The sequence below is a fragment of the Fibrobacter sp. UWR4 genome (assembly GCF_003149045.1).
Lineage (GTDB): Bacteria > Fibrobacterota > Fibrobacteria > Fibrobacterales > Fibrobacteraceae > Fibrobacter.
Genome location: NZ_QGDU01000001.1, coordinates 186,129 through 243,418, shown reverse-complemented (window position 1 = coordinate 243,418; position 57,290 = coordinate 186,129). Strand labels below are relative to the sequence as shown.

Sequence of the window (57,290 nt, the reverse complement as noted above, 5' to 3'; positions counted from 1 at the left end):
CCTTCCCCGAAATGGAAGAAAAGGACACCACCATCCTGGAACAGGTGGTGCTGAACCTCCCCAAGTTCTCCGACATGTATGCAGCCCAGCAGAACGGTGGCAAGACCATGGTGGACGAACTGCTTTTCCAGTTCGAAGGCCCTTACGAAATTGAAGTCATCAAGGAATTTGGCGCCAAGGCCTACTGCCCCTGCAGCAAGGAACGCACCATCAGCTCCCTGGCAGCACTGCCTCTCAGCGACTTGAAGGACTTGGAAAAGGAAGGCAAGGATCTTGAAATGGTCTGCGACTTCTGCCGCAACAAGTACACCATTACACTGGACGACTTGAGAAATTTGATTAAGGAAAGAGAGAAATAGAGATTAGAGACTAGAAACTAGAGATTAGGGTTGCCAGGAAGGTTCTGCTTGAGATATAAAGATGAAACTCTCTTTAAATAGCATGTACTTGCATCCTGCGGCCCTAGCCCCTAGAACCTAGTCTCTAGACCCTAAATAAAAGGATATTTATGTTTACTAAGCAATGTGTTGTAACCCTAGACCTGGAAGGCGTTCTCGCCCCCGAAATCTGGATCGCTGTAGCAGAAAAGACCGGTATCGCCGACCTGCGCCTCACTACCCGCGACATTCCGGACTACGATGTGCTGATGAAGGGTCGTATCAAGATTCTTGAACGTGAGGGCATCAAGCTTTCCGACATCCAGAACGTGATCGGAAACCTGGGCCTCTTGGAAGGCGCCCGTGACTTCATGGACACTCTCCGCGACGAAGCCCAGGTGATCATTCTTTCCGACACCTTCCAGGAATTCGCCTACCCCATCATGAAGAACCTAGGCATGCCCACTATCTTCTGCCACAACTTGATTGTGGAAAACGACATGATCAAGGGTTACCACCTGCGTCTCAACGACCAGAAGACCAAGGTGGTCAAGTCCCTGCAGGACCTGAACTTCAAGGTGTTCGCCAGCGGCGACTCCTTCAACGACACCGGTATGCTGAAGCAAGCTGACAAGGGTTGCTTCTTCTGCGCTCCGGATTCCATCGTTGCCCAGTTTCCGCAGCTGGAAGCTACCAAGACTTACGCAGAACTTCTGGAAAAGTTCCACAAGTTCCAGGATACTTTATAAGACCGTTCGAGCTGTACATCAGTTAAAGAACCTACGCATTGCTCTCACTCTCGCCTACGAAGACTTGTTTTTTTACAAGTCTCCTTCGGTTCACCAAGACCGTTCGAGCTGTACATCAGTTAAAGAACCTACGCATTGCTCTCACTCTCGCCTACGAAGACTTGTTTTTTACAAGTCTCCTTCGGTTCACTAAGACCGTTCGAGCAGTTCGTTCCGTATAAGAAACAAGTTGTTCTATATAGGCTCTCCAGTTACGCTGGAGGGCCTTTTTTTTCTTGCATGTCATACCGAATTCATTTCGGCATCAGTTTTTTTTGCATATATTTAGGGCAGTGGAGGTTTGTATATGCGTCTGTTTACTACAGATTTTATTTCTGGCAAGGACATAGAAACCATTTGCATGGTAAAAGGTAGCGTCGTTTTTAGCAAGAACGTCGTCCGTGATGTATTCGCAGGACTCAAGTCCATCATTGGAGGTGAGCTGGCTGGATACACCGAAATGCTGAACGAAGCACGCCAGGAAGCTACTCACCGGATGGAAATCGAAGCCCATAACGTCGGAGCAGACGCCATTATCGGCGTACGCTTCATGACATCGGCAGTTATGGCAGGAGCAGCGGAAATCATCGTTTACGGAACTGCCGTAAAAATCAAGAAGTAACCTCATTCGGTTAGGAGACAAAATATGACTTTATTAAAGAAGCATTGGCAAAAGTTCATCATTGCCTCATTCTCCAGTTTTTGGGCCAGCTGCAGCGATTCGGAATCAACCGCACAGCCTGTTTATGACGAGCCGAGCTCTAGTTCCGACGCAACAACGTCTAGTTCCAGTGAGACCACCCCTGGTTCCAGCAGCGAAATGGTTCCGGCATCCAGCGACAGTAGAAATGAGATTCGCCCGTTAAGCAGTTCCTCTATACCTTTGATTGTACCGATGTATGGTGTGATGCAGGGACCGTTGCAGCCGCAGGCCTGTAAGCCATCCGTGGTCGAAAGCTATTCGATTCCACCTTGTCACGACGAAATCTGCCCGGATTACGGAGTTGAAATTGTGAAAACGGAAGGTTGCGACTGCAGTGACGGCAGTTTCTACACTCTGGAACAATTTTCAGACCTCTTTAATGTTGATGCTGATGCAGCAAGAGAATGCAATCCTAATGGCGCGGCTGAACAGAACAATTCCAGGGAAGATAACTCTAGCAGTTCCATGGGCATTGACGAGCCACCCTTCGTCAAGGATACAGCCTTCATCGACCAGCCTGCAGTTTATGGTCCTCCTTGTTTTTTCAACGGGACATGTAACGACGTTCCCAGCACCGAAGAAAAGGAGTAGTCCCGATGAAGCTAGGCTTGAAGAAGCGGCTGGCACTGGAATTCTACCGACTTTACCGTCATAACGAAATCAAGACCCACCCGCTGACGTATTTCTTCTGGGAATGCACCCTGCGCTGCAACCTGCATTGCCTGCACTGCGGTAGCGACTGTCTGAAGGATGCCATCCCCGACATGCCTCGGGAAGACTTCATGGCGGTACTTGACCACCTGGCTCCCCACATCGACCCCAAGCATTTTATGGTGGTCATTACCGGCGGCGAACCGCTGATGCGCCAGGACCTGGTGGAATGCGGTCAGGAAATCAAGAAACGAGGTTACCCCTGGGGCATGGTCAGCAACGCTCTCGCCATGACTCCCCAGAAGTTCGTGGACTTGCTGAACGCAGGCCTTCGTTCCTTGACTATCAGCCTCGACGGTCTCCACGACAGCCACAACCACTTCCGCGGCAGTCCCAACAGTTTCGACAACGCCATTCGCGCCATCAACATGGCCGCCCACACACCGGGACTTACCTTTGACACCATGACCTGCGTCAATAAGCAGAACCTGCCGGAACTTCCGGAAATCCGCGATATGCTGGTCAAGATGGGAGTCAAGCGCTGGCGTATCGCCACCGTCTTCCCCAAGGGCCGAGCCAAGGACAACCCGCTTTTCCAACTGACCAACAAGGAATTCAAGCAGGTCTTTGACTTCATCCGCGAAACCAAGAGGATGGGCGTCATCAATGTGAACTACGGCTGCGAGGGATTCCTGGGCAGCTACGAAAAGGAAGCCCGCAATTACCCGTTCTTCTGCCGCGCCGGCGTGAACGTGGGATCCGTTCTTGCCAACGGTGACATTTCCGCATGCCCAAGCCTTCGTGGCGACTACATCCAAGGAAATATCTACAAGGATGACATCTGGGATGTTTGGCAGAACAAGTACCAGATCATGCGCGACCGCAAGTGGACACGCCTAGGCGACTGCAAGACCTGCAAGTACTGGCGTTATTGCGAAGGTTCCAGCCTTCACCTCCGCGACGAGAAGACCAAGGAACTTGCATACTGCCACGTAAAGCGTCTTGAAGATGCCGGGGCCTAATCTCCCTAAAAACAGATATCAAAAAAAGCTGTTCCCATTTTTTGGGGAACAGCTTTCTTTTTTCGAATTCTATAGATTACTTTAGAGTCGGCGTTTCCCAGTCGATCCAATCAGACTTGTTCCACTTGATCAACTCAGAATTCTTGGTGTAGTCGATCTTACCGGTCTTGATTCCATCCTTACCCACCAGGAACTTGTTGATGAAGTCCTTGACTTCGTCAAACTGGCCGTTGGGCAAAGAGCAGTGGGCGTGACCGCCCTCCTGGCTGTAGGTGTAGTTTTCACTTACGCCAAGGGCGTCGTACACTTCCTTGGAAGCCTGGCCGCAATAGTTGGAAGGAACTTCGCCAAGCCATTCCTGTCCGGCATTGTCAATGATCAGCAAGGGACGGGGAGCCACCATAGCCACAAGCATGTGCTGGTCGAAGGGCAGAGTGTTTTCGCGACCATCGTAGTTCTTGAAGGTTGTCTTCATCCAGTTGCCTTCGGAGCCTGCGCTGTTCAAGCCCTGGACAAACTGTTTGCCCTTCTGCTTATTGACCTGTGCGCCAACGCGCCAGAGGGAGGCGCCACCGGAACCGGATTCCTGAGGAATAACCAGGGCGATTCGGGAGTCGAAGGCGCCTGCAGCAAGAGAACCCTTGCCCCAGCGGGAACAGCCTGTAATGCCCAGATGCTTCACATCAATGCCTGCTTCAGGGGTTTTCTCCAGAGCGTCAATCAAGCGGCTAACGCCCCATGCCCAGGCCATGATGGTACCGGCGCTGGCATTGGATCCGTAAATGTCGTAGAACTTGCCGCTTCCACGATTACTTTCGGGAGCCACGTTATCGGGGTTAAAAATAATCTGAGCAATGTCAAGACCAGAGAGGGAGCCACCCAGGCTACCACAGGTATTGCCCATAAAGCCACCGCCAAAGCCGATCATGGCGGGCTTGGGCTTATCCTTGGTGCCTGCGCCATTGATGGCTACAGCGAAGGAAGCGGATTTACCCTTGTCGGTCACGGTCACCGTAAAGGTGCTTCCTGCAAGTTTACCTTCCACCTTTTCGGGGTTACGAGGCTTGTCACCGTACATAATCTTTTCGTACATAGCGCCGATTTCTTCGCGGCGGCAGGTCCATTCGGCCTTGGAGGAAATTCGTGTGCCAGCCAAAGTCTTAAACGGGTCCGGCAGCTTTGCATTGTTGATGCTGGTGGGAATTTCACCAATGGAGCATTCGCTACGGTAGTCTTCCTTGAAGGTAGGAGCCATTGCAATTTCCGAGGAGCTGGAAACCACAACCGCGGAGGAACTTGCAGGAGCCTCTGCGGAAGAACTCACAGGCGTTTCTGCGGAGGAACTTGCAGGAACCTCTACAGATGAACTAGACAACGCAATTGCGGAAGAACTAACCGGATTTTCCACTGCAGAACTACCCGAAATTTCTGATGCAGAACTTGCCGGACTTTCTGTTGCAGAACTCATAGTACTCTCAAGAGAACTTGAAAGACCTTCATCAGGCACTGTACTATCACTAGAAACAGTGGTTTCCCCCCGAGTCAATGGGGTTTGTTACTGAACTTTTATCGTCAGAACAGGCGTTCAAGAAGAACAATCCAAAGACTGCGATGGCAGATGCTGCCAGCATTTTATTTTTTTTCATATCCAATCCATAAACAATCCCTCATCCCAACCATTTGAGATTAAGGTTGCAACCAATATAATATCCTTTTGTGACATTCCTCACACGTTTGAAAACTTTCCGTTGTAAAAAAATCTACAGGCAGTTTTTCTCAAATGCACAACGTCTCATTACAATTTATGTAAAAATTCTATTCCAATTTGGAATAAAATGTAAAATTCGAAACACCTGTTTTTTCGCTTATTTTCGGCATTTTGGGTATACAAACGCCCCATTTATTAGGTATACTTGTTACTGATGGATCAAGTAGAGCTTACATCGAATCAAGAGCACATTATTGACGTGCTAATCAAGAAGAATCCCGACCTGAACCGCGAGATTCTTACCAAGGCTGTTGTCTTCATTGCCCAGGCTCACGAAGGGCAGTATCGCAAAAGCGGCATGCCATACACAGAACATCCCTACGAAGTGGCAAAAATTCTGGCGGACCTTAAACAGGACCAACCCACCGTTCTTGCGGGGCTTTTGCACGACGTTGTGGAAGACACCGATTATACCCTAGAACAGCTTACCGAGATGTTCGGTCAGGACGTCGCCTTCATGGTGGACGCGGTCACCAAAATCACCGCCGCCCAGGAAGCCAATAAGACTGCGCAGAAGGCAGAAACCTACCGTAAGTTGATTATCGCCATGGCAAAGGATCCTCGCGTGATCATGATCAAGATCGCGGACCGAATCCACAACATGCGTACCATGCGGTATATGAAGCCGGAACGTCGCCAGGCCATTGCCCAGGAAACCCTGGACATCTACATCCCCTTGACCCATCGATTCGGTCTCTACAAGCTTAAAAACGAACTTGAAGATCTAAGCTTCAAGTACGTAAACCCGGATGAATACCAGAAACTGGTGGACGCCCTTATCGAAAATAAGGAATCTCGCGAAAAATACGTCCAGTCCGTGATTATGCCTCTCCAGATGAAGATGGCATTGGAAGACCTTGACTGCACAATCCAAGGTCGAACCAAGAACATTTACAGCATCTACAACAAGATGATTAGCCGAGGATGCCAGTTCGAGGATATCTTCGACATCTTTGCCATCCGCATTATCGTGGACTCCATCCCGGAATGCTACTTGGCGCTGGGCTATGTCCATAACCTCTGGACCCCCATGCAGAGTCGTTTCAAGGACTACATTGCAACGCCTAAGCCCAACCTTTACCAGAGCATCCACACCACGGTGATCGGTCCCGAAAACAAGCTGGTGGAAGTCCAGATCCGTACAAAGGACATGGACCAGACCGCAGAAAAGGGCTTTGCTGCACACTGGGCCTACAAGCTGGAAACCCAGCACGAAGGCGAGGAACTAGCCTGGCTGAACCACATGGTAAAGCTCCAGTCCGAAATTTCCGACTCCAAGGAATACCTGGATTTCCTGAGGGTGGACCTTAAGCCTAGCGGCATGACCGTATTCACCCCCAAGGGCACTTCCGTGGAACTGCCGCAGGGCGCTATCGTCCTGGACTTCGCCTTTGCCGTCCACACGGAACTAGGCCTCCACTGTATTGGCGCAAAAATTAACGATGAAGTGGTAAACCTGGATACGGTAATAACGCATGGTGCCACGGTCCAGATTTTGAAGAGTCCGCACCAGGAACCCAGTCCCGAATGGCTTGAAATGGTGAAAACTGTAAAGGCCAAGCAGGAACTGCGCCGCTGGATGCGAAACAGCATGATCCAGCAGTCCCGTGAACTGGGTAAGGAAATCTGGATTCGCGAACTTCGACTGGCAAAAATTGAAAAGGACAAGCGTCCAGACGAGGAATCCGTAACGAAGTATTTCGGCGTCACCAGTTTCGAAGACTTCTACGAACGCCTGGGTCAAGGCGAACTGCCCCTGGCAGACATCCAGAGATTCCTGGGTGGCGACTCCGCCCCCACCCACAGAGACACCAAGTCCCTGAAATTCTTCCCCACCTTCAATAGGGATAAAAAGGCTGAAAACGACGACGATATGCCCCTGCAGATTGGCCGAGAAACCAGTCTGATGATTCATTTTGCAAAGTGCTGCGCCCCTGTCCCTGGCGACAAGATTGTAGGTGTACTTCGTCCCCAGATCGGTATCGAAGTCCATAACGAGGAATGCGAGGAACTGAAAAAACTTACCGACGGCCAGCAAATCGCCGTCCAGTGGAGTGAACAGTCCACACACGCCTTCGAAGTCCATTTATCTATTGAAAACGACAACCGCAAGAACTTCACTTACGACATTCTGAAGGTCCTGAAGGATGAAAATCTGTTCATGGACCGCATTTCCTCCGTAGGTGAAAGCTATTCCGGCCGCGTGCGCCTGGTCTTTAAGGCCTACCGCAAGGAGCAGGTGGATAGTCTCATTGCAAACCTCAGGAAAGTTCCCGGCGTACGCCAGGTGGTTAAATCATGATTACAACCCTCCACCACAGCGACTATACTTTAAAAAATCGTGCATTCAACTGCCGAATGCGCAATCGCTATTACGAGGAAGTCTATTATGCGTTCAGAGCCCTGTTTCCGAACGACGTGGCTGACCGCAAAGAAACGAACCAGGTAGCCGACACCGTCTGGTTCCAGCACCTTGGTCGAGAAATCAAGCGTTATGAACGACTGCTCATGACCTGTCTTGAATATGCCCAGGCTGCTGTTTTTTACGGGAAGGCCGAAAATGCCTCCCTCTATTCCAAGGACAAAAGATGGGGTATCCTGCAGGAAGAAATCTTCATGGTACACTTTTTGCAGGAACTTTTATCGACCACGCGCTACGTCATCGCCCGAATCGAAACGGACCACATGCTGCAGCAGTGGAGCGGAGAAATGCAGGATATGAAAACAAAGCCCGTCGGTTCTGGTTACGTGAACGCCATCCAGCAGAAGCTGAACGCCATGAACGCAGCCACTATTGACGAATTTAAGGACTTGTTAAGACATGTTCTGGAAAGATTCCAAATTGGAAACACCCTCTTTGGAACCATCCAGGAACTGCAGAATTTCTATTAATCGAGGAAAATATGTCAGAATACATCATTCTATCCATATTTCTCTTTCTAGGAGCGTTTATCGCGGCGGCGGCTACTATTACGGGTCTGCTGTTAGGCTATCGCACCAAGAAGAGCAAGAATAAGGAAGCTCCCTACGAATGCGGTATGGAGACCTACGGAAACGCTCGTATTCAGTTTAAGGTGGGCTATTACATTTTCGCCCTCCTTTTCCTGGTTTTTGATGTGGAAGCCCTTTTCTTGCTACCCGTCTTTGCAAATTTCAAGGAAATCATGGCAGGAAACACCTTCCTCTCCCCTGTGGTAGTGGTAATCGACCTAGTCATTTTCTTAGCAATTCTGATTGCAGGCCTTCTCTATGCCTGGAAGAAGGGAGTTCTTAAATGGGAATAATCAACTTTGCGCCTAAGATACTTGACCCCATTCCGGGCGGCAAGTATGTGGTGAACGCCATTGACTACGTAGTCAACTGGGCTCGAGCCAACTCTATTTGGCCTCTCACCTACGGTACCAGCTGCTGCGCTATCGAAATGATGAGTAGCTCCATGGCCCGTTACGATATTTCTCGTTTCGGTTCCGAAGTGTTCCGAGCTTCCCCGAGACAGGCGGACCTGTTCATTATTGCAGGTACCGTGACCCGCCGTATGGCACCTGCGCTTCAGATGCTTTACGAACAGATGCCCGGTCCCAAGTATGTTCTTGCCATGGGCGCATGCACCATTAGCGGTGGCCCTTTCAAGTATGACAACTACGCCGTGGTCCGTGGAGCAGAAAACCTGATTCCTGTGGACGTATTTGTTCCAGGTTGCCCTCCCCGCCCCGAAGCACTTTTCCACGGTCTGCTGACCCTGCGCGAAAAGATTCTCAAGGAAACCTGCCGCGATCCGTGGCACGAAGGGGAAACTAAGGATACCGCCAATTACGACCGTTACCGCGAAGCCACCAAGGCCTGGGCCGAACTTGAAAAGATCAAGGACGAAGAAATGGCTGAAGCAAGAGCCAAGTTCAAGGAAGAAAACCCTGACTACAAGAGCGCTTTCAAGCCGGTTCGAGTCGTAAAGGAAACTTTCCCCGAAGTCACCCGCGAACACGAACTTTCCCTGGCTGAAAAATTCGGCAAGGGCCTGAATCAAGCCCAAATGCTTTCCAAGATTCAGGAAAAGTTCCCCAGCGCATCCATTGAAGGCGAACTGGAAAACATCCCTGCAGATAGCCCCCTGGAAATCCGCTTGAACAAGGAAGACTACAGAGCCGCCATTGAATTTGCCAAGGCTGATCCAGCACTCAAGATGGATTACCTCATTGACATTACCGCCATCGACTATCCGGATCGATTCGAACTGGTTACCATGCTTCGCAGCCTGGAAAAAGGCCACAAGGTATTCTTCTGCACGCCCCTGCCTAAGGCAGAAGTTGCCGAGGAAAAGAAAGCAACAAGCCTCCTTGCAAGCATCCCCTCTATCAGTGATCTTTACGCAACTGCGGATCTTAAGGAACGTGAAGTTTACGATATGTTCGGCATAAAGTTTGAAGGTCACCAGGATTTGCGTCGCATCTTCCTGGATCCACAATTCGAAGGCTATCCTCTCCGTAAGGACTTTACAAACCCCAACATGATGAAGAGGCCGGTATGAGTATGACACAGCTCCCTCCGGGATTCAAAATCACCCGGGAAACTGATTCCGAAGAATTTTTCATTAACATGGGGCCTCAGCACCCCAGTACCCACGGTGCATTGCGCCTTGCTCTCCGTATGGATGGCGAAAACATCGTGGAAATCGTGCCCCACTTTGGCTACATCCATCGTGGCATGGAAAAGCAGGGCGAGTCCATGACTTACCTGCAGTATATTCCCATGAGTGACCGTCAGGACTACCTGACCGCTATTCAAAACAACCTGGGTCTCGTTCTCGCCTACGAAAAGGGCATGAACATCGGCGTTCCCGAGAAGGCGGAATACATCCGCGTCATGCTTTCGGAACTGGGACGTATTGCAAGCCACCTGGTGTTCTTTGGCTGCTTCGGCGGCGACCTGGGCGGTCAAACCTGCTTGCTGTTCGGCTTCAAGGAACGTGAAATGATTCACGACATGCTGGAAGAAGTGACAGGCTCCCGCTTGACCACCAACTTCTTCCGCCCCGGCGGAAGCCGTTTCGATGTTCCTGAAAATTTCATTCCTCGTGTAAAGTCTTTCCTGGACCACCTGGAAGATACCATGAAGGATTACGAGCGTTTCCTTTCCAAGAACATCATCGTTCTGGAACGAAGCGTAGGCATAGGCGTTCTCTCTAGGGAAGATGCAATTTCCCTGGGCTGCTCCGGTCCAGTTCTCCGTGCTAGTGGCGTAGACTTTGACGTCCGTAGAGCAAACCCCTATAGCATTTACGACCAGATGGATTTCGACGTTCCGGTATTCCACAATGGTGACTGCTACGACCGTTACAAGATTCGTATTGCAGAAATCCATGAATCCATGAAGATTTTGCGCCAGTGCGTCGACAAGTTCCCCAAGGAAGGTCCCTACCGCAGTAAGGAAAAGCCTGTCAAGCTGAATCCCGGCCGCTATTACAGCGAAATCGAAACTGCCAAGGGTCTTTACGGAACTTACGTGGTGGCTGCTGCAGGCGACAAGCCTTACCGCATTCATACACGCGGCCCCAGCTTTCCTCACGTAGGCGCCCTCAACAAGATGTGCCAGGGTGGAAAGATTTCCGACCTGGTGGTTGTCATGGCAACTCTGGACCCCGTGATTCCTGAAATTGATAGATAGTAGGTAAGTAATATGTTCGTACCTTCAATTCCAAATCCTATCGGCGACGTCGTTCGCGAATGGGTGCCTCAGCTGGCAGCTTACCTGCCCGCAGCACTCCAGTCCGACCTACTCAATAACATTGTCGCCTTTTTGATCAATGCAGTCATCTGCATTGTGGCGGTCTGCCTGGTAAATATCGGCAACGCACCTATCCTTATCTACATGGAACGTAAGGTTTGCGCCCATGTGCAGTGCCGTCTAGGCCCCATGCGCCTTGGCTGGCACGGAACCATCCAGACCATCGCCGACGTGCTGAAGATGCTTTTCAAGGAAGTCTACTCCCCCGGAAGCGCCGACAAGGTTCTCTTCTATGTAGCTCCCATGATCGCTCTGATTGCCCCCTTCATGGTAACAGCCCTCATTCCTTTCGGCAGCAACCTGGTGGTAGCTAACGTTGATTTGGGCATTCCCCTGATTATTGCCGTAAACGGCTTTGGCGTTCTCGGCATTTTGCTGGGTGGTTGGTCCAGCAACAACAAGTACTCTCTGATGGGCTCCCTCCGTAGTGGCGCTCAGATGATCAGCTACGAAATTTCTTTCGCGTTGATCCTTCTGTTCGTAGTCATGATGTCCGGTTCCACAAACTTGATGGACATTGCCACTAGCCAGTCCGGAACGGTCGCCAACTGGATGATTTTCAAGGTTCCCGTTCTTGGCTTTATCGCCTTCATCCTGTTCTTCATTTCCTCTACTGCAGAAATGAACCGTGCACCGTTTGACATTGCAGAAGCGGAACAGGAACTGACCGGTGGTTACCATACTGAATATACGGGCACCCCCTTCGCCATGTTCTACCTGGCAGAATACATCGCACTGGTTACCAATTCCGCTTTGGCAGCAACCTGTTTCCTGGGCGGTTTCAATGCACCTTGCATCGGTATCGAAGCCGTAGATAACCTGATGATGCAGGTCCCTGGTTTCGTATGGATGTTCGCCAAGATTTACTTCCTCATCTGGTGCTACATGATGGTTCGCTGGACCTTTGTCCGCCCCCGCGTTGACCAGCTCATGAGTTTTGAATGGAAGTTTATGTTGCCGGTAAACCTGCTTCTTCTGGTTGCAGGTGCCATATGGATCATTTTTGTAGGCTAATGACCAGAGAGATTTAAAATGTCAAAAAATATTTCAACATCTCACTACATCAAGCGCTACCTGAAGAAGTGCATTACGGGCCCCTGGAGCCTGCTTTGCGGTCTGTCCGTATCTCTCAAGTACTTCTTTAATCCCAAGCGCATCGTTACGGAACAATATCCGGAAAATCGCAAGACCTTGAAGATGCACGAACGCTACCGCGGCCGTCTCTCGATGGTGGAAGATGCAGAAGGCAACAACCACTGTACCGCTTGCGGCATGTGCGAACGAGCCTGTCCCAACTCCAGTATCACGGTGCTTCCCACCAAGAACATCGCAGGCAAGAAGGTCCTTGGCCGCTACGTTTATCATTTTGCAAGCTGCACCCAATGCGGTCTCTGCGTGGAAGCATGCCCCTTCGGAGCCATCGAAATGACTCCCGAATTTGAAGTGGCAACTACAGATGCAACCACTTTGGAAATGATCTTGAATAAGAAGGAGGGACAAGGCTAATGCTTGAAAACCTGCTTAATAGTATTCCACAGGCATTCCCCCATAGTGGTGTAGATATCGCTTTCTATGCGGTTGCTTTTGTCATGATCGTCATGGCCATTTGTACGGTCGCCGTCAAGAGCGTCTTAAAGAGCGCCGTCTTCTTGATTTTCACCTTCGTAGGAACAGCAATTCTCTACATGCTCCTGCAGGCTGAATTTATCGCCCTGGCTCAGATCATGGTTTATGTGGGAGGTGTGGTCATCTTCGTGGTGTTCACCATCCTACTTACCAGCCACCTGGGAGAAGACAACTTCTCCGTGAACATCCCCCGCATTTCCGCTGCATTCATCTTAAGTGCAGCTTTTATTGCGGTAATGGTCAAGTGCCTGTTGCCCATGCCAGAACTCGTCTCGATGCAGGCCGCCGCTCCGGAAGGCTTTGCAAGTCTTAAGTCATTTGCCTTGCGCCTGCTGGACTATGGTCCCAACGGTTTCATCATTCCTTTCGAAATCGTGAGCGTGCTCCTGCTGATGACCTTGATTGCAGCAGTAACCATCGCCCATAAGGAAAAGGAGGAAAAGAAATGACATTATTGAACTGCCTTATCCTGGCATTCCTGCTTTTTGGCATTGGCGTATGGGGACTTATACAGCGCCGCCATTTGGTGGGCATGCTGATTTCCATGGAACTGATGCTGAACGCAGCGAACATCAATTTCATTGCATTTGCCTACTTTACTCCCGGCGATTCTACTTCCGGTAGTATTTTCAGCGCTTTCGTCATTGCAGTCACCGCCTGTGAAATGGCTATCGCTCTCGCTATTATCGTGAGCATGTATCGCCGTCACAAGAGCCTTGACGTAGAACAGTTGAGGGATCTCCATGACTAACATATCCATCAGCTATCTTATTTTCCTCATGCCCCTTCTGACATTTCTCATCAACGGGCTTTTCCTGGGAAAGCGTTCCGCAAAGGGCGCAGCCGCTTTGGCAATCATTCTCAACGGCGTTGCTTTTGCATCTGCCTTGGCTCTTGCCGTAGGTTACTTCACCTCTGGCACAGCCCCTCAGAAGGTGATTGCCTTTGAAGTTCCCTTCCTGAAGTTTGCCGAAAGCTTTGTGGCAAATATCGGCCTTTTGGTGGATCCGCTGTCCATCATGATGCTGGTAGTTGTAACCTTCATCGCCTTCATGGTGAACATCTACAGCGTGGGCTACATGCGAGGCGACCGTGCAGAAGGTCGATTCTTCGCACTGCTGTCCCTCTTCAGTTTCAGCATGCTTGGCCTTGTGGCTGCAACAAACCTTTTCCAGATGTTCATCTTCTGGGAACTGGTGGGTGTATCCAGCTACCTGCTCATCGGCTTCTGGTACCATAAGCCTTCCGCAGTAAGCGCTTCCAAGCAGGCTTTCATCTTGACCCGCTTTGCCGACAGTTTCTTCCTGTTGGGTATCGTCCTTGTCAGCTACGTGGTACAGACTTTCGACTTTGGCAACCTGAACGGAATCACGCTGGGCATGTTCGCCAACCAGACCATTAACCTTGGCATTATGGAAGTAAGCAAGGCCACAGCCCTCACCATCGGCGCCGTGCTGATTTTCACCGGTGGCTGGGGCAAGTCCGCCATGTTCCCCATGCACATCTGGCTCCCCAACGCCATGGAAGGTCCGACCCCGGTTTCCTCTATCATCCATAGTGCAACCATGGTGGTGGCTGGCGTATACCTGGTAGCCCGTCTGTTCCCCTTCTTTGCTGTCTGTGGCAACACCCTGACTCTCATCATGTGGGTTGGCGCATTCACGATGGTATTTGCAGCCGTTATCGCCTGCACACAGAAGGATATCAAGCGCATCCTCGCCTACTCAACTCTTTCCCAGTTGGGATACATGATGTTCGCCCTTGGAACCTGCAAGATCGGCGATGTCGTGATCACCACAGGCTGGACCGCATCTACCTTCCACATCTTTACTCATGCCTTCTTCAAGTGCAGTCTGTTCCTTATTGCAGGCAGCTTGATTCATCAGGTTCATACCAATGACCTGGACGCTATGGGTGGTCTCCGCAAGAAGATGCCGATTACTTACGTTTGCGCATTGATTTCCATCCTGGCAATTTCCGGTATTCCGCCCTTCTCCGGATTCTTCTCCAAGGACGAAATCATCCTGGCAGCATTCCAGGGTCAGCATTACGTTGTATTCGTTTTGGCACTCCTTACCAGCGGCCTAACAACCTTCTACATGTTCCGCCTGTTCTTCCTGGCATTTCACGGAAAACCCCGTTGCCATGCGGTCGCAGAAGGTCATGTCCATGAAGACTTCGCCATGACCCTTCCCATTGCCATTCTTGCTGTTCCCGTGCTATTCAGCGGTATTGCAACAAAGGGACTCTTTGAAAATTTCTTTGTTCCGGGCAAGATTCGCGTTCCCCAGCTGATGCTGGTACCGGAAGCTCACTGGATTCCATTCGTAGCTATCGGAGCCGCTGTTATCGCATTGCTGATAGCATGGTTCCTTTACGCAAGCCCCAAGGCAAATGTTGAACGCGCCCTGGATGACGTAAATCGTGGTGGAATCTACAAGACCATCTACCACAAGTTCTACTTCGATGAAATGTACTACTGCGTGGTCCGTCAGTTCCTTATTGGCGGAATCGCTCGTGCAGCCCGTTTCATCCAGGACTATATTGTTGAAGGCGTTGTCGCATTTGCTGTATGGTTCGTCCATCGCCTGGGAGCACTCGTTCGCGCAGCTCAGGGTGGTCACCTGACATTCTATCTGGGAACGCTGATCGTCGGCGTCATCCTGTGGCGTTTCATCGGGCATCTTCCCTTTTAGGTTATAGGTTACAATATGGAAACTTTACTTTTTAACCTGATTTGGCTCATCCCAATTCTTACCGTACTTGTCTGCATTCCGGTTCCCGGTTCCAAGACAAACGTACTGAAAGCCATCCATACTTTTTCTGGAACCCTGGTGCTTGCGCTGGTAGGCTATCTGGCCTATCATCTGTACACCATTAGCGGCACTCCGGCACACGAATCCGCAGCACCTCTGCTGCTCCGATTCTTCACGGACATACCCTGGCTCAACGCCTTCAACGTCCACTATATCGTGGGCGCAGACGGTTTGAACATATTCCTGCTGTTGCTCACCGCCGTAATCGTATGGGGCGGTATCCTAGTCAGCTATAACATCAAGGGAAACCAGAAGGTATTCTTCGCCTTGATCCAACTGCTCGCAACCAGCGTCTACGGCGTGTTCATGAGCATGGACTTGGTTTTGTTCTTCGTGTTCTACGAAATGGAAGCCCTGTGCATGTACCTGATGATTGCCTGCTATGGTTCCGGACGTAAGGACTATGGTGGTAAGAAATTGACCCTTACCCTGGCATTCGGCTCTTCCATGATTCTCGCCACTCTCTTTGGAATTTACTTCGAAGGTGGTGTAAACAGTTGGAGCATCGTTGAACTTTCCAAGGTGACTCTTCCCATGGATTTCCAGATGTGGGCATTCCCCCTGCTGTTCATGGGTTTTGCAGTCAGTTCCTCCCTTTTCCCGTTCCATTTCTGGAGTCCCGATGGTCACGCCTCCGCTCCTACTGCAGTTTCCATGCTGGCAGCAGGCGTTATGATGAAGATGGGCGCATACGGATGTCTCCGCATTGCACTTTTCCTCATGCCTGAGGCTGCAAAGATCTGGCTTCCCTATGTGGTCCTGCTCCTGATCTTTAACGTGGTACTCGGACCTTTCATTGCCCTGCGTCATAAGGATCTGAAGTACATTACCGCATACAGCTCCATTAGCCATCTGGGCCTTATCTTCCTAGGTCTTGCTGCCCTCACTCCGGTGGGTCTTCGCGGCGCTTCCCTCCAGATGATTTCCCATGGTTTCCTGACAGGCCTGTTCTTTGCAACCATCGGTATGATTTACGAACGTACCCATACCCGTGACATCACTCAGATGGGCGGCATCATGAGAAAGATTCCCTTCCTGGGCGTAGGTTTCGTGATTGCAGGTTTTGCAGGTCTCGGTCTGCCAGGCTTCAGCGGTTTCGTTGCAGAAAGCAACATCTTTATCGGCGCCTTCCAGCAGGAAGATACCGTCACCCGCATCGTGACCATTCTTGCCATTCTTTCCATCACCACCACCGCAGTCTACATTCTGCAGACCGCAAACCGCATGCTTCACGGCAATATGCCGGCCAAGTACGAAACCTTGACCGACGGCTGTTTCCGTGAAAAGTTGGTGGTTGTGGTTCTCGTCTTGTGCCTGCTGCTCATCGGTATTTTCCCGGGTTGGATTTGCGACCTGCTGGACCAGAGCATCGCACCGATCTTCGCAAAAATTTCCCAAGCGGCTGCACCCGTGGTAGGAGGTTAACATGTATACTCTTCCCAATTATCTGATTCCCGACGTTCTCCTGCTGGTGCTCCCCATCCTGGTGATCGGAGCCCGACTGGTTTGCAAGAAATCATCATCCATTCCCTGGCGCCTCGCCAACCTGGGCCTGGTGGCAACCTTCATCCTGCTGAATTTGATTCCTCTGACAAACAACTCGGGTTCTTATTTCCTGAGCAACTGGCGAGTGGACGACTTCGGTGTGCTGATGCGTGAAGTGTTCGTTCTGAGTGCTATTCTTGGGACCTGGCTTGCCAAGGATTATTTCAACCATGGTGCCGACGGCAAGCCCGCCATGATGCATCTCGCTGAATTCGTGGGAACATTGATGTTCGCCACCTTCGGCGGCTTTATCGTGGTATCCGCCTGTGACATGCTGACCCTCTTCCTGGGTCTTGAAATGGCGACCATCCCCATGTACGCCTTGACCGCCTGGAACAAGAAGGATCAGTACGGATCCGAGGCAGCCACCAAATACATCCTGATGGGTTCTGTAGCAACCGCATTTGAATTGTTCGGTTTCAGCTATCTGTACGGTTTTGCCGGTTCAATCCATTTTGACCAGATTCTTGCCGCCGTCAGCGCCGGTACCAATCCCCTGCTGTGGATTGCAATTCTGTTCATCTTCTGCGGAATTGGTTTCAAGCTGACCCTGTTCCCCTTCTACACCTGGGCTCCGGATGTTTACGAAGGCGCACCGTCCCCTGTGACCGCCGTTCTGTCCGTAACCTCCAAGGCAACAGCAATCGCATTCCTGGTGGTGCTGATTTACGGCCCTCTGGCAGCAATCCAGGAACAGGTAGCACCTCTCATCGCGCTTCTCGCCTGCGTCACTCTCTTTGTGGGAAACCTGGGCGCACTGAAGCAGAGCAGACTCCGCCGCTTTATGGCATACAGTTCCATCGCTCAGGCAGGCTACATCATGATTGCCCTGCTTGGTCCTGAGGAAATGACCAAGACAGCCATTGTCTACTACATCTTCGTCTATGCAGTAGCAAACTACCTGGCCTTCTTTGTCTTCGGCGTCATCGGTCACTATCGCGAAGAAAGTTTTGATTCTCTCCGCGGTCTCTCTAAACAGAACACCCTACTTGCCGTAGCTCTTGCAGCGGCCATGTTCAGCCTTGCCGGCATTCCGCCTCTTGCAGGTTTCTTCGGTAAGTTCCACCTGTTCTTCAGCGGGGCATCTACCGGCCACTACTTCGTGGTTGCATTTGCCGTACTGAACAACGTCCTGGCTCTTTACTACTACTTGCAAGTCATCAAGAGCGCATGGACAGACGATGCAGAAGGAGAACTATCCCCCATCCGCATGGTCAAGCGCCAGCGTTTTGCAATTATCGCCCTGATGGTTGCGACCCTTTTACTTGGGGTTCTGCCGTTCCTGAGCAATAACGTGTTCACGGGATTCACGTTCTAGTAATTACGAAATTCGTAAAAAATATAAGCCTCTTGGTTCTCCAAGGGGCTTCGTTTTATTTGAAATGAAATTTTTTATTTAATTCGGGCATTTTCCCTTGCCAATCCGTAGGGATATTCATAAATTTTTGCACATGAAGATGATTAATGTACTTTGCAAGAACTTTGATGGCCGATGGTGGCGCAGACTCTAACATTGAGTCTGGTTTTTTGCACGTATATTTAATCAAGGCAAAGGCTTCCAGACTCCCTGGAGGCTTTTATTTTTCCCCTTACATTTGAAATCCTCCAGGACGGTGAACGCGATCCGTGCCGCCAGTAAGCCAGCGCCTGAAAAGCTATTTTTTAGAAGTAAAAGCGTCATTCTGAGCGCAGCGAAGAATCCATTCCGCACTGGACCCTTCGTTTCACTCAGGGTGACGAAGAAAAACAGAGGATTGAAAAATGACAGAACCTCGTACCGATAGCATCTACGTTGCCCTCCCCGGCGAACGTTATACACCTTTCTCCCTGGGTAAGAAACTGGGTGCAAAGGCAATCTTTGAATCCGCAAGCTTTGCCCATGGCAAGAGCCGCTATTCCACCCTCATGGTGGACGAAGGTTTCCGTCTTCGCCAGAACGAAAAGAACGTGACCATCGTGGTTGACGGTCAGGAAAAGGAATTCCTCAAGGAAGGCGAAGGCGATATCCTGGATGCCCTCCTGAAGATTTCTGCAGAAAACACCGTGCCTCCTAACCAGATTCCCATTCCCTCCTCTGGCGTGGGCTACCTGGGTTACGAATTCTGCGCACGCTGCGATACCATTCACCTGGCACCCCAGGTGGATGAACTGAACATTCCTGAAGCTGAATTCATGGTGGGCCACATCTACATCGTGTTCGACCACTACACCGAAAAGCTTCACCTGTTCGCTCTGAACTATGAAGAACACCAGATTGACCTGCCGGCCGCCATCAACAACGTGAAGAAGCGTCTGGCCGACATGGACTTCAGCTACCTGGCTCCGGAACAGGAAGTGGCCAAGGGCGTTACCGTTACCGATCTTTCCAAGTCCAAGGAAGAATACTCCGCCAAGGTGGTGGAACTTCAGAAGCACATCGTGGCCGGCGACATCGTCCAGGCCGTGCCTTCTCGCCGCATCCAGTTCGAAAGCGACATCGAGGCTCTGGACATTTACCGCCGTCTCCGTTCCGTGAACCCGTCTCCGTACATGTTCTACCTGGATTACGGTACCCACCAGTTCATTGGCGCATCTCCAGAAAGCTTGGTACGCGTCCGTGACGGTATTGCCACCATCCACCCCATCGCAGGTACCCGCCGCCGCGGCAAGAACGACCTGGAAGATGAAGAATTGATGAAGGAACTGAAGGCCGACCCCAAGGAACGCGCAGAACACCTGATGCTGGTTGACTTGGCTCGTAACGACCTGGGCCGCGTCTGCTCCGCCGGCACTGTTGACACCGTAAAGTACATGGAATGCGAAAAGTACAGCCATGTGATCCACCTGGTTTCCGACGTCCAAGGCAAGGTCAGCCCCCTCAAGAAGTCTATCGAAGTGCTCCGTTCCAGTTTCCCCGCAGGTACGGTGAGCGGCGCTCCCAAGATCAGCGCCATCGAAATCCTTTCTGGCCTGGAAAAGGTCAAGCGCCGTTTCTACGCTGGCGCCGTGGGCTACATCGAATCCGATGGCGACCTGGACTTCTGCATTTCTATCCGTTGCTGCCTCAAGCAGGGCAAGAAGATTAGCCTGCAGGCTGGTGGTGGCATTGTGGCCGCCTCCAACGCAGAACGCGAATTTGAAGAAACTAACGAAAAGCTGGGCGCTGTCCGCGCAGTCCTGGAAGGAAGCAAGTAGGCGCGAGGTCGCTACGCTTTCAGCTACGAGGTCGCGCCGAAGGCGCTTTGAGCTAGATAATGGCGGCTACGCCGCGTAACTTAAAACTCAAAGGCCGAAGGCCGCCCTCAAAGAGAGCCCCCTTGTGGGGCGAACGACCTCAAACCTCGAACCTAAAGGATTTATCATGATCGTTTTAATTGACAACTACGATTCTTTCACTTATAACGTTTACCAGGCTCTGGCCAAGATCACCAACGAAGAAATCCGCGTGCTCCGCAGCAAGGAATGCACCATCGCTGACATCGAAGTACTGAACCCCAGCCGCCTCATTGTAAGCCCGGGCCCCGGCCGCCCCGAAGACGCAGGCATTTCTGTTGAAGCCATCAAGCACTTCGCAGGCAAGCTCCCCATTCTGGGCGTGTGCCTTGGTCACCAGGCCATCGGTTACGCCTTCGGCGCAAAGATCGTAGGCGCAAAGTTCATCAAGCACGGCATCGTCGAAGAAATCAACACCGACGGCCGCGGCCTCTTCCGCACCATCGGCAAGAAGAACCCCTTCACCCGCTACCACAGCCTGGTTATCGACGAATCTACCCTCCCGCCGGAATTCGAAGTGACCGCCCGCGCCGACGACGGCGACATCATGGGCATCCGTCACAAGACCATGGATATCGAAGGCGTACAGTTCCACCCGGAATCCATCGCCAGCGGCAAGGAAGCCGAATTCTTCAAGGCATTCCTCAACTACCGTCGCGAACCTCTGGACGTTCGCGGCATCCTGAACACCCTCATGGTTGGCAAGGACCTGACTCGCGAAACTGCTGAAATGTTCATGGACGACCTGACCGACGGCATCATGGACGAACGCCAGATGGCTGCTATCCTTACTGGCCTTTCCTGCAAGGGTCCCGTGGCCGACGAAATCGCAGGCTGCGCCGCAGTGCTCAGCCGTAAGAAGCGCAAGTTCCCCATTGCTGGCGACGAGCTCACCGACATCGTGGGTACCGGTGGCGACGGCAAGGGCAGCTTCAATGTGAGCTCCATGTCTGGCCTTATCGCAGCAACCTGCGGTTGTAAGATTGCAAAGCACGGCAACCGCGCCGTTTCCAGCAAGTCCGGTGCAGCAAACTTCTACACCGCCGCAGGCTTCAAGCTGGACATGACTCCGGAAAAGGCTGCAGAAGTTCTGCAGAAGACCGGCTTCGCCTTCCTCATGGCTCCCGTCTATCACAGCGCCATGCGTTTCGCAGGTCCTGTCCGCCAGTGCCTTGGCATCAAGACCATCATGAACCTCATCGGACCTCTCACCAACCCGGCAGAAGCCAAGTACCTTTGCATGGGCGTTTACAGCGAAGCTGTGCTGGAACCCTTTACCAAGGCAGCACATGCCCTGGGTGCAAAGCGTGTCATGGTAGCCTTGAGCGACGACGGCTACGATGAAATTTCTCCCTGCGTCCCCACCACCATCGCAGAAATTCTGGAAGATGGCGTGTACAAGACTTACCGCATCGACCCCAAGGACTTCGGCATCCCCGCTGTGGATGAAGACGACTTGGCAGGTGGCACCGGCGAAGAAAACTTCAAGCTGGGTCTGGACATGTTGAACGGCAAGGGCCGTCCGGGCATCAAGTACGCTTGCGCCCTGAACGCTGGCGCCGCCCTCTACATTAGCAAGAAGGCCGCCACCATCAAGGAAGGCTACGACATGGCCATGAAGGCAATCGAAGACGGCTCCGTACTGAAGACCATCGAAGCAGTGAAGGTTGCTAGTAATTCCTAATTAGAACATCGCGGAGACCATGTGCCTCACGGTGTCATCCTGAGCGTTAGCGATATAGAATTGTTGGAACTTTAGTTCCTTACAATTCTTAGGTTCAAAGGAGCAGGATCTAGAAACAGAAAGGACCTGAGAAAACTCAGGTCCTTTTTTTGCATTTTTAATATTGCAAAGTCTCTAAACTGACGGCACGATAAACACATGCCATTTGCCAACATCTTTCCCGCGTTCAATATAATGGCAATCAAGAAGGTGCTGAACCAGCTTGTTAACAGCTGAAATTCGAATACCAATTTTTCGCTGAATATCGGCTAGCGTCAAAACCGGTTCACTTTGCATAAGGTTCAAAATACGGCCATAATTCGGGGTGCGAAATTCAACGCACTCGCCATCATACCACCAGATATTTTCACCACACTTTGTAAGAAAGCGAACATCGCCATCAATTTCTTGCGCCACCATATTCTTAAAATACTTGAGAAATGGAGCGATAGTTCGCAACGAGGCATTCGCGCCTAATGTCGGCGCAGCACCTACAGCCAGATCAGTCGCATGCAAGGCTTCTAGATATTCGTCTTTCTTTCGACTGCGAACAACTACCATGGGAATATCATGTTTCGCCAAAATGTAATTGACTAGCAAACGAGCGATTCGACCATTTCCATCTTCGAATGGGTGGATTCTAATATACCGATAATGGAACAGCGCAGCCAATTCCACAGGGGACAACTTCCCCTCTTTTTCTGCAGCATTATACCAATCCACCAAATCCGTCATCAGTGCAGGAGTTTCTTCTGGTGACGCATAGTCGAACCGATCTCCATAACGCGTAATGACACTATTTGGGCGGGTCTTGTATTGCCCTGCGTGAACCACATACCCGACTTGCATTCCACCAGGCAGTTCCCGATGAACGGAATAATCCTCCCGCAGTAGAGTATGATGCAGGCCTCGTATAAAATTTTGTGTAAGTGGAGTTTCCTTGATTTTAGCTTCAGCCACCATCATCTTGAGAGACACTTCGCTGGCCACCATCTCCTGAACGCTCCGCACGTTCGCTTCACCAATCACCTTCCCGAACAGCAAAAGGATTTCCGTCTGTCCATAAGTAAGGGTGTTCCCCTCGATATGGTTGCTGTTATAGTTGAAGTCAACGGAAAAACGACGAGCAAGACGAGCCCTATTTTCATCTGAAACAGGCAGGAGTTTTCTCCACGCATCAAGGGCTTTTTCCAATGTTAGGTATCTCATACCACCTGAAAATAGCAAAAATTTCACTAAAAAGGTAGTCAAACAACCACCTTTTTACAAACATTTAGTTCTAAAAGACCTGTTTTAGGTAAAAGTTTAGTTGGAGTCTTGGAGACAATAAAATCTCATTCAAAATTTTTCCACGGGCACGACCTTAATAACATACCCGTTCTTTTCAATGAGCCGTTCATCATTCCATGTTACAATGGTAAGGTTATCGCACTTCAGTTCGCCGGCGCATTCCACAAGGCTACCCACCTCTCGCTTTTCTTTTTTTTCGTTCGACATCTCGTAACAAACTTGAATTAGCTGCTTTACCTTGTTACCTTCACGAACTACAAAATCCGTTTCCTTGTCATTACGGGAATGGTAGTAGAACAAGGATTTTTCGGTATCGTACCCACGGCGAAGCAATTCAATAAAGACTTGATTTTCCAGAAGTTTTCCCAGATTTTCGCTAAGACTAAACGCCCTCGACGAAACAAAGCCATTGTCAACCACATAGACCTTGCGCGGAGCCTTTTTCATCAGTTTTAATTTGTTGTTGTATCTATCCAGATAATAGAACAGGAATGGCTCATGCAAATAGTCCATGAACTTTTTTGTCGTGGCAACGCTGGATAGGCCAAGGTCGTCCGCCACATCGTTGTAGCTGAATGTTCCCGTAAAATTTGCAAGAAGGAAAGTAGCCACATTATTCAGGTCCGTAACATTTCGGATTTTGTGCCTGCGAACCACATCCTTGTACACAATGGAATCGAACAGTGTCTGCAAGTATGTTTGCGTTATGGCCCGTTGCGACACCGTTTCTGGATAGCCCCCGTTTTTAAGATAATCGTCCTTGGTCAATTCCCGATTAAACGCGTTCGTTTCAAACAAACTAAAAGGCAGCATCTTGATTTCAAGATATCGGCCCGTAAGCACTGTTGCCATTTCTCCCGAAAGCATGTTGGCGTTACTACCTGTTATAACCAGGTTGTACCCACGACGAAAAAGCTTGCCGACCCAAACATCCCAGCCACTTACATTTTGGACTTCATCAAGCAAAAGGTACTGAAAATTCGGGTACACCTCGTTCAGCAGCATTTCCGCCTGTTCCTCGTTCCAGCCTTTTAGCAATTCATTGTCATCGAAATTCAGGTAAGCAAAATTCTTCCCGCGCAGCATCAAAATAGCCTGGGTGGATTTCCCCACGCGACGAGGCCCCGTTAACAACTTTATGTTCGGGCTCTGGAGCAAAGCATCAAAATCATACACCGTTTGACGTGTAAGGTAAGGCTCCGCCAAAAGGCGGTCCCGTTCTTTTCGCTGATTGAGCATGGCACTTTTCATGCCTTAAAAATAGCATTTTTAGTCAGCAAAATAATCATATTGAATAAAAAAGGTTAATTTTTATTCAATACAGCAAGCAAATTGAACAAAATGAATCTTTCTATGAGAGTCCGAACAGAGTTTAATTAGACAACCTATTTTAGGTAAAAGTTTAGTTAGAGTGGCGTTCTCACGCCACTTCGCTGCACCTCGGTTATAAAAACAAGCAAGCTTGTTTTTTCAACCCTCGGTTTGCTTTAGTTCTGGAGACAACGAACAGAGAAGCCGCGGTTCCTATAGTTGCTGCCCATGCTGGCACCCTTGCCGTCGTAGTACAAGTACATGTCGTCGGCGAGGTAGCTACCGTACACGCTAGCAGACCAGAAGTAGGCGCCGTAGCCGGCATCGTTGAAACCGTTGTAGTTGCGGCCTGCAGGGAGCGCGGAGAAGCCGTAGGCATCCCTATCGGCAGCATCGCCCCGTCTGCGATTTCCAGCCGGTCTGCGACTTGAGTGCCGTACCCGCCTTACTAGAGTCACCCACCGCTGTGAACAAGGTCTGCCATTCGTCATAACTCGGCAGGTGCCAGCCTTCGGGGCACACGCCTTGAACAACTGTCGGCAGCGTACAGTTCTCACCATAACCGCAAGTCTGAGGATTATCAGCATCGTTCGCCAAAGCAACGGAGTCAATGGCCGCAGCCCAAGTGTAAAGGCGACCAGTCACTTCGCAGTTGGCTTCTATGCCGCCGTAACAATAGCTCTTGGCCGTTCCCTTGTTGTAATAGTAGTTCAGGTTCTCCGCCATCCACACCTGGTCACCGATTTTTACAGTCTTGTAGGTCTTATTGTCGCGAGTGTCTGTCATCTCGCCATACGAAACCTTCGGATTCAAGAATTCATCCTTCGACATCTCAAAAAGGCCACGACTGCTGCTGGAGGATTTATTGAAACTGCTGGAACTGACCAGTTCTTCAGAAGAACTACTCGCAATGACGCTGGAACTAGATTCTACGCTGCTGCTGGACTTCGCCTTGCTGGAGGACGAGGACTTGCCATCGTCATTACCGTCGCTGCTGCTGGATTCCGGGTCGGAGCCCGGAATGACACTGGAACTGGATTCTACGCTACTGCTGGACTTAGCCGTGCTAGAGGACGAGGACTTGCCATCGTCATTACCATCGCTGCTGCTGGATTCCGGGTCGGAGCCCGGAATGACACTGGAGGAACTAGACCCTTCGACTTCGCTCAGGGTGACACTTGAAGAAGAACTGGATTCAATCGATGACGAAGAATTTACAGAGCTAGAAGACTTTTCGCTACTAGAGCTAACTACACTGCTACTGGACATCGGGTCGTCCTTCTTGCTACTGGAAGAGCCTGGGTTGACAGAAGAAGAGGAACTGCCCGGCTTGACACTCGACGAGGAATCGTCGCCGTCCGTTTCGTCATCGGAAATCCATTTGCCGTCTTCGCAGATGTAGGCGGTCTTTTCATTCTTCACGTAGGCGGTAGCGCCCTCACGCTTGCCGCTGCAAACAGGCAAGTCATCGAAAGTCGCAACAACCAAATCGGACTCGGAAACAGAACCATTTGCAGAGGTCCCGGAATTGGACTCGCCGTCACCGCAGGCCCAAAAAGCCAGTGGTGCACAAAGCAGCGGAAGCATCAGCGAAATCTTTTTACGCATATAAAACTCCTAGGGCGAAATGGAGGTTGTCTATAAATAGAAATATACGCTTTTTTTAGATAAGCACAACAGACAAGTGCTAACTCAGCCCTTACAAGCGGGCAATGCTCGCAGCAAATTCAACAAAATCGCTTAGGTTATTCTTGACAATGGAGTAAATTATTTTGTTGTCAATAACTTCGTATTGACAAACCTCTTTATTTTTTCGGCACGGCAAGCACGGATAATCGGTAAAATAACTATTTCAACAAAACAACGCAAGCCGATTTCCAAACGCAATTTTTCATTTATCTTTTTTTCTAAATTTTACAGGTAAAATTTTAAGCCCCGTGCCCAGCACTTTGAGCATCAAACCTCGTACCTGGAGCCTCGCGCCTCGTGCCTCGAACCTGGAGCCTATATATGAGCGAAGATATTTTAAAGAAGATTGTTGACCGCAGGCGTGCAGACATTGAACGTCTTGGTCTCACCTTTGGCTTTGACATTCCCGAAAAGCGTACCGTTGGCCGTTGCGAATTCCTCGGCCGCCCGGGTCCAATTTTGGAAGTCAAGCGAGCTTCGCCCTCCAAGGGGGACATTGCCCCGGACTTGGTTCCTGCAGATTTGGCATGCACCTATGCCGCCGCCGGCGCACAGGCGATTTCAGTGCTTACAGAAACCAACTACTTCAAGGGAACTTTGGCTGACTTGATTACGGTGGCCAAGGCCGTGGATAATGGCGATGGAACCAAGAAGTGCGCCGTGCTCCGTAAGGACTTCTTGCTGTTCGAAGATGAAATCGATATCGCCTACCGCTGCGGCGCCGATGCGGTTCTTTTGATAGCCCGCATTCTGGATGACGAACAGCTGATCAAGATGGCCAAGCGCGCCCAGAGTTTCGAGATGCAGGCTTTTGTGGAAGTACGCGAACCAGATGATCTAAGAAAGCTGAATCTTGTTTTGGAAACGTTGGACAAGGAAGCCGCTGGGGACGCTGCGAAAAGTGCCGAACGCACCATCGTTGCAGGCGTAAATTCCCGCGACCTGGCAACCTTCCACATCGACCCCATGGTTCCTGCAGCTATCCGCAACAAGCTGCCGGCAAAAGCTGTCTTTGAAAGTGGCGTGCACACTCCTGCCGACGCCGCATTCGCCCGCAGCCTTGGCTTCAAGGGAATTCTCGTTGGCGAAGCCGTGGCAAAGAACCCGCCTCTGGCAGCAAAGCTGGTTGCCGCATTTGGCGCCGCCGAAGATAACCGCCGCGGAGATTTCTGGAAGACCTTTGCAGAACGCCGAGACGCCAAGCGCGCCGCCTACGGCGCACAGATTCCCATGGTCAAGATTTGCGGCATCACTCGCGAAGAGGACGGCTTTGCCGCCGCCGAAATGGGCGCCGACATGTTGGGCTTCGTTTTCAGCAACACCAAGCGTCTGACCAACGAAAAGTTCGTCCGCGACTTTACCCAGTTGCTCCGTAGCGAATACGAAGCCGAAGGAAAGCTTTGCCCCCTGTTTATTGGCGTCATTACCGAGACCACCACAGAAGAAGGCAAGACCGCCATTAAGCTTGCGGCCGAAGGCGTTCTGGACGCAGTGCAGTTCCACGGATTTGCAGCCCCCGCATTTGATTCCACATGCAATTGCGCTGAAGCGCTTGATAATCTTGCATGTCATTGCGAGGAGCGCAGCGACGCGGCAATCCAGGCAGTCCCAGCAACACTCCCCTGCTACAACGCCCTTCGCATCGGTTCCGCAGAAGACTTCGAAAACTTTGCCGCCATCCGCAAGCACGGCGAGCCCCGCGTTCTCCTGGACGCCAAGGTAGAAGGCATCCCCGGCGGATCAGGCCAGCGCATTCCCGAAGAACTGCTCCGCGAAAAAGCAGGCGAAACACCCTTCTGGCTCGCCGGCGGCATCACTCCCGAGAATGTTGCTGAAATCTGCAGCAAGTTCTCCCCGGAACTTATCGATGTTTCCAGCGGCGTGGAAGACGCTCCCGGCATCAAGAACGCAGAAAAGATGATGCAGCTGTTCGAAGCAATCAATAGTTTGTAAAAAACAGAGCTCTTCCTACTGAAAACTTTTTCAAAATTAAGCAAAAGTTTTCAGTAGAAAATTCAAACAAGATCGTAGCCAATCTAGTCCACAAAAATACCCCCAAAAGATTGACTCTTTTGGGGGATGTTTCTTTAAATACTTGTTATCGCTTTAATTTCGGATACAACGAACTGAACGCCCATATTCCTTATCGCCGACATAGATGCCTGCAACGCCATAATCTACACCCAAGAGGTGGGCGCCGCCATTGGCTAAACCAAAGTCATCTTCCGTAGAAGACCAAAAGAAAGTTTGTTCGCCCAAATAACCAAAAGCTGTTAGAGTCTCGTCATTAAAATAGAGGCCTGCAGGGAGAACAGAAAAGCCATACTCATCCATTCCATTCTTCCAGTTGCCGACACGCAAATTACTAGACCGTTCTTTACCCGTAGTTCCAAAATTTACCAAAAAGGCATTAAATTCCCTCTTACTGGGCAGATGCCAGCCCGTAGGGCATGCATTCTTTGCTGCATCCCAGGTGTACAAACGGCCATACTTTTCGCAATTGGCCGGGTTGTTATCATAGCACATGGAACCCGGCACCTCCACATTCAGATTTTGTGCCATCCATTCACGGCCACCGATTTTCACAGTCTTGTACATTTGACCATCACGGGAATCCTTAAACATTCCTGCCATGGAGCACACAACCAGCATACCAATAGCTATAAAGATTTTATTCATCATCATTTCTATTTTCATATTTTTTCCTTTAGCGAAGCATTTCAGATTTTTTTTAATTTACTACCCTCGAAATGAGCCTAATTTGAGTCCTGGATACAACGCACCGAGCATCCGATGCCCTTGCCGTAGCTGTGGACGCCCGCATTGTAGTCGGCGATGCTCAGGTAGTAGGCGCCGGGGTCACCGTCCTCCGTAGAAGAACAAAATATGGTTTCGTAGTCCAAACCATCGCACTGCTTGTAGGTGCCGTGGTAGTAGCCAGCAGGGAGAGCGGAAAAGCCATACTTGTCTTTTCCGTTTTCCCAACTACCTGCGCGTAGATTTTTAGCAGAAGCCCCTACAGTAGTCAGAAGACTTTCAAATTCTCCCCTACTAGGCAAGTGCCAGCCACTGGGACAAGCCATCTTTGCAACCTCCCAGGAGGTGTACAGGCGACCGTATTTTACACAGTTGTCAGGATCGTTGCCATAGCACATGGAACCCGGCACATCCACATTCAGGTTCTTCGCCATCCAAACCTGATTGCCAATTTTCACAGTCTTGTAAGCCTGACCATCACGGGAATCCTTTAAAGTTCCGCTCGGTGGCTGCGAGGATGCTTCGCCACCCTCGTTAGAGTCCTGGAGACAACGCACCGAGAGTCGTCTGTGGTACTCGTTGTCGTGGGAGACGTCCGCGTAGGGGACGATGATCAGGTAGTAGGCGCCGGTGTCACCGTCCGCCGTAGAAGACCAAAATCTGGTGAAGTCGCCCAATTCGTTGAACTTCTCCCTGCTGGCGTACTCGCCAGCAGGGAGAGCGGAAAATCCGTATTTGTCTTTTCCGTTTTCCCAACTACCTGCGCGTAGATTTTTAGATCGTTCTTTTTCAGAAGCCCCTACGGTAGCCAGAAAGCTGTCAAACTCCTCCCTGCTAGGCAAGTGCCAGCCACTGGGACAAGCCATCTTTGCAGCCCCCCAGGTGTATAGGCGGCCGAACTTTTCACAGTTGGCAGGATCCTTGTCATAGCACACTGACCCATGAACATTCACATTCAGATTTTTAGCCATCCAAAGTTGATTACCGATTTTTACCGTAGGATACTCGTTTCCGTCGGCATCAGTCACATTCGGACCAGGAATCATTTCGGATTTTTCAGAACCACAGCCCATCAAGCCAAAAGCCGACAAGACAAATGCAGCTATTACCATCTTCATTATTTTCGATTTCATAAATTCCTCTGGTTTTAAATAAACAGCACTTGAAAAAAACTGTTCTTTAATAGTCCTCAGCACGCATTACTTTTATGCAGCGGAGAGAAAAGCCATTCGGTCTGCCAATATCTTCGAAATTCAAACCTTGGGAATTAGCATCGAAAAAAACCGCGTATGCTCGGATTTTATCCTGACCACTCCACTGTCTTGCGATAACAATGTCACTAGTCCACAGAATCGCATCGTTTCCTTTGTCAGAGTACTCTCCGTTTTTTATGCGACTTCCAGCAGGAAGAAGAGCGAATCCAAAACGATCGTTACCATTGCCATTATTTTTCCATCCTTTAGAAGATTTCAAATACTTACCGGCCCCCCCCTCCGCAAAAAAATCATCAAGATAAATAAAGTCTCTTTGATTTGGAACTTTAAAGCCGTCCGGACAAATCCCCTGCCAAGGATCCGGTGTTTTACATCTAGAATCTTTACGCGGATCGTTATAGTTATCGTTACAGTATTCTGGCAATTTCATTGCAGCCGCCCAAGTGTAAAGTCGTCCATACATTTCGCAGTTGGCTGGATCGTTGTCGTAACAATAGGAACGGTCTGTTTTTACATTGAGGTTTTGTGCCATCCAGACTTGGTCACCAATTTTTACAGTGGTGTATTCATTCCCTTGTGAATCTTTTATCGTCTCAGCGAAAGAGAAAGCCGACAAGAGTAGCGAACATAGAACAATAGAGGATAATTTCATGGTTGAATCCTTTCTATATTAGGTTGTTTATTCAAGATCTATCAATTCCTGAAATTTCACAGAAATTGCAGACGACTGGCTAAAAGGTTTTTCACGGCCCATCTTTTTTTTCAATTCAATGGGATTTCCTAATTTGTAGATATGAAAATTGCTGCCACAATCCTTTAAAGTATTTACCAGAGAATTCCATTCAGGAGATTCCTTCTCAAACACTTCAATAACGGGGTAAAGCCGTTCAATGCAAGAACGTGTTTTCCCACCAAAAATTTTCTTTTCTTCACGAGGCGCAATCATCATCGGATTGTGCGGTAAGCCGTCATGAATATAAAAGCCGTTTTCTAAGTTTTCTTTTTGGGATTTCTCCTTAATAGAGACTGCCCACACCTCTATGTCATGAAAATTCATGCACCTCACCTTCAGTAAATTCTTCATGTGTTCAGCAAGATCCACTTGGCATTTTTCATTTTTTAAGATTTCAAGAACATCAAGCCAACGCAAGGTCCCTGTAACTACATTTTTAATGGGATTCAAGCGTTGAGGAACTTCTGTCAACGTAAGCAATACCTTGTTTTGGGCATCGGATTTTTCCAAAATGCTCTTATACTTTGATATTTGCGCATTTTCAACAGAATTGTTCCCAACTTTGGCTTCTACCACAACATCCCATTTACTATTGCTACAGCGAATATCAAAACGACTCGTTTTTTCATCGTCATTTTCTGTATTCTCTGCACTTACGACAAGTTTATCAAGGCTCTTTTTGGTCATGAGTGGCTGACTTTGACTAGTTTTCTTTGCTTTATTGTAAAGTTTCAAAAGCAAGTCAGGCTTCGCCTTAAGCAAAATGGCCAGGCTTCTGGTTAAAGCAGTTTCTCTCTTTCCTAATAACTCAAAAACAGATTCTTGCATGTTATTTTTTTTAATTTCGCCGGCCTTCAAATGTAAACAAAAAAAAACAAAGTCAAGTAAATTTTCAGAAACGTCGTTTTTTAGGGCATTTCAATAGTTTTGCGCCCCTCAAAAGCGTCAAATTTTTTTGGGAACGGTCAACTACATTTCTAAAAAAACAACATTCAGGCGTTTTTATGTTAAAATCCACACAAAGTTCGGGTGTTTTTATGTATATTACAACACATGAAAAGACGAATTATTGAAAATCTAAAGCAATGGAAACATTCCGATAACCGAAAGCCTTTGATTTTGGATGGAGCCAGGCAAGTCGGAAAGACCTGGATTCTCCAGGAATTCGGGAAAAGCGAGTTTTCAAGTGTAGCCTATTTCAACTGCGACAGAAACACGCAGCTTGAAGAAATTTTCAAGAAAAATTTTGAAAAAGACATCGTCCTAAGGAATCTCGAGGCGTTGGCCGGCAAGCCGGTAACCGGAGACACCCTAATCATCTTTGATGAAATTCAGGAGACCCCTGTAGTCCTTACCGCCTTAAAGTATTTTCAGGAACAGTTACCTGAACTTTATATCGCATGCGCAGGTTCGCTGTTGGGTTTATCGCTACACTCGGGCACAGGCTTCCCCGTGGGGAAAGTTGACATTCTAAAAATTTTTCCCATGGATTTTGCCGAATTTGTCTTGGCCGTAAAAGGCGACAACTTCTACGACATTTTGACCAAGGACCCCCTAGACAAGCTTGAAACATTTCACGAGACATTTGTTGAACTTTTGCGCCAGTACTATTTTGTAGGGGGCATGCCCGAGGCGGTGCAAGCCTTCGCAAACGGAAAGAGCATCGCAGATATCAGAACAATCCAGAATGCAATCCTCTATTCGTACAACAAGGATATTTCTAAGCACGCCGAAACCAAGGACATCCAGCGAATCCACCAGGTCTGGAATTCTATTCCACAACAGCTTGCCAAGGAAAACAAGAAGTTTGTCTATGGGGCAATAAGGACTGGCGCGCGAGCAAAGGAGTTTGAATCCGCCATTCAGTGGCTGCTGGATGCGGGTATCGTTTACAAGGTGAACCGAATCCGTAAAGCGGGAATTCCACTGAAGTTCTACGAAGATGCCGAAGCGTTCAAGCTGTTCTTTTTGGACTGCGGCTTGATGGGCGCTTTTTCAGATACCCCGCCAGAAGACATTCTAATCGGCAGCAAGATTTTCGAGGAATACAAAGGAGCCTTCACAGAACTGTTCGTTCTACAGCAATTCAAGGCCACCTTGGAAGCTACGCCATTCTATTTCAGCGCCGACGATTCCAAGCAGGAACTGGACTTTATCTTGCAAATGAACGGCAAGCTTGTTCCCATCGAGGTCAAGGCAGAAGAAAATCTGCGAGCAAAGTCATTGCGACAGTTCGTCCTGGAACACGAAGGTATCAAGGGAATACGAATTTCCATGTCCAAGTATCGTGAACAAGACTGGATGACGAACATTCCCCTTTATGCCGCCGGTAGATTCTCCTACTGAAAACTTTTTCCAAATTAAGCAAAAGTTTTCAGTAGGAATTTCAATTTACTAAAGAGCGTTCCATTCTAGGAATGCTCTTTTTTGTATTGCAACCACACGTTGTAGGCTGCTTGTGCTTCTGCCAAAGTCATTGCCTTAGGCATCACTTCCAGAGAATCCATAGTCAAGAAATCCTTGAGCATGATATGCCTTACCGTACTTGAGGAATAATCAACATCATCGTTTGTGATAATGATTTTCTGGAAATCACCTTCGACGCCATTGAATGCATTAAATTCCCTAGCATAAGCCTTTTCTTCGGCAACGCTGTAGGCAACCTGTATTAGGTAATTTTTGTTTCCCTTTTGTGCAAGGAAATCAATTTCTTTCCCCTTGTTATTGTACACAAATAATTCGTAGCCCATATAGACAAGTTCATTATAGACAATGTTTTCCAGATTGTGGGTAATGTCATAACGACCCGAGGAGGCATGGATAGAATTGAGGGCAACGTCTTCGTTGTAGATTTTTTCGTAGAATGAAAGTTCCCGTTTGACCTTAGTGGAAAATTGCGGCAATCCGCAAATGACGTAAGCTTCCTTTAAGTAGGCAATGTATTTCATGATTGTATTGACAGAACACTTGTCGTGTTCCTGTTTTACGTAATCACGAATAGCCTTGGCCGAGAAAATGCGGCTATTGGAACGCAGTATAAAAGTAACAAGGCTTTCAAAGAGCGCACGCTTTCTAATGCCGTAACGGTTTACCAGGTCATTAATGACAATGGTTTCCTTGAGGTCATTAAGATATAAATCCTGAGCCTCTTGATTTTTCATGTAGAATCGGTTTGGAAAGCCACCCCAGATTAGGTAATCGGAAATTGAAATCTTTTTCCTTTTCTCCTTGGCTATCTTCAAAATTTCCTTGTAAATAAAAGGACGAACCCTGAAGGAAACATAGCGACCGCTTAGTTCTTTGGTAAATTCACTAGAAAGCAGTTTTGAATTTGAACCTGTAATAAATACAGAACATTGATTCAGGCGCAAGGTCTTGCACGCAAGTTGCCATCCATCGATGGTTTGCACTTCATCAAGAAAGACATAGCAAAGCCCCCGCTTCTTCTTTTTCAAAACAAAATTGATTAAGTCATCGCCATTCTTTATATTCGGAACATTGACGACATTTTCAAAGTTAAGGTAAATTAGATTAGATGACTTAGTGGAAATCTCTTCCATGACCTGCATAAGAATCACGGACTTTCCGCAGCGGCGAATCCCAGTAATAATCTTGATTAAGTCGGATTTATAAAAATCACGAATCGGAACAATATACTTTTCTCTTGAAATCACCCTAAACCTCTACTGAAAACTTTTTCTAAAATATACAAAAGTTTTCAGTAGAAAAAATCAAATAAAACCAAAATCGGTTCAAAATCAATGATTATATAGAATCGCCTTTTAAACCAAGCAGATCCAAAGTTCTGGAGTCCTTTTCTCCCGAAAAGAATTTCTCAAGGACCTTGCCGAAGACTTCGATTTCGGGCGCCACTTCCATGAACAGAGTCATGCTCGATCTCAGTTTCAGATCGTCGGGATACCCCATGACTTCTGTTGCATTGTTATTTTCCAACGCCAGCAATGCCTCTGAAATTTCAACAAGGCGCATTCTTAAAACATCATCTGCAATGTAAGCCCTGGCCTCGTCCTTCGTCAATCCGTAGTATTTTGCCGTTGGGCTATATCCAAGTTCCTTCAGCTGAGGAAAGATATACCAAATCCAATGGCTTTCTTTGCTACCTGCCTTAATTTCATTCAGCGCGACTGGATAATCGGATTCCTGGGCGTCTTTAAACCTTTGCAAATCGAAACTCATATTGATAAATATACTCTATTTTTCAATGACTCTTGTAGGGCGAAGGGATTATATTTACAACCGTATGAAGAATAGAATTACTAAAGATCCTTTTGTCATCGCCTATGCCATGGTGATTGCGGTCTGTAGCGTAATTTGTCTTGTTGCGACTTTGAAAATTCATTCCTTGCCAGAACTTGGGTATGTAATCAACGACGACTTTTTGAAGTTGCTGGTCCAGTACGAAAATTACGAAATCATCCAGGATTCATCCGCAGTACTTGCAGTCACTTTTGGAATCGCTATTTGCATTTACATCGCCCTCAAATACAAGTTCCCAAGATTCGAAGAGAATCACAAAAAATGGAATCTGGCTTGCTCTCTCATTGTGTTTCCTGTTATAGGCTTTTTTGCATCTATCGCCCCTAACCTGGATTTTCCCACAAGGTTAAAGGCAGAACCTAGACTCCATAAAGAATTTGTCGTCGATAAGTATAAGTCCCATGGATCAAAAAGTGGAACCTCCTACCACTTGCTATTTAACAGCGGTTCCTCATTTATGGTGGGTTCAAAAAAATTTAACGCAGCATTTAACGGACAAGAATTCTATACGGTTTACCAGGGAAATACTTTAATCCAAATTTTTTCGCCTGATAGGTATCGATTAGCTGAAGACTACTAAGTTTTGGTTCAATGACGAGGAACCCGAAACCAGCATCCAATTCAAGATTTCAAAAAGCGCGATGTTTCACCTAAAAAGACAGTCTCAATAAATAACAAATTTTGACATTTAAAAGTATTTTCGGGAGAAACAATTCATTTAAAGGCGTGTTCTCTTATACCATATAAGGATTCTTTTTGAGCCTGGGGAAAACTAACATACAAAAACGATCAAAAAAAACGATTGACATATTTCGACAGACAAAGAACATATATTATGTCCCTGGTCCGACGAAGACGAGAACCGCACCGAACTGTAGGGAACAACTTGTTATTATATTTTCCGCATGGCTTCTATGAAGATTGATAAAACTGCGCACAAGGCGAACATCAAGCATTTTGTTGAACAGTGGTCCGACCCGACCAAGTACGACGAAAAACAGTATTCCCAGAGTTTTTGGAATGCGCTTTTGCGCGACGTCCTTTGCGTGGAACGCCCCGAAGAAGTCATTAGCTACGAGAGCCGCGTCAAGCTGAGCCATACCAGCTACATCGATGCCTACATTCCCTCCACGAAGATTTTGATTGAGCAGAAATCCGCCAAGCGTGATTTGCGAGAGAAAATCCCCCAGAGCGACGGTTCCGAGCTGACGCCATTCCAGCAGGCGAAGCGTTACGCGACACAGCTCCCCCGCAGTCTTTACCCTCGTTATGTGGTGACATGCAACTTCAAGAGTTTCCTGATTTACGATATGGAAACGCCCGACGGAGAACCCCAGGAAATTCTCCTGAAAGACTTGGAGAAGGAATGGAGCCGTCTGCAATTCCTTGTGCAGGAAGAGTCCAATGTGTTGCAAAAGGAACTGGAAGTTTCTATCAAGGCGGGAGAACTTGTCGGAAAAATTTATGACGCGTTCAAGGCGGAGTTTGCGAAGGTCCGCGGCGACGGCTCAACGCCTGGAGCCCTGACGGTCGAGGATTTGCACAGCCTAAATGTACTTTGCGTGCGACTAGTATTTTGCCTTTACGCCGAAGACGCGGGCATTTTCAACAAGGACCAGTTCTACCATTTTATGAAAAGCTTCCGCCCCGAAAATATGCGCGGCGGTTTGAAAGACCTTTTCAGGATTCTGGATACAAAGCTTTGCAATCGAGACCCGTTCCTTGAAGAAAAGTACAAGGCATTCCCCTACGTGAACGGCAACCTTTTTGCGGAACAGCCCGGCGAAGTCATCCCGACCATTACCGAAGCCACCGCCAACATCCTCCTGGATCAGGCGAGCCTTGGCTTTGACTGGTCCGAGATAAGCCCCACGATTTTCGGAGCTGTTTTCGAAAGCACCTTGAATCCGGAAACCCGTCGCAAGGGCGGTATGCATTACACAAGCATCGAGAATATCCACAAGGTTATCGATCCGCTTTTCCTGGATGCACGCAAGGCGGAACTCTCCGAAATCAAGAACGTAAAAAACACCAAGGAACGCAACACAAAGCTGCAGGAATTCCGCAAAAGCTTGGGCGAAGAAACTTTCTTTGACCCCGCCTGTGGCAGCGGCAACTTCTTGACCGAAACCTACATCAGCCTGCGAAATCTCGAAAACGAGGCACTGGCCGAACAGCACAATGGCGAGGCTGTCCTCGACGTGATGGGCGACGAAATCTTCGTGAACATCCACCAGTTCTATGGCATAGAAATCAACGACTTTGCGGCCACCGTTGCAAAGACCGCCCTGTGGATTGCCGAATGCCAGATGATGCAGAAGACTGCAGAAATTCTTCACCGCAATCTGGAATTCTTGCCGTTAAAAAGCTACGGGAACATCACCGTCGGAAATGCGTTGCAAATTGACTGGTCTTCGTTATGCGGGGGAGGAATCCCCCTCGCTCCAGCCGGCGAGCCGTCTTGCGCTACCCCCACTGCGGGGCCTCAGACGCCGGCCCCGCAACGCCCCGCTTTCGATTACATCATCGGGAATCCGCCGTTTGTGGGCGCAAGGTTGATGGCTCAAGGCAGTGAACAGAAAAAAGAAATTGAATCCCTGTTTGGCGATATAAAAGATGTGCAAGACTTGGACTATGTATGTGGATGGTATAAAAAGGCGGCTATGTTGATACAGGGAACTGATACTCAAGTTGCTTTTGTTTCTACAAATTCTATTTGTCAGGGCGCACAGGTTCCTGTTCTATGGAATGTTCTGTTAAACGAACTGAATGTCACAATCAATTTTGCATATCAGACTTTTAAATGGGAAAGCGAGTCTAACAAGGAAGCTGCTGTATTTTGTGTAATTGTTGGTTTTGGAGCAAAGGATTTACCGAATAAAAAATTATTTGACCCTATGACTGAGGGATCGTTCAAAATTGTAGATCATATCAGCCCATATTTGAAACCGGGAACAGACACTTTTGTTACTGCAAGAAACACTCCTTTGTGCGAAGTTCCCAAGATGTGTTTTGGAAATCAGCCCCGTGATGGTGGACATCTGATTTTAACTGAGGAAGAAAGAACTGAAATTCTCAAAAAAGAGCCAAATCTTGAAAAATACATCAAGGTTTATATGGGTTCCGAGGAATTTATCAACAACAAGAAGCGCTACTGCATCTGGTTGAAGAACTCTGAACCTGCAGACATTTTGAATAGCAAGATACTTGGCGAGAAAATTTCCGCTGTTCGTGAATTTAGACAATCTTCAAAAGCGAAAACCACGAATGGATATGCCAAGGTGCCTCATCTTTTTGCTCAGCTTACTCAACCCGATGACAAATCGTTCTTGATTGTTCCAAGCGTTTCTTCAGAACGCAGAACCTATGTCCCGATTGGATTCTGTGGGCCCGAAATCATTTCAAGTAACGCTGTTCAAATTATCCCTGATGCAACCCTTTTCCATTTCGGAGTTCTCACCAGTTCCGTACACATGGCTTGGATGCGAGCAGTTTGTGGACGATTAAAATCTGATTACCGCTACTCCAAGGATGTCGTCTACAACAACTTCCCATGGCCAAACGTTACGGACTCTCAGAAAGAAAGAATCGAGTGTGCGGCAAAATCAATTCTTGATGCTAGACAAAAACTACCGAACAACTCTCTTGCACAAATGTATGGTGAAAAAATGGTTGTTCTTACGGATTTGTGCAAAGCCCACCAGGCCAACGACGCCGCAGTCATGGCCGCCTACGGTTTCAACAAGAGCATGACCGAAACCGAAATCGTCGCCCAGCTCCTGAAAATGTACCAGCAGCTAGTTTCAGGCAATGCAGAAAATTAGCCTATTGAAAATTTCTACACAAATCCGCAATTTTTCGCAATAGGTTTAACATTTGCGTTTGTTTTTACTTATATTTAATGAGCAAAAACGTAAAAATCCGCAATTTTTCGCAATAGAATGATTATTGAGCGTAATTCATATATAGAAAGGCTACTCAGGCACAAGGAAAACAGCCTCATCAAGGTCATTACCGGTAGCAGACGCTCCGGCAAGTCTTTTCTGCTATTCAAGCTCTTTGTCCAAAGACTCAAGGAACAAGGCGTTGACGACGCTCACATCATAAAAATTGCCCTGGATGACCGTTCGAACAAGGAACTTCGAAATCCCGACACCATGCTCGATTTCGTCAAGAGCAAAATTGCAGATTCCAAGACCTACTATATTCTGCTGGACGAAATCCAATACCTGGATGAATTCGAAGATGTTTTAAACAGTTTTCTGCACATTGATAATGTGGACGTCTATGTCACGGGGAGCAATTCACACTTGCTTTCAAGCGATGTCATCACCACATTCCGTGGTCGCGGCGACGAAATCCACGTATTCCCGTTGAGTTTCAGCGAATTTTCAACGGCATACAAAGGCAGCGCCCTGGAGGCCTGGGACAGTTATGTTCTTTTCGGCGGCATGCCCTTGACCTTATCCTTTGAATCGCCCGAAGAAAAAGCGAATTACCTCAAGTCACTTTTCGATAAAATCTATGTGGCCGACATTCTTGAACGATACAAGGTTCGTAACGGGAGCGAACTGGATGAAATCCTGAATATCCTTTCGTCGTCTGTGGGATCCTTGACCAATCCAATCAAACTTTCTAAAACATTCAAGAGTCTCAAAAACAAGACCATCTCAGACAACACCATCCGCAAATACATATCTTACTTCGAGGACGCCTTTCTCATCAGCAAGGCGATTCGTTACGACATCAAGGGCAAGCGTTACATCAACACCCCGTCCAAGTACTACTTCGAAGATGTGGGGCTCCGAAACGCCCGCCTCGGTTTTAGGCAGGTAGAAGAAACCCACGTGATGGAAAACATCATCTATAACGAACTGAGATTCCGCGGGTACATGGTTGACGTAGGTATTGTAGAAATCAACACCCAGAACAACGGAAAAAACAGCAGAGTCCAGCTGGAAGTAGATTTTGTCACAACCCGGGGCGGCGAAAAATTGTACATACAGTCCGCATTGAATATTGACGATGCCGAAAAAAAGTTTCAGGAAAAGAGACCCCTCCTGAATACCCGCGACAGTTTCAAGAAGATCATCGTTGTCAAAGGGCAAATGACGCCCCGTTACGATAACGACGGCATCATGACCATGGGAATCATCAACTTCCTGTTAAACGATTCCATTTGATTCAAGAATCGTCGTCGAATTATTGAACCCCGGGAAAACTACAGCTTATTTTCTGCAGAGTTCTCTAACACAGAAATCTTGGATTCCAAGGTCGTCTTGAAATTTTCAAACTTCTGCATAGAGGCAAACTCCCTCACGTTCGATGTTCTGCTTCAGCTTTTGCGACACAATCGTTCCCATATCCACGACGTCGAAAGACAGGAGCGAATCAGCCTCATCTTCCAGCATGAACTGAAAATCGGAAACATTCTTGCCAGTTACGGCCAGGTCAACATCGCTACGTTCCCTATTGGTTCCGCGGGCGCGGGAACCAAACAGCACCACACGACTCAGTTCATACTTCTTTGCGAACTGAACGATCTGCTGCAGCAACTTATCGGAAATGTTAGCCATGCCTTTAATATAACAAATTGAATCGCAACATTGCATTTCCTATAAAGAATTTACCCAGCACTAAGCCTTGATCAACGGTCTGCTTATTCAGCATGTCTGACCGCGAATTCAATGATATCTATAGTCATTTTGGCTTTACTAAGGCGCCCAAAATTTGGCCCAAAAACGTTCAAGCCGAATGCAGCGAAAACAAATTCATTTGTTTTCATTGCTGAGGCGTAGAGCGGACGCCAAAGGCGTCCAAATTTGGCCCAGCGCCAAGGATTTTATTGAATTTTTCTAATTTTTTTCGCGCACAATCGTTTGCCAACCCTCATAAAATAAGGTATCTTAGCAAAGGAGATCTTATAGGGGTTCTTTTTAAACCAGGGGAATACTGATTGCGTTGGCAACCATATCAAGCGTGTTTAAAACTGGCATTATACTCAAAACCTCATCGTATATTTTTCTAATGAATAAAAAAAGAAGCCCCACCTGCGCATTTTGCAGATGGGACCTTATCAATCCATAAGAAAAAACAGTTACGATATAAGGCTTAAGGCGAAGTTCCTTATTACCTTGGAATGGTGTTCCACATAGGCCAAAGGGTCAGCCCTTATCTCATCGTCCTTCGGAACGTAGTCAATGAATCCCTCAGTGTAGAAGTGAACGTGGTCCAGTCTTCCGTTTTCCAGCCTCCTGAATTCCATGTTCATTGACTCAACATATTCCTTGTTTGATTGTATAAGTGATTCTAACGAAACTTTAAACCAAGAAAAACCTAACATTGGAAAAACAAGTGTACTAATAAAATTCGAAATAATGTCAGAAATATTAGAGAAAAAATCCCTTTCTATTCTACATCCAATATTCTTTACTATTCTTGATGCCTGTGCGCATATTTGGTCTGGAGACTTATAGTCGCTTACATATATAGTGTCATAATTCATCTTGATTATCATTTCATATAATCTAGAAAAACACGCTATAATAAAAATTAGGATCCTGTTCTAGGAGTTTCTTCCTATGATCATCTTCTGTCAGCCTCAATCTTATAGGGGCATCTTATAGGGGCTCTTTTTGAACCTGGGGAAAAGCAAAATCTACAACCAAAAAGCGTTATTTTCGCATTATTCATATAAAAAACGCAGTAACATTTGCAAAATTCATAGGAAAAATGTATTTTCAGTACTATGAAGAGATCCATCAGCAATCAACTTTTAGATTGGAAAAACAAAACTAAGCGAAAGCCACTGGTAATAACCGGGGCCAGACAGTGCGGAAAGACTTACGCAATCAAGGAATTTGGTGCGCAGGAATTTGCAAATTTCGCCTACATCAATTTTGAAGGCAACGAAGCCCTGAAATCCATTTTCGATTACGATCTGGATGTCAACCGCATCGTTCGCGAGCTAACCCTTTATTCCGGTCAAAAAATCGAAGTGGGCAAAACCCTGCTTTTCTTTGATGAAATTCAGGCGTGTCCCAAGGCAATCACCAGCCTAAAATACTTCTGCGAAAACATGCCGGAACTCCATGTGATTGCCGCGGGTTCACTTCTCGGCGTCGTCATCCGGCAACAAGAAATTTCATTCCCCGTGGGCAAGGTGGAACGCCTGCAGATGTTCCCCATGAGTTTCGAGGAATTCGTCATGGCTAGCGAAAACGGCGAGACTCTTTTGCAGGCGGTCAAGTCCACTGAAGCTTTTGAACCGCTACGAACTGTTTTCGCAGAGCCTCTCGAAAAGTTGTTGCGCTACTATTATATTGTTGGAGGGATGCCCGAAGCTGTAGCCACCTTTTTTGAAACTCACGACTTTGAAGCCGTCAGCCAGGTTCTTTCCAACATCCTGAAGGATTACAGCGACGACTTTTCAAAGCACGCCCCCATTCACGACGTTCCAAAGCTACACCTGATTTGGGATTCCGTGCCAAAGCAGCTTGCAAAGGACAACAACAAGTTTGTCTTCTCCCATGTCAAGGCGGGCAAGCGAGCCGCAGATCTAGAAGACGCTTTGCAATGGCTTTTCAGCGCAGGTCTGCTGCATAAGCTCGAGTGCGTTACCAACGCGGAACTCCCGCTTTCAAACAGCGCAGAAGGATCGATCTTCAAAGTCTATATGAGCGATGTAGGTTTGCTTCGCGTAAAATCCGGTCTGGACCCGCAGACAATCCTTAACGAGACTCCTCTTTACGCAACCTTCAAGGGCGCGCTTACAGAAAACTTTGTTCTAAACGAACTTCTAAAGCAAAACTTCTATCCTTATTTCTGGCGTTCAGAAAACACCGCCGAACTTGACTTTCTCCTTGAGGTCAGGAACGAATTGATTCCTATCGAAGTCAAAGCAGAAAAGCACACTAAAGCCAAAAGTTACAACCAGTTCTGCAAAAAATTCAAGCCGAAAAAAGGTTTAAAACTTTCCATGAAAAATGCGGGAACCGCTAGTGTCGAAGAAACCGAAACCTTGATGTTGCCGCTTTACGAAGGTTTTAGGGTGAAGGAGTTTGTCTTATAAGGGTTCTTTTTGAACCAGGGGAAAACAAGTAAACTTTGCAAAACCAGAAAAGGGCAATTCCATTTTGCGAAAAATGAAAAATTTGATATTCAGATTGCATAGACTTTTGGGTTCCATGGTATTTCTGTGCGCAAAGTTTGCTTTTGCGGATGCTCCTAAAGAAAGCTTTATGGGGGATAAGGAAAATCTTCCGGCAATAATTCTTGTTGGCGGAGGCTATTCCACAAGCGGACGAAGTGAAATCAATGGCTTGACGATCTCTGGATTCTCTCCGTTTGAAACGAATCGCATTTCCTTTGAATATGCACCCCAACTTGATTTTAAATCTGATTCTCGCGTGTCTTTTGGGAGCTTATCAGCACTAGTTATTTTGGGCTTAGGTTTGAATGCGGTGAATGTTAGTGATTCAAATTCCGTGTTTGGAAAAATTTGTGTAGGTGGATTGTGGCTTTCTTCCGGTTCTACACTTTTCAATCTGTTCGGAAATAATGTCCTAGGTTTGTCTATTATGGAATCCCATGCTTTTGAATGGTGGTTTTATAAAGATAACGATAAGAATGTCCATTTTGGAGAAGTTGGCTATACCGAGGAACTTGGGATAAGGGCGAATTTGGGGCTTGTCTATATTGGCGGGGGAGCGCAATTCGAAGTGACAAATCGGGCTGCTAAACAGGGCTTTTTTATAAAGGTAAATCTGCTTACGATTTTCTTTGAACGTGCTCCGCAGAATGTTGAAGGAGACTGATTCTAGGAATCAGTCTCGTTAGAGTCAAATTCAGCCGGCTCAAACAAATGGTAAGATGAAGAAAACTCCCCTTCTTACTCCCTGATAACGGACATTACGATTTTTTTAATGTGTATATCCAATTATCGAATATACGCATTTTTGGCTATGTTCCTAATCGATACCTTGATGATTTATCTTATAGGGGTTCTTTTTGAACCAGGGGAAAGAAAATACCGTTCATGTGCGAGAAATGGCGTTTACCAGCATGTTCGTGAGCAAAAAAGTCATACTTTTCATAAAAACCAACAACAAAAGTATGATTTTTCACAAACAAATTAACTCAACTATCATCCATTTTCGTTTAACAGGTCATACTTTTCCTGAAATACTGAACGAAAAATACTACCCATAACACATAAACATACATAACCTGAGCCCCGCACCTCCCTCTTTGCCCCCTTATAGGCGTGATTGGTAATACTTTCCTCCCCAAAGCAACACAAAAGTTCGACTTTTTAGTCAATTCATCTTACAGAAACTCGTTTCGAAACCGGGGAAAACTACAGCTTATTTTCGGCAGAGTTCTCTAGCACAGAAATCTTGGATTCCAAGATCGTCTTGAAGTTATCAAACAAGTTAATATAACTTGAATAGACGCGGTCCAAAACCGCATTAAATGCATCTTCGTCGTAAATGTGCGTTGCAGAATTGCGATCCTTCAACATCTGAAGCCACACCGATTCATCATTCAGGAATCCATACTTAAATCCTGCACGAAGAATTTCTCGAGGAGATCCATTCTCGGCCTCCTCGATTCCATGGGTTCGCATCAACTCTTGAAGAGTTTTCCAGGCCAACTCAAAAGCCAAACCAAACTGGCCTATTACACCAGTTCTATAAATCTCATCCGCCAAAGCCTTTGCCTTTTCAGACTTTTTCAGAACTTCGAAGCAATTCTTGAAATTTTCAAACTTCTGCATAGAGGCAAACCCCCTCACGTTCGATGTTCTGCTTCAGCTTTTGCGATATAATCGATTCCATATCCACAACGTCAAAAGACAGGAGCGAATCAGCCTCATCTTCCAGCATGAACTGAAAATCGGAAACGTTCTTGCCTGTTACGGCCAGGTCAACGTCGCTACGATCCCTATTGGTTCCGCGGGCGCGGGAGCCAAACAGCACCACACGACTCAGTTCACACTTCTTTGCGAACTGAACGATTTGCTGCAGCAATTTATCGGAAACATTGACCATGCCTTTAATATAATAAATTGAATCGCAACATTGTATTTCTTTTAAACCGAAGGCGTTCAAATCTGGCCCAAGGCCAAGGATTTTATTGAGTTCTTGACATCTTAGCAAAGGATATCTTATAGGGGTTCTTTTTGAACCCGGTGAAAATACTAAATAAAACGGCTCGGAATTGATCTAACCGCATTTACCCGATAGTCAGAATGTTATTTGAAACTTTTTTGTTTTTAAACAACGGTTTTTTAGGATGAAAGCTTTTTTTTCATTTTTTCCTTTGAAATTTTAAAAAAAACTTGACATTGGTTTTTTTTTTTTACATTTGACATTGAAGTTTATTTTCTGGATTTAATGTTATGTTCTGTTCTAAATGTGATGCGCCCGTTCAAGATGATGCTGCATTTTGCACATCTTGTGGTAATTCGTTAAAACAAACAACATCTGACGCCGTTGCTTCTCCCAATAGTCTGGGGGACGAATTAACGAATACGGAAACTTCCCTGAAAGAGCAAAAAACGGCTATGTGGTTGTGCTTTTGGTGTGGAGCCATTGGCGTTCACGATTTTTATGCGGGAAATGTTGCCAAGGGCATTGCGAAGGCAGCTCTTTACGTGTTTAGCATGCTGGTCTTTGATTTTGGCTTATTGGGATTGAATGCTTGGGTAATTGTTGATTCTTATGAATTGAAATCAGGAACTTATGCAGACAAATGGGGAAAAGCCTTATACCCTAATGCATCAGAAGTGTTTAAGCAGCGTTTGTTCATATTCACGTGCGCATTTTTCATTGTGTCGAGTTTATTTGCGATAGCATGTATGATCGACGATGGGGCGTTTTTCGTCTGGCACGATTATGGATTGTAGCATGTCTTACGAAATCTAGTCACATTTAGCAGTCAAGTTTGTCAACAGGAGAAAATATGAAAAGATGTAGAAATTGCGGCCAAGCACATGAAGATGCCGATGTGAAATTTTGTAAGGCGTGTGGAAAACCGTTTGCAAATTCTGCTGCGACAGGTGATGTCCAGGCAAGTCCGCTATTGGCTTATGAATCAAGTGACATGTCCGCTTTCTCATGTTATATTGATGCATTCAAAAAATATGTCAAGTTTAGTGGGCGAGCAACCCGCAAACAGTTTTGGACGTTCGTTCTGTTCAACGCCCTTATAGTTTTTGCTATTCTGATTATGTCAGGTATTTTCTATGGGCTGGCAGAATCGCTGTACTCATCAAGAAACATTACCCTTTCGACGGCCAAGACTCTTGTAAGAATCTCTGATATTTTTGATGTTTTGTATTATCTTTTCGCACTTGCAACTATTATTCCTCATTTGGCTCTCACCTGGCGTCGTATGCACGATATCAATAGGAGCGGTGCGTGGTATTTTATAATCCTAGTGCCAATTGTTGGCATATTTTGGTTCATTTATTTGTGTTGTCAACGTGGAGATGATGAAGAAAATGATTTCGGCGTTCCTTTTCACCAGGAAGATAATTCTTTTGAACAATCTACCGCAACTTATATACCGAACTCAACAGTCAATGCCGTAAAAACAAATTCTTCAAAATGTGCAAAGATTGTACGAGTGTTAGAAGATCGAGTTTCTATTGGTGCCAACGACGGGTCTTTTTTCGATATTAACATCAAGGAACTTGATTTTCAGCCTGTTGTTGGCGACGTTGTCTATGTATTCAAAAATGGCGATGCCAAAATCGTTACAAAGAATGAATTGTTTTAGTTTTGTACGTAATCTATTTTTCTTATTAATCGTCACCCTTGCTTTATCTGCTTGCGGTGGCGATTTTCGCGATGTAGTTGCTAAAAGATATGCAGATGCATGGGAGAAGTGCTTTTCGGGAACTTTATCAGCTTGCTTAGACGGCGCCCAGCTTGAGCAAGAAATATATTCAATGTCTAAGGATGATCAGGCCGCCATTATGGCATCTGCCCGAAAATATATGGAAAGGAAAAAAGATGAATCGTTGTTCGGTCAATCTGATGATTTTAAGAATCTTTCAGAAGCAACTAAAGAAAATACAGATAATGAAGGTGTACCTGAAGCACTACTTAATACTGAAAAGCAAGTATCTGATAGAATTTATAAAAATAAAGATGTTTATACACCAATACCAACACCAACTAATGATGTTGTACAAAATAAAGAAGTGGAAGAATGTTTAACGTCATTGAATTTGAATTTATCGGAAAATAGCGAATTGATAAATGCTTTGGCTGAAAAGAATGATAGAGTTAGAATGGCTAGAGATAGATGGGAACGAGGTGGTGAAAGTCAATATAAAATAGATATTGATAACAAAACTTTATCTAATATGAATGAAAATTTAAAACGTATATGTGATAACACTAAAGGAGAAACCGAAATTGGGTTCAATTTTAATTCATAGTCTCATAGCGATTCTTCCTAAAGTTTTTTCTAAGCTTAACTTAAATTCTATATTCCTTTTCATTGTCCTATTAATTGTCCTATTAATTATCCTATACTCTATTTTAGCACATATCCTAGTCAAACCTACTAACTTTCTTGCCAAAATTCTAATAGGTGATGAGCTAAAAAACGAGCCTTTTATATCAATCAATAATAGACATATCCTTACATATTTCACCCCCTTCATCCTTTTAGGCACCGTCTTTCTTATGTTACTTGTCGTCTATGTATATCTTATTTTTTTCATTTCAAAATCTTTCAAAGACCTATATAAATTCATTGCTTTCGAAAATATCAAAGACTTTAAACTATCAATTAACCCTAAAGACGTAATTAACCCTAAAGACTGGTGGTACAGCCAAAGTTCCGAAGAATCAATTAACCCTAAAGACGTAATTAACCCTAAAGACCTATAGAGACTCTTTTTGAACCTGGGGGAACTACAGCTTACCTCCAGCAAATTTTCCCTATAATTCCTCCCCATTCCCTTGCCAATTTTTTGTGATATTCATAAATTTTAAACATGAAGATGATTAACGTGCTTTGCGAAAACTTTGACGGCCGATGGTGGCGCGGGCTCTAACATAGAGTCTGGTTTTTGCAAGTATAGTTGATCAAGGCAAAAGGCTTCCAGACTCCCTGGAGGCTTTTATTTTTCCCCAAAGACATTTAGAATCCTCCAGGTAATCCAGGGCCTGCGCCTAAAAAAGCTATTTTTACGGCGTTTAAAACAAAATGTCATTTTGAGAGTTGCGCGCCCGCGAGTTGATGATTCTAGATCCTTCGCTACGGCTTCGCCTCCACTCAGGATGACACTCTGAGGAATGAACTTCAGCAGTTCCGCTCAGGGTGACACTCAGAGGAAAAATGCATCAGCAGTTTTTCTCTGAACGACAGCATAGAGGAACCACATATGGCAAAATCTCTGGTAGAATCAGATAACGGCTTTTTCGACAAGTTCGGCGGCAAGTATGTAGCCGAAATCATCCGTCGCCCTCTGGACGATCTTGAAGAAGCCTTCAACAAGTACATCAAGGATCCGGAATTCCTGGAAGAATTGCGAATTATCCAGCGCGACTACATCGGCCGCGAAACTCCGCTGTACTATGCCCCTACCGCAACAGAACTTCTGGGCGGCGCACAGATCTACATCAAGCTGGAAGGTCTTGCAAACACAGGCGCCCACAAGATTAACAACGCCATCGGTCAGTGCCTCTTGGCAAAGAAGATGGGCAAGACCCGTATTATCGCAGAAACTGGCGCTGGCCAGCATGGTCTCGCCACTGCAGCCGCTTGTGCAAAGCTTGGTCTTGAATGTATCGTTTACATGGGCGAAGTGGATGTTCGTCGTCAGCAGCCCAACGTTGCCACCATGGAGCTTTACGGCGCCAAGGTGGTGCCTGTCACCAGCGGTAGCCGCACCTTGAAGGACGCGGTGAACGAAGCCATGCGCGACTGGGCAACCAACTTCGCTACCACCCACTACGTTCTGGGTTCCGCTCTCGGCCCCGCACCGTTCCCCGATATCGTCCGTACTTTCCAGAGCATCATCGGTGAAGAAGTAAAGCGCCAGGCTGCAGAACGCAACATCGACATTGCAGCCATCGTGGCTTGCGTAGGCGGTGGTTCCAACTCCATCGGCGTGTTCACCCCGTTTATCGAAAATCCGAACGTTCGTCTTATCGGCGCAGAAGCCGGTGGCGTAGGCCCGAAGCTGGGCGAAAACGCAGCCCGCATGGTGGGCAATGCCGCCAAGGTGGGCATCGTTCAGGGTTACAAGAGCAAGTTCCTGGTAGATGACGACGGTCAGTCTCAGCCCACACGCTCCATTTCCGCAGGTCTCGACTACATGGGCATTGGCCCGCAGCTTGCAGCCCTCGGCGAATGTGGCCGCGTGGAATTCACCAGCATTCTGGACAAGGAAGCATTGGAAGCCGTGAACTTCTTCGCCAAGAACGAAGGCATTCTCTTTGCTCTTGAAAGTTCCCACGCCGGTGCCGCCGCCATGAAGATCGCCAAGGAATTCCCCAAGGACAAGGCCATCATCATCAACATGAGTGGCCGCGGCGACAAGGACATCTTCATCACGAGCCCTGTGTTCCGCCCCGAAAAGTGGAAGGAATTCCTGGCAGCTGAACTGAAGCGCCTTGAAAACAACGAGGACATCCACGACGCAGAGATTATGAATAAATAGGGTGTAGGGTACAGGGTATAGGGTACAGAATTTTCACTAGCCCCTAGACCCTAGCCCCTGACCCCTAATAATTCTATAAACACGAGATTTTTTTAATCAAAACGATATTGATATGCAAACTAAAGCTCCGATAACTTTAATGTCCCATTTGATCGCCGGTTTTCCCGACGGTGAAACTTCTATTGCCATCGCAGACGCTCTCGTTAAGGGTGGTGCTTCCATTCTGGAAATTCAGTTGGCCTTTAGCGACCCCAGCGCCGACGGTCCCGCTATTCAGACCGCTTCTACCGTAGCTTTGGAAAAAGGCTACTCCACCAAGCAGGGTCTTGAAATCGTGAAGAAGATTCACGACATGCATCCGGACACCCCCATCTACATCATGACTTACGGCTCCCTGGCATTTACTCCGGGCGTTGAAAACTTCGTGAAGATGTGCAAGGACGCAGGCGTTAGCGCATGCATCATTCCGGACCTTCCCTTCGATAACGACGAAGGTCTCACCGCCGCTTGCGCCAAGTACGGCATGGATAACATTCCGGTGGCAGCCCCCAGCATGACCAAGGCTCGCCTCGAAGAAATGGCATCCAAGAGTTTCAAGTACATCTACGCCGCACTTCGCGCAGGTACTACCGGCTCCCAGACGGTCATCGACCAGGCAACTCTCGACTTCCTGGACACCGTGGGCAAGGGCGGCGCAAAGGTGCTTGGCGGTTTCGGTATTCGTACCGGCGAACAGTCCAAGGTTCTCTGTAAGCACGTGCATGCAGTTGTCGCAGGTTCCGTTTTCGTGAACATCATGCTGAAGGACCCGAAGGACACCGCAGGCGTGGAAGCCAAGGCCCGCGAACTGAGCGGTCTGTAATTGAGCGGACTTTAAACCATTCGGTCTGCAATAGGGCGGTCTTTAACAAGCGCTTCGCAAACCTTGCGAAAAGTCATTGCGAGGAGCGCTCGTAACGAGGCAATCTAAGCAAATTTAAAAGTTCAGCGGAAACCCCGTTGGACTTTTTCATTTTCTACATTTTCCTCCGAAAAAACAAAAAAGAGTTTAGCATGGATTTTAATAAATACAATCAGTTTAAGGAACAGTTCGCCGGCATGTCTCCCGAGATGAAGGAGCAGATGATGAAGATGGCGAAAGAACAGATGAAGGCCCGCGTAGGCGGATTTTTCAAGAAGTGGTTCGCCATTCCCGTACTAACCATCGTGGCAGCCGCCATGGGTGCAGCCATCGGTGCGTTGATGGCTTTCTTTGGCCAGGTACTGCTAGCTGTTGGCGGGCTCCGTGATGCAAATCCGCTGTATTTTATTCCGGCACTTGCTTTGGCTGGTGCAGGCATAGTACTGCTGTATAAGAAGTTTGGCAAGGGAGCAGAACGTGGCATGGGTCTTGTTTTTGCAGTAGGCCAGGGCAAGGAAAACAACATTCCCCTCCGCTTGATTCCCTTGGTTGCCGTAACCACATGGGTGACTCATTTGTTCGGCGGTAGTGCCGGCCGTGAAGGTGTCGCAGTACAAATTGGAGCCACCCTCGGTCACAACATCAGCAAAAAGTTCCCCTTCGAAAATGCCAGTCATATTTTGCTGGTGGCAGGCATGGCCGCAGGCTTTAGCGGACTTTTCCAGATTCCTCTGGCGGCAACCGCATTCGCTCTGGAAGTCCTGATTGTTGGTCACATGGATTTGATAGCCTTGCTTCCGGCTGTTGTAGCGGCATTTGCAGCTTGCAAGGTCTCCAATATGCTGGGTCTTGAAAAATTTAGCGTAGACCTGAACGATTTACTTGGTGCAAACGGCAACCTGGATGTAGCAGGGCTCTTTATGAATGACGGAGCCTTGGACATGAACTTTATTGTAAAACTTGCGCTGATTGGTATTCTCTTTGGCATTGTGGGCGGAGGTTTCGCAAAGCTGTTGAGCCTGGCCAAGAATTTCTTCGCCAAGAAATTTCCCAACCCCATCAAGCGCATCGCCATCATGGGCGTTTCGCTTTCCGCGATTTTCTTGCTTCTTTGGCAGGGCCGTTATTCCGGCCTGGGCACCAACTTGATCGACCTTAGCTTCATTGGAACAGACGGAGTCGCCGCCGGCATCCACAATTATGACTGGATTTTGAAAGTAGTGCTGACGATTCTCACTTTGGCAGCAGGCTTCCAGGGCGGTGAAGTAACCCCGTTGTTCAGCATTGGCGCAACCCTCGGTGCAGTGGCTGCAGCAACCTTTGGCCTCCCCTTCCCGTTGGCTGCAGCACTTGGTTATGCAGCCGTATTCGGAAGTGCCACCAACACCTTGTGGGCCCCCATTTTGATTGGTTGCGAAGTTTTTGGTTTTGACACTTTGCCGGTATTCTTTGTGACTTGCGTTGCAGCCTACGTTTGCAATGGTGGCCAAAGCATTTACAACCAGAAGAAATTGAAACTGAAGTTTTAAGCTGATGCCGAAACAAGTTCGGCATGACGCACTGTGGCAAGACACTCAAGAATGAACGGCGTTTATATTGAAATCACGGATGTCTGCAATCTGCACTGCAGTTTCTGCCCCTGCGGATCCCGTGCCGATTCTACGCCGCGAACCTTCATGTCGTCGGAACTTTTTGAACGTTGTTTAAGGGAAGCAGCAACCGTTACAGAACAAGTATACTTCCATGTACTTGGAGAACCTACGCTCCATCCGAGCTTTGGAAATTTCCTTAAAAAATTGGAGCAGGTTTCAAGCGTCAGAATTAATGACAAGAAGTTACAACTAACACTCACCACCAACGGCACCACCATTGAGCGTGTAGGGAAAGCCATTCTTGCCTCTTCCGCCGTGCGTCAAGTGAATTTTTCCACCCACGCTTACGCAGAATTGCCTTTGGATGAAGCCCGCAGTTATTTGCAAAACGTTCTGGATTTCTGCCGCATGGCTGCCGTGGAACGGCCGGACTTGTACATCAATTTACGTCTTTGGAACGTAGGTGACGAAAGTTCCAACGCTTGGAACAACTACATGCTGAAGCAGGTGAATGAAGCATTTGGTCGCACGGACTCCTCAAGCGAGAACTGCGTCGCAGGCCAGAACAGCGCTGCTGAGCAAAACCGCGCTCCCATTACTTTGGAACATTTTTGCAGCCGTCACAAAAGCTTCCTTGTGGAAGGCCGCATTTATATTCATCAGGACTCCCGCTTTGAATGGCCCGCAGGTGGCGAGACTCTTTCCTCAAAAGGAACTTGTCGCGCCCTGGACACTCACTGCGCCATTCTCCACGATGGCCGCGTTGTGGCCTGCTGTCTAGATCATAGCGGTCAAATCACCTTAGGCCATATTCAGGAAAATTCCTTGACAGAAATTCTATCCTCCCCCATGGCTACAAATATCCGTGAAGGATTCGCAAATCACGAACTTCGCCATCCCTTCTGCCAAAGTTGCAAATTCTGCAAACGGTTTAAATAGGGCATCAAGGGGCGCACTTCACCTTGCAAACCTTGAAAGCCTTCCCAATTTTTTCTACATTGCTCCCCGCTTAACAAAGTAGACAGTTCGAAAACCTCCTGTCTCAAAACAAAACTAGGAGCTAAAATGACCGAGAAATGCGGCCGCACCGACGCAGAACTTGAAGGCGTCACCTTACTTGGCAATCAGAACACCAAGTACAAATACGATTACGATCCCGAAGTATTGGAACGATTCCCCAACAAGCATCCGGACAATGACTACATGGTCATGCTGAACTGCCCGGAATTTACATCCCTCTGCCCGAAAACAGGTCAGCCGGACTTTGCGGAAATCCGCATCAACTACGTGCCGGACCAGTACATTGTGGAATCCAAGTCCTTGAAGCTGTACCTTTTCAGTTTCCGCAATCACGGTGACTTCCACGAAGACTGCGCCAATATCATCATGAAGGACTTGGTAAAACTTCTGGACCCGAAGTACATCGAAGTGGAAGGTATTTTCACTCCCCGCGGTGGAATTTCCATCTACCCCTTCGCCAACTACGGCAAACCGGGTACCGTGTACGAACAGAAGGCAATCGACCGCTTGTTCGCAAGCGTCGACCGCAGAGAGTATAAGTAGTAGACAGTTGATTGTTGGCTGTTGGTAGTTATAAACTTTCATTTTTTCTCATCTCGCACATCAAAGCAGTCCAATAGGGCTGCGACCTCATACCTGATTTCAATATGAAAAAAGCAATCGTCCTTTCTTCGGGCGGTGTTGATTCTACCGTGTGCGTTGCCATGGCTGTGGCAAAGTACGGTGCAGAAAACGTCGCCACCACTTCAATTTTTTACGGTCAAAAACACAACAAGGAACTGGAATGCGCCCGCAAGGTTGCTGATTATTACAAGCTTGCCCATTACGAATTTGACTTGTCCAGCGTGCTGCAATTTTCCAACTGTTCCCTGCTAAGCCAATCTAATCAAGCGATCGAGCACAAAAGCTACGAGCAGCAAATTGCCGACAACAAGGCCGCAGCAGAAGCCGTCATGCAGCCCGCAAGCATCACGCAGCCTGCCGCCGCCAAAGGGAAAGTTTCCACTTACGTTCCCTTCCGCAACGGTTTAATGCTCAGCGTCTGTGCAAGCCTCGCCCAAAGCATTTTTGAAAATGATGACGTTGAAATTTACCTGGGCGCCCATGGCGATGATGCCGCCGGCAACGCCTACGCCGACTGCAGCGAAGAATTCGTGAATACCATGAGCAAAGCCATCTCCATCGGCACCTACGAGCAGGTTCGCGTCACAGCGCCTTTCGCAGGACTTTCAAAAGCAGAAGTCGTCAAAAAAGGCCTCGAGCTGAAGGTACCCTTTGAACTGACCTGGAGTTGCTACGAAGGTGGCGAAAAGCCCTGCGGCGAATGCGGCACCTGCATCGATCGCGCCCGAGCATTCGAAGCCAACAACGCAAAGGACCCTGCAATCCCATAAGGATTTAAAACAATGAAAAAGACTAACGAAAACTTAATTCTTCTGAATATCATCTTTACCGTCGGCCTCGTCATATCAAACGTAGTCACTGCCAAACTGATGTACACGGGCTTTAGCCTTTTTGGAAGCAAAATTACCTTGCCTGGCGCAGGAGTTTGCTACGCATTCACTTTTCTCGCTACTGATGTCATCGGAGAAATCTGGGGAAAGAAAGAAGCCAACAAGGCGGTCATTTTCGGCTTAGTGGGTCAAGTATTCGCCACCCTCTTGATATTGCTGACCCAGCACCTCCCCGCAGCGGATGCCAACATGCAAGAAACCTACGTGAAGCTCCTGGGACAAAACTGGGTATTCGTGGTGGCAAGTCTTGCAGGCTACCTCATCGCCCAAAAATGGGACATCTGGGTATTCCACAATATCCGTGACCGCTACATCGCAAAACATGGGGATACGAAACATCGCTGGATCTGGAACAATGCTTCTACCATGACCAGCCAGATCCTGGATACCGTGGTATTTATCGGCATCGCTTTCGGCCTTGGTTTTGGTTGGCTGTTCCAAGCAGAAATGCGTCCCGTTCTCCTTTCCATGATGGTAGGCCAGTACGTATTCAAGATGCTGCTTGCCGCCTGCGACACCCCCATCTTCTACCTATTAACGAAGAATTCTCGCCCCAACGAGAAGGATGTCGTTCTTGAAGAATTCCGAATCCAGAATTAATCTCTCTTGTAGCCGCTCAATACCAGGCAAAGGAGAGCGGGTACATAGAAATACCAGACGAAATTATTGGCAACAGTAGCCACAATTTCCTGGATACTGTGATCCGGGCCAGTTGCAAGGGACAAGCCCACGCAAACATCACCAAGGAAGAACAAAATCATGCCATACTTGATGATGGTCGAATTCTTCGGAGAGAAATAGCCAATCTTCGGGACATTACAAGCCACAATCAGAGAGCAGATCAGGAATGCGGCATAAGTTGCAACAGTAGGAATCAGGGCTGCTTCAAACACACCGAAAAGGTGAAGCGCATTGAAAACGAACATCACTGCAAAGGGAATTACAATAATCCAAGGAACATGATCATCCGTATCACTGGTACGAGTGTGGCGATAAATAAAGATGGACTGGAAAACCATAAAGAAGTTAATGCCCATCAAAGTATAATCAGCACTATGCTCAAACAAATGAGTCACATTGTGCAGGATCTTGAAGCAAATATCGGCACAGAAAGCGCAAAGCATGCCTACCTGGAGAAGTCTGCGGTCACGCTTGCAAATACAGTATTTACTACCACAGAACAAGGCCATAATGGTGATGAGGGTGGTTACAGAGAACTTGGCAATATGCTGGAAATAGCTAGAATCCGCCAGGCACTGTTCCACAGCGCCACACTGGTAGAAAACATACCAGCCGCGGACAAAAAAGGCGATCGCAAGAACGGAAATAATCGAAAGAATTACAGCAACATGTTTCTTGGTCATCATGGCGCCAAAAATAAATTTTTTTGTAATTTTGCGGTATGAAATTTCTAACAAGCGTTCAGGATTTTACTTTTGTTTACAAAGAACAGCCTTTCATGCTGGAACTTAAACAAAATTCTGATGTAAATTGGCTTGATTGCACCCAAATTAATGGTACAGACTGCTATTGCGACGATGATGCACAGGCGGAAATTCGACCTTTTGTACACAAGAATTCCGGTGAACATCCAGGCGTCCACTTCTTCGATAACGGCAATTATCATTACATGAGCAAGCTGTGGACAGACCCGCTTGAAAAGCAGTTTAGCCTGGTCATTTTTGATCATCATCCCGACATGCAGCCTCCCCGCTTTGAAGGGATACTGAGTTGTGGCGGATGGGTCAAGGAAGTCCTCGACCACAACAAGAATGTTCAAAACGTAATCCTGATTGGGGTATCCGACCAACTGATCGAAGACTTGAAAAAAGACCCTACCGCAGAATTCGACAAATACGTCGACCGAGTGACCTTCATCAAGGAAAGCGACGTCCTGGACGGAGCTCCCGTGGCAGAACAGGTCCTGGCGCAAATTCCATCCACATCGAACGTTTACATCAGCATCGACAAGGACGCCCTTTGCAAGGAAGACGCAGCCACCAACTGGGATCAGGGAAGCCTTACCTATACGCAGCTGGAAGAAACCCTGCTCGTACTTTTTAAGAACCACAGGATTCTAGGCGTAGACATCTGCGGGGAACGGGGAAAGGACTGCGACTTTTCGGATGCGGGAAATGCAGACCAGTTGAACAACGAACTGAACAAAAAGCTATATACTTTAATCAGCAATGCATTTCAAGAGCAATAAACCATCCAAAGGCGCCCACGGCGTCGCCCGCGTCATCTCCAAAC

General features: G+C 47.6%; 56 protein-coding genes and 1 pseudogene (2 of these 57 cut by a window edge). 40 read left to right on the top strand and 17 right to left on the bottom strand.

From position 1 onward, the window contains the following. From BGX12_RS01100 to BGX12_RS01080, 5 genes are all read left to right on the top strand, one after another. Positions 1-359 carry the final stretch of an Hsp33 family molecular chaperone HslO gene (locus BGX12_RS01100; protein ID WP_109734241.1) on the top strand. Its footprint begins 562 nt before the window's first position, so only the last 359 of its 921 coding nucleotides appear in the window; its start codon lies beyond the left edge, outside the window; the stop codon is at positions 357-359. Positions 360-508: 149 nt separating this feature from the next. After that, a complete protein-coding gene (thrH, locus tag BGX12_RS01095; protein ID WP_109734240.1) occupies positions 509-1,126 on the top strand; it encodes a bifunctional phosphoserine phosphatase/homoserine phosphotransferase ThrH in 618 nt (205 codons plus the stop codon). Positions 1,127-1,472: 346 nt separating this feature from the next. Continuing rightward, positions 1,473-1,787, top strand: a complete 315-nt coding sequence (locus tag BGX12_RS01090) for a YbjQ family protein (protein ID WP_109734239.1) — start codon at positions 1,473-1,475, stop codon at positions 1,785-1,787. Between the two features lie 24 nt (positions 1,788-1,811). Then, positions 1,812-2,459, top strand: a complete 648-nt coding sequence (locus BGX12_RS15260; RefSeq protein WP_111361616.1) for a hypothetical protein — start codon at positions 1,812-1,814, stop codon at positions 2,457-2,459. A gap of 5 nt (positions 2,460-2,464) precedes the next feature. After that, positions 2,465-3,541 (top strand): TIGR04133 family radical SAM/SPASM protein, encoded by a 1,077-nt coding sequence (locus BGX12_RS01080; protein ID WP_109734237.1) that lies wholly within the window; start codon positions 2,465-2,467, stop codon positions 3,539-3,541. Positions 3,542-3,617: 76 nt separating this feature from the next. On the opposite strand, the gene BGX12_RS01075 is transcribed toward BGX12_RS01080, so the two are convergent. Together BGX12_RS01075 and BGX12_RS15910 are read right to left on the bottom strand one after the other, a co-directional pair. Next, positions 3,618-5,009: a hypothetical protein gene (locus BGX12_RS01075; protein WP_233246200.1), complete on the bottom strand. Its 1,392-nt coding sequence runs from the start codon at positions 5,007-5,009 to the stop codon at positions 3,618-3,620. 49 nt (positions 5,010-5,058) lie between these two features. Beyond that, positions 5,059-5,187, bottom strand: coding sequence for a hypothetical protein (locus BGX12_RS15910; protein WP_255416850.1), 129 nt, complete (start codon positions 5,185-5,187; stop codon positions 5,059-5,061). A 276-nt stretch (positions 5,188-5,463) separates the two neighbouring features. On the opposite strand from BGX12_RS15910, the gene BGX12_RS01070 reads away from it, so the two are divergent. From BGX12_RS01070 to BGX12_RS01005, 15 genes and pseudogenes are all read left to right on the top strand, one after another. Beyond that, positions 5,464-7,611: a bifunctional (p)ppGpp synthetase/guanosine-3',5'-bis(diphosphate) 3'-pyrophosphohydrolase gene (locus BGX12_RS01070; RefSeq protein ID WP_109734236.1), complete on the top strand. Its 2,148-nt coding sequence runs from the start codon at positions 5,464-5,466 to the stop codon at positions 7,609-7,611. Continuing rightward, positions 7,608-8,201: a hypothetical protein gene (locus BGX12_RS01065; protein ID WP_109734235.1), complete on the top strand. Its 594-nt coding sequence runs from the start codon at positions 7,608-7,610 to the stop codon at positions 8,199-8,201. The genes BGX12_RS01070 and BGX12_RS01065 overlap by 4 nt, the downstream gene beginning before the upstream one ends. Before the next feature lie 11 nt (positions 8,202-8,212). Continuing rightward, positions 8,213-8,593 carry an NADH-quinone oxidoreductase subunit A gene (locus BGX12_RS01060; RefSeq protein ID WP_109734234.1) on the top strand — a complete coding sequence of 127 codons (381 nt, stop codon included), beginning with the start codon at positions 8,213-8,215 and terminating at the stop codon, positions 8,591-8,593. After that, positions 8,584-9,066, top strand: a pseudogene (locus BGX12_RS16065) (NADH-quinone oxidoreductase subunit B); the annotation flags it as partial. The gene BGX12_RS01060 and the pseudogene BGX12_RS16065, both read left to right, overlap by 10 nt. A 117-nt stretch (positions 9,067-9,183) precedes the next feature. After that, complete coding sequence (locus tag BGX12_RS16060) at positions 9,184-9,834, top strand: NADH-quinone oxidoreductase subunit C (protein WP_370245139.1); 651 nt, start codon at positions 9,184-9,186, stop codon at positions 9,832-9,834. A gap of 2 nt (positions 9,835-9,836) precedes the next feature. Further along, the gene (locus tag BGX12_RS01050; RefSeq protein ID WP_109734265.1) at positions 9,837-10,970 is read left to right on the top strand and encodes an NADH-quinone oxidoreductase subunit D; all 1,134 of its coding nucleotides are present in this window, start codon (positions 9,837-9,839) and stop codon (positions 10,968-10,970) included. Positions 10,971-10,982: 12 nt separating this feature from the next. Further along, positions 10,983-12,104: a complex I subunit 1 family protein gene (locus tag BGX12_RS01045; RefSeq protein ID WP_109734232.1), complete on the top strand. Its 1,122-nt coding sequence runs from the start codon at positions 10,983-10,985 to the stop codon at positions 12,102-12,104. Between the two features lie 18 nt (positions 12,105-12,122). Continuing rightward, a complete protein-coding gene (locus BGX12_RS01040; RefSeq protein ID WP_109734231.1) occupies positions 12,123-12,596 on the top strand; it encodes a 4Fe-4S dicluster domain-containing protein in 474 nt (157 codons plus the stop codon). Further along, the gene (locus BGX12_RS01035) at positions 12,596-13,165 is read left to right on the top strand and encodes an NADH-quinone oxidoreductase subunit J (protein ID WP_109734230.1); all 570 of its coding nucleotides are present in this window, start codon (positions 12,596-12,598) and stop codon (positions 13,163-13,165) included. The genes BGX12_RS01040 and BGX12_RS01035 overlap by 1 nt, the downstream gene beginning before the upstream one ends. Beyond that, positions 13,162-13,467, top strand: coding sequence for an NADH-quinone oxidoreductase subunit NuoK (gene nuoK, locus BGX12_RS01030; RefSeq protein WP_109734229.1), 306 nt, complete (start codon positions 13,162-13,164; stop codon positions 13,465-13,467). The genes BGX12_RS01035 and nuoK overlap by 4 nt, the downstream gene beginning before the upstream one ends. After that, a complete protein-coding gene (nuoL, locus tag BGX12_RS01025; RefSeq protein ID WP_109734228.1) occupies positions 13,460-15,412 on the top strand; it encodes an NADH-quinone oxidoreductase subunit L in 1,953 nt (650 codons plus the stop codon). Before nuoK ends, nuoL begins: the two co-directional genes overlap by 8 nt. 15 nt (positions 15,413-15,427) lie before the next feature. Further along, the gene (locus BGX12_RS01020; protein WP_109734227.1) at positions 15,428-16,957 is read left to right on the top strand and encodes a NuoM family protein; all 1,530 of its coding nucleotides are present in this window, start codon (positions 15,428-15,430) and stop codon (positions 16,955-16,957) included. A 1-nt stretch (position 16,958) separates the two neighbouring features. Beyond that, positions 16,959-18,395: an NADH-quinone oxidoreductase subunit N gene (locus BGX12_RS01015; RefSeq protein ID WP_109734226.1), complete on the top strand. Its 1,437-nt coding sequence runs from the start codon at positions 16,959-16,961 to the stop codon at positions 18,393-18,395. A 443-nt stretch (positions 18,396-18,838) separates the two neighbouring features. Further along, entirely contained in the window at positions 18,839-20,251 is a 1,413-nt protein-coding gene (locus tag BGX12_RS01010) for an anthranilate synthase component I family protein (RefSeq protein ID WP_109734225.1), read from the top strand. A 166-nt stretch (positions 20,252-20,417) separates the two neighbouring features. After that, a complete protein-coding gene (locus BGX12_RS01005) occupies positions 20,418-22,013 on the top strand; it encodes a bifunctional anthranilate synthase component II/anthranilate phosphoribosyltransferase (protein ID WP_109734224.1) in 1,596 nt (531 codons plus the stop codon). A gap of 174 nt (positions 22,014-22,187) precedes the next feature. Here the strand turns inward: BGX12_RS01005 and BGX12_RS01000 are convergent, their stop codons facing one another. The 4 genes from BGX12_RS01000 to BGX12_RS15900 form a co-directional block, all read right to left on the bottom strand. Further along, the gene (locus BGX12_RS01000) at positions 22,188-23,261 is read right to left on the bottom strand and encodes a Fic family protein (RefSeq protein ID WP_109734223.1); all 1,074 of its coding nucleotides are present in this window, start codon (positions 23,259-23,261) and stop codon (positions 22,188-22,190) included. A 129-nt stretch (positions 23,262-23,390) separates the two neighbouring features. After that, on the bottom strand, positions 23,391-24,593 hold the full coding sequence (locus BGX12_RS00995) for an ATP-binding protein (protein WP_109734222.1): 1,203 nt from the start codon (positions 24,591-24,593) through the stop codon (positions 23,391-23,393). Between the two features lie 236 nt (positions 24,594-24,829). After that, entirely contained in the window at positions 24,830-25,111 is a 282-nt protein-coding gene (locus BGX12_RS15905) for an FISUMP domain-containing protein (RefSeq protein WP_158278128.1), read from the bottom strand. Continuing rightward, a complete protein-coding gene (locus BGX12_RS15900) occupies positions 25,035-26,261 on the bottom strand; it encodes an FISUMP domain-containing protein (protein ID WP_109734220.1) in 1,227 nt (408 codons plus the stop codon). Before BGX12_RS15900 ends, BGX12_RS15905 begins: the two co-directional genes overlap by 77 nt. Before the next feature lie 402 nt (positions 26,262-26,663). Here BGX12_RS15900 and BGX12_RS15995 point away from each other — a divergent pair, with 402 nt between their 5' ends. Then, on the top strand, positions 26,664-28,295 hold the full coding sequence (locus BGX12_RS15995; protein WP_109734219.1) for a bifunctional indole-3-glycerol phosphate synthase/phosphoribosylanthranilate isomerase: 1,632 nt from the start codon (positions 26,664-26,666) through the stop codon (positions 28,293-28,295). A 153-nt stretch (positions 28,296-28,448) separates the two neighbouring features. Here the strand turns inward: BGX12_RS15995 and BGX12_RS00975 are convergent, their stop codons facing one another. The 4 genes from BGX12_RS00975 to BGX12_RS00960 all read right to left on the bottom strand — a co-directional run bounded on the left by BGX12_RS00975 (position 28,449) and on the right by BGX12_RS00960 (position 31,874). Further along, on the bottom strand, positions 28,449-29,039 hold the full coding sequence (locus BGX12_RS00975) for a fibrobacter succinogenes major paralogous domain-containing protein (RefSeq protein WP_109734218.1): 591 nt from the start codon (positions 29,037-29,039) through the stop codon (positions 28,449-28,451). 59 nt (positions 29,040-29,098) lie between these two features. Next, positions 29,099-30,217, bottom strand: a complete 1,119-nt coding sequence (locus tag BGX12_RS00970) for an FISUMP domain-containing protein (protein ID WP_158278127.1) — start codon at positions 30,215-30,217, stop codon at positions 29,099-29,101. Positions 30,218-30,278: 61 nt separating this feature from the next. Further along, positions 30,279-30,965, bottom strand: a complete 687-nt coding sequence (locus BGX12_RS00965) for a fibrobacter succinogenes major paralogous domain-containing protein (RefSeq protein WP_109734216.1) — start codon at positions 30,963-30,965, stop codon at positions 30,279-30,281. A gap of 27 nt (positions 30,966-30,992) precedes the next feature. Continuing rightward, positions 30,993-31,874 (bottom strand): PD-(D/E)XK nuclease family protein, encoded by an 882-nt coding sequence (locus BGX12_RS00960; RefSeq protein WP_146196209.1) that lies wholly within the window; start codon positions 31,872-31,874, stop codon positions 30,993-30,995. A gap of 225 nt (positions 31,875-32,099) precedes the next feature. Here BGX12_RS00960 and BGX12_RS00955 point away from each other — a divergent pair, with 225 nt between their 5' ends. Further along, positions 32,100-33,392 (top strand): ATP-binding protein, encoded by a 1,293-nt coding sequence (locus tag BGX12_RS00955; protein ID WP_109734214.1) that lies wholly within the window; start codon positions 32,100-32,102, stop codon positions 33,390-33,392. A gap of 65 nt (positions 33,393-33,457) precedes the next feature. Here BGX12_RS00955 and BGX12_RS00950 read toward each other — a convergent pair whose 3' ends face one another. After that, entirely contained in the window at positions 33,458-34,720 is a 1,263-nt protein-coding gene (locus BGX12_RS00950) for an ATP-binding protein (protein ID WP_109734213.1), read from the bottom strand. Between the two features lie 91 nt (positions 34,721-34,811). Then, positions 34,812-35,243, bottom strand: a complete 432-nt coding sequence (locus tag BGX12_RS00945; protein ID WP_073234790.1) for a DUF1810 domain-containing protein — start codon at positions 35,241-35,243, stop codon at positions 34,812-34,814. 64 nt (positions 35,244-35,307) lie between these two features. On the opposite strand from BGX12_RS00945, the gene BGX12_RS00940 reads away from it, so the two are divergent. The 3 genes from BGX12_RS00940 to BGX12_RS00930 all read left to right on the top strand — a co-directional run bounded on the left by BGX12_RS00940 (position 35,308) and on the right by BGX12_RS00930 (position 40,507). Next, positions 35,308-35,904, top strand: a complete 597-nt coding sequence (locus BGX12_RS00940; protein WP_139260135.1) for a hypothetical protein — start codon at positions 35,308-35,310, stop codon at positions 35,902-35,904. Between the two features lie 334 nt (positions 35,905-36,238). Then, complete coding sequence (locus BGX12_RS00935) at positions 36,239-39,148, top strand: DNA methyltransferase (RefSeq protein WP_109734264.1); 2,910 nt, start codon at positions 36,239-36,241, stop codon at positions 39,146-39,148. A 117-nt stretch (positions 39,149-39,265) separates the two neighbouring features. Further along, positions 39,266-40,507 (top strand): ATP-binding protein, encoded by a 1,242-nt coding sequence (locus BGX12_RS00930; RefSeq protein ID WP_109734212.1) that lies wholly within the window; start codon positions 39,266-39,268, stop codon positions 40,505-40,507. A 105-nt stretch (positions 40,508-40,612) separates the two neighbouring features. Here the strand turns inward: BGX12_RS00930 and BGX12_RS00925 are convergent, their stop codons facing one another. After that, positions 40,613-40,900 carry a nucleotidyltransferase family protein gene (locus tag BGX12_RS00925; protein WP_109734211.1) on the bottom strand — a complete coding sequence of 96 codons (288 nt, stop codon included), beginning with the start codon at positions 40,898-40,900 and terminating at the stop codon, positions 40,613-40,615. Positions 40,901-41,421: 521 nt separating this feature from the next. After that, positions 41,422-41,841, bottom strand: a complete 420-nt coding sequence (locus tag BGX12_RS00920) for a hypothetical protein (RefSeq protein ID WP_111361615.1) — start codon at positions 41,839-41,841, stop codon at positions 41,422-41,424. A 231-nt stretch (positions 41,842-42,072) separates the two neighbouring features. Here BGX12_RS00920 and BGX12_RS00915 point away from each other — a divergent pair, with 231 nt between their 5' ends. From BGX12_RS00915 to BGX12_RS15405, 3 genes are all read left to right on the top strand, one after another. Continuing rightward, positions 42,073-43,395 (top strand): ATP-binding protein, encoded by a 1,323-nt coding sequence (locus BGX12_RS00915; protein ID WP_109734209.1) that lies wholly within the window; start codon positions 42,073-42,075, stop codon positions 43,393-43,395. 73 nt (positions 43,396-43,468) lie between these two features. Beyond that, the gene (locus BGX12_RS00910) at positions 43,469-44,140 is read left to right on the top strand and encodes a hypothetical protein (RefSeq protein WP_146196208.1); all 672 of its coding nucleotides are present in this window, start codon (positions 43,469-43,471) and stop codon (positions 44,138-44,140) included. A gap of 147 nt (positions 44,141-44,287) precedes the next feature. Continuing rightward, positions 44,288-44,461, top strand: coding sequence for a hypothetical protein (locus BGX12_RS15405; protein WP_158278126.1), 174 nt, complete (start codon positions 44,288-44,290; stop codon positions 44,459-44,461). Between the two features lie 221 nt (positions 44,462-44,682). On the opposite strand, the gene BGX12_RS00905 is transcribed toward BGX12_RS15405, so the two are convergent. Both BGX12_RS00905 and BGX12_RS00900 read right to left on the bottom strand, forming a co-directional pair. Further along, on the bottom strand, positions 44,683-45,102 hold the full coding sequence (locus BGX12_RS00905) for an HI0074 family nucleotidyltransferase substrate-binding subunit (protein ID WP_109734207.1): 420 nt from the start codon (positions 45,100-45,102) through the stop codon (positions 44,683-44,685). Next, positions 45,089-45,376 (bottom strand): nucleotidyltransferase family protein, encoded by a 288-nt coding sequence (locus BGX12_RS00900; RefSeq protein ID WP_109734206.1) that lies wholly within the window; start codon positions 45,374-45,376, stop codon positions 45,089-45,091. The genes BGX12_RS00905 and BGX12_RS00900 overlap by 14 nt, the downstream gene beginning before the upstream one ends. Positions 45,377-45,726: 350 nt before the next feature. On the opposite strand from BGX12_RS00900, the gene BGX12_RS00895 reads away from it, so the two are divergent. The 10 genes from BGX12_RS00895 to BGX12_RS00845 all read left to right on the top strand — a co-directional run bounded on the left by BGX12_RS00895 (position 45,727) and on the right by BGX12_RS00845 (position 55,637). Further along, positions 45,727-46,233 (top strand): zinc-ribbon domain-containing protein, encoded by a 507-nt coding sequence (locus tag BGX12_RS00895; RefSeq protein WP_109734205.1) that lies wholly within the window; start codon positions 45,727-45,729, stop codon positions 46,231-46,233. 56 nt (positions 46,234-46,289) lie between these two features. Next, complete coding sequence (locus tag BGX12_RS00890) at positions 46,290-47,108, top strand: DUF805 domain-containing protein (protein ID WP_109734204.1); 819 nt, start codon at positions 46,290-46,292, stop codon at positions 47,106-47,108. Beyond that, entirely contained in the window at positions 47,095-47,775 is a 681-nt protein-coding gene (locus tag BGX12_RS00885) for a hypothetical protein (protein ID WP_109734203.1), read from the top strand. Before BGX12_RS00890 ends, BGX12_RS00885 begins: the two co-directional genes overlap by 14 nt. Positions 47,776-48,729: 954 nt before the next feature. Further along, on the top strand, positions 48,730-50,010 hold the full coding sequence (trpB, locus tag BGX12_RS00875; RefSeq protein WP_109734201.1) for a tryptophan synthase subunit beta: 1,281 nt from the start codon (positions 48,730-48,732) through the stop codon (positions 50,008-50,010). Between the two features lie 112 nt (positions 50,011-50,122). Continuing rightward, a complete protein-coding gene (gene trpA / locus BGX12_RS00870) occupies positions 50,123-50,872 on the top strand; it encodes a tryptophan synthase subunit alpha (protein WP_255416849.1) in 750 nt (249 codons plus the stop codon). 284 nt (positions 50,873-51,156) lie between these two features. Next, the gene (locus BGX12_RS00865; protein ID WP_370245135.1) at positions 51,157-52,440 is read left to right on the top strand and encodes a chloride channel protein; all 1,284 of its coding nucleotides are present in this window, start codon (positions 51,157-51,159) and stop codon (positions 52,438-52,440) included. Between the two features lie 51 nt (positions 52,441-52,491). Further along, positions 52,492-53,442, top strand: coding sequence for a radical SAM/SPASM domain-containing protein (locus BGX12_RS00860; protein WP_109734200.1), 951 nt, complete (start codon positions 52,492-52,494; stop codon positions 53,440-53,442). A gap of 126 nt (positions 53,443-53,568) precedes the next feature. Further along, the gene (gene queF, locus BGX12_RS00855) at positions 53,569-54,066 is read left to right on the top strand and encodes a preQ(1) synthase (RefSeq protein WP_109734199.1); all 498 of its coding nucleotides are present in this window, start codon (positions 53,569-53,571) and stop codon (positions 54,064-54,066) included. A 104-nt stretch (positions 54,067-54,170) separates the two neighbouring features. Next, positions 54,171-54,917: a 7-cyano-7-deazaguanine synthase QueC gene (gene queC / locus BGX12_RS00850; protein WP_109734198.1), complete on the top strand. Its 747-nt coding sequence runs from the start codon at positions 54,171-54,173 to the stop codon at positions 54,915-54,917. A 12-nt stretch (positions 54,918-54,929) separates the two neighbouring features. Continuing rightward, on the top strand, positions 54,930-55,637 hold the full coding sequence (locus BGX12_RS00845) for a queuosine precursor transporter (RefSeq protein WP_109734197.1): 708 nt from the start codon (positions 54,930-54,932) through the stop codon (positions 55,635-55,637). Here the strand turns inward: BGX12_RS00845 and BGX12_RS00840 are convergent. Then, on the bottom strand, positions 55,634-56,404 hold the full coding sequence (locus BGX12_RS00840; RefSeq protein ID WP_109734196.1) for a hypothetical protein: 771 nt from the start codon (positions 56,402-56,404) through the stop codon (positions 55,634-55,636). The two genes, BGX12_RS00845 and BGX12_RS00840, sit on opposite strands and share 4 nt — an antisense overlap. Before the next feature lie 35 nt (positions 56,405-56,439). Here BGX12_RS00840 and BGX12_RS00835 point away from each other — a divergent pair, with 35 nt between their 5' ends. Further along, entirely contained in the window at positions 56,440-57,246 is an 807-nt protein-coding gene (locus BGX12_RS00835; protein WP_109734195.1) for an arginase family protein, read from the top strand. Then, on the top strand, positions 57,227-57,290 hold the beginning of the coding sequence (locus BGX12_RS00830; RefSeq protein WP_109734194.1) for a pseudouridine synthase. Its footprint extends 707 nt past the window's final position; only the first 64 of its 771 coding nucleotides appear in the window; it begins with the start codon at positions 57,227-57,229; its stop codon lies off the right edge, out of view. Before BGX12_RS00835 ends, BGX12_RS00830 begins: the two co-directional genes overlap by 20 nt.

Excerpts from the sequence above, each read along its gene's own strand:
- thrH (WP_109734240.1), top strand. The coding sequence starts at position 509 with ATGTTTACTAAGCAATGTGTTGTAACCCTAGACCTGGAAGGCGTTCTC.
- BGX12_RS01090 (WP_109734239.1), top strand. The coding sequence starts at position 1,473 with ATGCGTCTGTTTACTACAGATTTTATTTCTGGCAAGGACATAGAAACC.
- BGX12_RS15260 (WP_111361616.1), top strand. The coding sequence starts at position 1,812 with ATGACTTTATTAAAGAAGCATTGGCAAAAGTTCATCATTGCCTCATTC.
- BGX12_RS01080 (WP_109734237.1), top strand. The coding sequence starts at position 2,465 with ATGAAGCTAGGCTTGAAGAAGCGGCTGGCACTGGAATTCTACCGACTT.
- BGX12_RS01075 (WP_233246200.1), bottom strand. The coding sequence starts at position 5,009 with ATGAGTTCTGCAACAGAAAGTCCGGCAAGTTCTGCATCAGAAATTTCG.
- BGX12_RS15910 (WP_255416850.1), bottom strand. The coding sequence starts at position 5,187 with ATGAAAAAAAATAAAATGCTGGCAGCATCTGCCATCGCAGTCTTTGGA.
- BGX12_RS01070 (WP_109734236.1), top strand. The coding sequence starts at position 5,464 with ATGGATCAAGTAGAGCTTACATCGAATCAAGAGCACATTATTGACGTG.
- BGX12_RS01065 (WP_109734235.1), top strand. The coding sequence starts at position 7,608 with ATGATTACAACCCTCCACCACAGCGACTATACTTTAAAAAATCGTGCA.
- BGX12_RS01060 (WP_109734234.1), top strand. The coding sequence starts at position 8,213 with ATGTCAGAATACATCATTCTATCCATATTTCTCTTTCTAGGAGCGTTT.
- BGX12_RS16060 (WP_370245139.1), top strand. The coding sequence starts at position 9,184 with ATGGCTGAAGCAAGAGCCAAGTTCAAGGAAGAAAACCCTGACTACAAG.
- BGX12_RS01050 (WP_109734265.1), top strand. The coding sequence starts at position 9,837 with ATGACACAGCTCCCTCCGGGATTCAAAATCACCCGGGAAACTGATTCC.
- BGX12_RS01045 (WP_109734232.1), top strand. The coding sequence starts at position 10,983 with ATGTTCGTACCTTCAATTCCAAATCCTATCGGCGACGTCGTTCGCGAA.
- BGX12_RS01040 (WP_109734231.1), top strand. The coding sequence starts at position 12,123 with ATGTCAAAAAATATTTCAACATCTCACTACATCAAGCGCTACCTGAAG.
- BGX12_RS01035 (WP_109734230.1), top strand. The coding sequence starts at position 12,596 with ATGCTTGAAAACCTGCTTAATAGTATTCCACAGGCATTCCCCCATAGT.
- nuoK (WP_109734229.1), top strand. The coding sequence starts at position 13,162 with ATGACATTATTGAACTGCCTTATCCTGGCATTCCTGCTTTTTGGCATT.
- nuoL (WP_109734228.1), top strand. The coding sequence starts at position 13,460 with ATGACTAACATATCCATCAGCTATCTTATTTTCCTCATGCCCCTTCTG.
- BGX12_RS01020 (WP_109734227.1), top strand. The coding sequence starts at position 15,428 with ATGGAAACTTTACTTTTTAACCTGATTTGGCTCATCCCAATTCTTACC.
- BGX12_RS01015 (WP_109734226.1), top strand. The coding sequence starts at position 16,959 with ATGTATACTCTTCCCAATTATCTGATTCCCGACGTTCTCCTGCTGGTG.
- BGX12_RS01010 (WP_109734225.1), top strand. The coding sequence starts at position 18,839 with ATGACAGAACCTCGTACCGATAGCATCTACGTTGCCCTCCCCGGCGAA.
- BGX12_RS01005 (WP_109734224.1), top strand. The coding sequence starts at position 20,418 with ATGATCGTTTTAATTGACAACTACGATTCTTTCACTTATAACGTTTAC.
- BGX12_RS01000 (WP_109734223.1), bottom strand. The coding sequence starts at position 23,261 with ATGAGATACCTAACATTGGAAAAAGCCCTTGATGCGTGGAGAAAACTC.
- BGX12_RS00995 (WP_109734222.1), bottom strand. The coding sequence starts at position 24,593 with ATGAAAAGTGCCATGCTCAATCAGCGAAAAGAACGGGACCGCCTTTTG.
- BGX12_RS15900 (WP_109734220.1), bottom strand. The coding sequence starts at position 26,261 with ATGCGTAAAAAGATTTCGCTGATGCTTCCGCTGCTTTGTGCACCACTG.
- BGX12_RS15995 (WP_109734219.1), top strand. The coding sequence starts at position 26,664 with ATGAGCGAAGATATTTTAAAGAAGATTGTTGACCGCAGGCGTGCAGAC.
- BGX12_RS00975 (WP_109734218.1), bottom strand. The coding sequence starts at position 29,039 with ATGAAAATAGAAATGATGATGAATAAAATCTTTATAGCTATTGGTATG.
- BGX12_RS00970 (WP_158278127.1), bottom strand. The coding sequence starts at position 30,217 with ATGAAGATGGTAATAGCTGCATTTGTCTTGTCGGCTTTTGGCTTGATG.
- BGX12_RS00965 (WP_109734216.1), bottom strand. The coding sequence starts at position 30,965 with ATGAAATTATCCTCTATTGTTCTATGTTCGCTACTCTTGTCGGCTTTC.
- BGX12_RS00960 (WP_146196209.1), bottom strand. The coding sequence starts at position 31,874 with ATGCAAGAATCTGTTTTTGAGTTATTAGGAAAGAGAGAAACTGCTTTA.
- BGX12_RS00955 (WP_109734214.1), top strand. The coding sequence starts at position 32,100 with ATGAAAAGACGAATTATTGAAAATCTAAAGCAATGGAAACATTCCGAT.
- BGX12_RS00945 (WP_073234790.1), bottom strand. The coding sequence starts at position 35,243 with ATGAGTTTCGATTTGCAAAGGTTTAAAGACGCCCAGGAATCCGATTAT.
- BGX12_RS00940 (WP_139260135.1), top strand. The coding sequence starts at position 35,308 with ATGAAGAATAGAATTACTAAAGATCCTTTTGTCATCGCCTATGCCATG.
- BGX12_RS00935 (WP_109734264.1), top strand. The coding sequence starts at position 36,239 with ATGAAGATTGATAAAACTGCGCACAAGGCGAACATCAAGCATTTTGTT.
- BGX12_RS00930 (WP_109734212.1), top strand. The coding sequence starts at position 39,266 with ATGATTATTGAGCGTAATTCATATATAGAAAGGCTACTCAGGCACAAG.
- BGX12_RS00925 (WP_109734211.1), bottom strand. The coding sequence starts at position 40,900 with ATGGCTAACATTTCCGATAAGTTGCTGCAGCAGATCGTTCAGTTCGCA.
- BGX12_RS00920 (WP_111361615.1), bottom strand. The coding sequence starts at position 41,841 with ATGATAATCAAGATGAATTATGACACTATATATGTAAGCGACTATAAG.
- BGX12_RS00915 (WP_109734209.1), top strand. The coding sequence starts at position 42,073 with ATGAAGAGATCCATCAGCAATCAACTTTTAGATTGGAAAAACAAAACT.
- BGX12_RS00910 (WP_146196208.1), top strand. The coding sequence starts at position 43,469 with ATGAAAAATTTGATATTCAGATTGCATAGACTTTTGGGTTCCATGGTA.
- BGX12_RS15405 (WP_158278126.1), top strand. The coding sequence starts at position 44,288 with ATGTTCCTAATCGATACCTTGATGATTTATCTTATAGGGGTTCTTTTT.
- BGX12_RS00905 (WP_109734207.1), bottom strand. The coding sequence starts at position 45,102 with ATGCAGAAGTTTGAAAATTTCAAGAATTGCTTCGAAGTTCTGAAAAAG.
- BGX12_RS00900 (WP_109734206.1), bottom strand. The coding sequence starts at position 45,376 with ATGGTCAATGTTTCCGATAAATTGCTGCAGCAAATCGTTCAGTTCGCA.
- BGX12_RS00895 (WP_109734205.1), top strand. The coding sequence starts at position 45,727 with ATGTTCTGTTCTAAATGTGATGCGCCCGTTCAAGATGATGCTGCATTT.
- BGX12_RS00890 (WP_109734204.1), top strand. The coding sequence starts at position 46,290 with ATGAAAAGATGTAGAAATTGCGGCCAAGCACATGAAGATGCCGATGTG.
- BGX12_RS00885 (WP_109734203.1), top strand. The coding sequence starts at position 47,095 with ATGAATTGTTTTAGTTTTGTACGTAATCTATTTTTCTTATTAATCGTC.
- trpB (WP_109734201.1), top strand. The coding sequence starts at position 48,730 with ATGGCAAAATCTCTGGTAGAATCAGATAACGGCTTTTTCGACAAGTTC.
- trpA (WP_255416849.1), top strand. The coding sequence starts at position 50,123 with ATGCAAACTAAAGCTCCGATAACTTTAATGTCCCATTTGATCGCCGGT.
- BGX12_RS00865 (WP_370245135.1), top strand. The coding sequence starts at position 51,157 with ATGAAGGCCCGCGTAGGCGGATTTTTCAAGAAGTGGTTCGCCATTCCC.
- BGX12_RS00860 (WP_109734200.1), top strand. The coding sequence starts at position 52,492 with ATGAACGGCGTTTATATTGAAATCACGGATGTCTGCAATCTGCACTGC.
- queF (WP_109734199.1), top strand. The coding sequence starts at position 53,569 with ATGACCGAGAAATGCGGCCGCACCGACGCAGAACTTGAAGGCGTCACC.
- queC (WP_109734198.1), top strand. The coding sequence starts at position 54,171 with ATGAAAAAAGCAATCGTCCTTTCTTCGGGCGGTGTTGATTCTACCGTG.
- BGX12_RS00845 (WP_109734197.1), top strand. The coding sequence starts at position 54,930 with ATGAAAAAGACTAACGAAAACTTAATTCTTCTGAATATCATCTTTACC.
- BGX12_RS00840 (WP_109734196.1), bottom strand. The coding sequence starts at position 56,404 with ATGATGACCAAGAAACATGTTGCTGTAATTCTTTCGATTATTTCCGTT.
- BGX12_RS00835 (WP_109734195.1), top strand. The coding sequence starts at position 56,440 with ATGAAATTTCTAACAAGCGTTCAGGATTTTACTTTTGTTTACAAAGAA.